42 protein-coding genes (2 of these 42 cut by a window edge) are annotated in these 57,671 nt (G+C 36.2%); 11 read left to right on the forward strand and 31 right to left on the reverse strand.

The window, feature by feature from the left end:
* Positions 1-479: the 3' portion of a peptide chain release factor N(5)-glutamine methyltransferase gene (gene prmC / locus IEV85_RS19820; RefSeq protein ID WP_188466799.1), read on the forward strand. The gene continues 370 nt to the left of window position 1, outside the view; only the last 479 of its 849 coding nucleotides appear in the window; the start codon falls outside the window, past its left edge; the stop codon is at positions 477-479.
* A gap of 28 nt (positions 480-507) precedes the next feature.
* Positions 508-1,260 carry an SDR family NAD(P)-dependent oxidoreductase gene (locus tag IEV85_RS19825; RefSeq protein WP_188466801.1) on the forward strand — a complete coding sequence of 251 codons (753 nt, stop codon included), beginning with the start codon at positions 508-510 and terminating at the stop codon, positions 1,258-1,260.
* A gap of 36 nt (positions 1,261-1,296) precedes the next feature.
* On the opposite strand, the gene IEV85_RS19830 is transcribed toward IEV85_RS19825, so the two are convergent.
* Positions 1,297-2,514 (reverse strand): ABC transporter permease, encoded by a 1,218-nt coding sequence (locus IEV85_RS19830; protein ID WP_188466803.1) that lies wholly within the window; start codon positions 2,512-2,514, stop codon positions 1,297-1,299.
* A 22-nt stretch (positions 2,515-2,536) separates the two neighbouring features.
* Here IEV85_RS19830 and IEV85_RS19835 point away from each other — a divergent pair, with 22 nt between their 5' ends.
* On the forward strand, positions 2,537-3,733 hold the full coding sequence (locus tag IEV85_RS19835; RefSeq protein WP_188466805.1) for an exo-beta-N-acetylmuramidase NamZ family protein: 1,197 nt from the start codon (positions 2,537-2,539) through the stop codon (positions 3,731-3,733).
* A gap of 413 nt (positions 3,734-4,146) precedes the next feature.
* Complete coding sequence (locus IEV85_RS19840; protein WP_188466807.1) at positions 4,147-5,859, forward strand: sensor histidine kinase; 1,713 nt, start codon at positions 4,147-4,149, stop codon at positions 5,857-5,859.
* A 443-nt stretch (positions 5,860-6,302) separates the two neighbouring features.
* Here the strand turns inward: IEV85_RS19840 and IEV85_RS19845 are convergent, their stop codons facing one another.
* From IEV85_RS19845 to IEV85_RS19935, 19 genes are all read right to left on the reverse strand, one after another.
* Complete coding sequence (locus IEV85_RS19845) at positions 6,303-8,132, reverse strand: cytochrome-c peroxidase (RefSeq protein WP_229712665.1); 1,830 nt, start codon at positions 8,130-8,132, stop codon at positions 6,303-6,305.
* A gap of 62 nt (positions 8,133-8,194) precedes the next feature.
* Positions 8,195-9,742, reverse strand: coding sequence for a PhoX family protein (locus IEV85_RS19850; protein WP_188466809.1), 1,548 nt, complete (start codon positions 9,740-9,742; stop codon positions 8,195-8,197).
* Between the two features lie 423 nt (positions 9,743-10,165).
* Positions 10,166-10,846, reverse strand: coding sequence for an energy transducer TonB (locus tag IEV85_RS19855; RefSeq protein WP_188466811.1), 681 nt, complete (start codon positions 10,844-10,846; stop codon positions 10,166-10,168).
* An 85-nt stretch (positions 10,847-10,931) separates the two neighbouring features.
* Entirely contained in the window at positions 10,932-11,303 is a 372-nt protein-coding gene (locus IEV85_RS19860) for a VanZ family protein (protein ID WP_188466813.1), read from the reverse strand.
* A 2-nt stretch (positions 11,304-11,305) separates the two neighbouring features.
* Positions 11,306-11,686: a glycine cleavage system protein GcvH gene (gene gcvH, locus IEV85_RS19865; RefSeq protein WP_188466815.1), complete on the reverse strand. Its 381-nt coding sequence runs from the start codon at positions 11,684-11,686 to the stop codon at positions 11,306-11,308.
* 79 nt (positions 11,687-11,765) lie between these two features.
* Positions 11,766-18,932 (reverse strand): T9SS outer membrane translocon Sov/SprA, encoded by a 7,167-nt coding sequence (gene sov, locus IEV85_RS19870; RefSeq protein ID WP_188466817.1) that lies wholly within the window; start codon positions 18,930-18,932, stop codon positions 11,766-11,768.
* A 14-nt stretch (positions 18,933-18,946) separates the two neighbouring features.
* The gene (ruvA, locus tag IEV85_RS19875; protein WP_188466818.1) at positions 18,947-19,540 is read right to left on the reverse strand and encodes a Holliday junction branch migration protein RuvA; all 594 of its coding nucleotides are present in this window, start codon (positions 19,538-19,540) and stop codon (positions 18,947-18,949) included.
* A complete protein-coding gene (locus IEV85_RS19880; protein WP_188466820.1) occupies positions 19,537-21,816 on the reverse strand; it encodes an NADP-dependent malic enzyme in 2,280 nt (759 codons plus the stop codon). Before IEV85_RS19880 ends, ruvA begins: the two co-directional genes overlap by 4 nt.
* A gap of 260 nt (positions 21,817-22,076) precedes the next feature.
* Complete coding sequence (locus tag IEV85_RS19885) at positions 22,077-23,168, reverse strand: DUF4837 family protein (RefSeq protein ID WP_188466826.1); 1,092 nt, start codon at positions 23,166-23,168, stop codon at positions 22,077-22,079.
* Between the two features lie 41 nt (positions 23,169-23,209).
* Positions 23,210-24,625, reverse strand: coding sequence for a lytic transglycosylase domain-containing protein (locus IEV85_RS19890; protein WP_188466828.1), 1,416 nt, complete (start codon positions 24,623-24,625; stop codon positions 23,210-23,212).
* 3 nt (positions 24,626-24,628) lie between these two features.
* Positions 24,629-26,053 carry an Asp-tRNA(Asn)/Glu-tRNA(Gln) amidotransferase subunit GatA gene (gene gatA, locus IEV85_RS19895; RefSeq protein ID WP_188466831.1) on the reverse strand — a complete coding sequence of 475 codons (1,425 nt, stop codon included), beginning with the start codon at positions 26,051-26,053 and terminating at the stop codon, positions 24,629-24,631.
* Between the two features lie 5 nt (positions 26,054-26,058).
* Positions 26,059-26,277, reverse strand: coding sequence for a Sec-independent protein translocase subunit TatA/TatB (locus IEV85_RS19900; RefSeq protein WP_188466833.1), 219 nt, complete (start codon positions 26,275-26,277; stop codon positions 26,059-26,061).
* 123 nt (positions 26,278-26,400) lie between these two features.
* Positions 26,401-27,603, reverse strand: coding sequence for a murein hydrolase activator EnvC family protein (locus IEV85_RS19905; RefSeq protein WP_229712666.1), 1,203 nt, complete (start codon positions 27,601-27,603; stop codon positions 26,401-26,403).
* Entirely contained in the window at positions 27,596-28,339 is a 744-nt protein-coding gene (lolB1, locus tag IEV85_RS19910; protein WP_188466837.1) for a lipoprotein insertase outer membrane protein LolB1, read from the reverse strand. The genes IEV85_RS19905 and lolB1 overlap by 8 nt, the downstream gene beginning before the upstream one ends.
* A 125-nt stretch (positions 28,340-28,464) precedes the next feature.
* Positions 28,465-30,201, reverse strand: coding sequence for a tetratricopeptide repeat protein (locus IEV85_RS19915; RefSeq protein WP_188466839.1), 1,737 nt, complete (start codon positions 30,199-30,201; stop codon positions 28,465-28,467).
* 17 nt (positions 30,202-30,218) lie between these two features.
* Complete coding sequence (locus tag IEV85_RS19920) at positions 30,219-31,229, reverse strand: sugar phosphate nucleotidyltransferase (RefSeq protein WP_188466841.1); 1,011 nt, start codon at positions 31,227-31,229, stop codon at positions 30,219-30,221.
* A 74-nt stretch (positions 31,230-31,303) separates the two neighbouring features.
* Positions 31,304-31,738: a dUTP diphosphatase gene (dut, locus tag IEV85_RS19925; protein WP_188466843.1), complete on the reverse strand. Its 435-nt coding sequence runs from the start codon at positions 31,736-31,738 to the stop codon at positions 31,304-31,306.
* A 30-nt stretch (positions 31,739-31,768) separates the two neighbouring features.
* Positions 31,769-33,244 carry a lipopolysaccharide biosynthesis protein gene (locus IEV85_RS19930; RefSeq protein WP_188466845.1) on the reverse strand — a complete coding sequence of 492 codons (1,476 nt, stop codon included), beginning with the start codon at positions 33,242-33,244 and terminating at the stop codon, positions 31,769-31,771.
* An 80-nt stretch (positions 33,245-33,324) separates the two neighbouring features.
* Complete coding sequence (locus IEV85_RS19935; protein WP_188466848.1) at positions 33,325-34,110, reverse strand: enoyl-CoA hydratase/isomerase family protein; 786 nt, start codon at positions 34,108-34,110, stop codon at positions 33,325-33,327.
* A 577-nt stretch (positions 34,111-34,687) separates the two neighbouring features.
* Here IEV85_RS19935 and IEV85_RS19940 point away from each other — a divergent pair.
* The 4 genes from IEV85_RS19940 (at position 34,688) to IEV85_RS19955 (ending at position 38,213) form a co-directional block, all read left to right on the forward strand.
* A complete protein-coding gene (locus IEV85_RS19940) occupies positions 34,688-35,473 on the forward strand; it encodes a T9SS type A sorting domain-containing protein (RefSeq protein ID WP_188466850.1) in 786 nt (261 codons plus the stop codon).
* A gap of 312 nt (positions 35,474-35,785) precedes the next feature.
* Positions 35,786-37,144, forward strand: a complete 1,359-nt coding sequence (locus tag IEV85_RS19945) for a T9SS type A sorting domain-containing protein (RefSeq protein ID WP_188466852.1) — start codon at positions 35,786-35,788, stop codon at positions 37,142-37,144.
* 141 nt (positions 37,145-37,285) lie between these two features.
* The gene (locus IEV85_RS19950) at positions 37,286-37,438 is read left to right on the forward strand and encodes a hypothetical protein (protein ID WP_188466854.1); all 153 of its coding nucleotides are present in this window, start codon (positions 37,286-37,288) and stop codon (positions 37,436-37,438) included.
* Between the two features lie 223 nt (positions 37,439-37,661).
* The gene (locus IEV85_RS19955; RefSeq protein WP_188466856.1) at positions 37,662-38,213 is read left to right on the forward strand and encodes a fasciclin domain-containing protein; all 552 of its coding nucleotides are present in this window, start codon (positions 37,662-37,664) and stop codon (positions 38,211-38,213) included.
* Between the two features lie 74 nt (positions 38,214-38,287).
* On the opposite strand, the gene IEV85_RS19960 is transcribed toward IEV85_RS19955, so the two are convergent.
* The 5 genes from IEV85_RS19960 to IEV85_RS19980 all read right to left on the reverse strand — a co-directional run bounded on the left by IEV85_RS19960 (position 38,288) and on the right by IEV85_RS19980 (position 45,085).
* Complete coding sequence (locus tag IEV85_RS19960) at positions 38,288-39,628, reverse strand: ABC1 kinase family protein (protein ID WP_188466858.1); 1,341 nt, start codon at positions 39,626-39,628, stop codon at positions 38,288-38,290.
* A 2-nt stretch (positions 39,629-39,630) separates the two neighbouring features.
* Positions 39,631-40,296, reverse strand: coding sequence for a TetR/AcrR family transcriptional regulator (locus tag IEV85_RS19965; RefSeq protein ID WP_188466861.1), 666 nt, complete (start codon positions 40,294-40,296; stop codon positions 39,631-39,633).
* Positions 40,297-40,561: 265 nt separating this feature from the next.
* A complete protein-coding gene (locus IEV85_RS19970) occupies positions 40,562-42,112 on the reverse strand; it encodes an SDR family NAD(P)-dependent oxidoreductase (protein WP_188466863.1) in 1,551 nt (516 codons plus the stop codon).
* A gap of 206 nt (positions 42,113-42,318) precedes the next feature.
* On the reverse strand, positions 42,319-43,083 hold the full coding sequence (locus IEV85_RS19975; protein WP_188466865.1) for a hypothetical protein: 765 nt from the start codon (positions 43,081-43,083) through the stop codon (positions 42,319-42,321).
* Between the two features lie 127 nt (positions 43,084-43,210).
* A complete protein-coding gene (locus IEV85_RS19980; protein WP_188466868.1) occupies positions 43,211-45,085 on the reverse strand; it encodes a vWA domain-containing protein in 1,875 nt (624 codons plus the stop codon).
* A 151-nt stretch (positions 45,086-45,236) separates the two neighbouring features.
* Here IEV85_RS19980 and IEV85_RS19985 point away from each other — a divergent pair, with 151 nt between their 5' ends.
* From IEV85_RS19985 to IEV85_RS19995, 3 genes are all read left to right on the forward strand, one after another.
* Entirely contained in the window at positions 45,237-45,815 is a 579-nt protein-coding gene (locus tag IEV85_RS19985) for an RNA polymerase sigma factor (protein WP_188466870.1), read from the forward strand.
* A 46-nt stretch (positions 45,816-45,861) separates the two neighbouring features.
* Positions 45,862-47,148: a TonB family protein gene (locus IEV85_RS19990; protein WP_188466872.1), complete on the forward strand. Its 1,287-nt coding sequence runs from the start codon at positions 45,862-45,864 to the stop codon at positions 47,146-47,148.
* A gap of 180 nt (positions 47,149-47,328) precedes the next feature.
* Positions 47,329-48,222: a DUF72 domain-containing protein gene (locus IEV85_RS19995; RefSeq protein ID WP_188466875.1), complete on the forward strand. Its 894-nt coding sequence runs from the start codon at positions 47,329-47,331 to the stop codon at positions 48,220-48,222.
* Between the two features lie 33 nt (positions 48,223-48,255).
* Here IEV85_RS19995 and IEV85_RS20000 read toward each other — a convergent pair whose 3' ends face one another.
* The 6 genes from IEV85_RS20000 to IEV85_RS20025 form a co-directional block, all read right to left on the reverse strand.
* Positions 48,256-49,026: a hypothetical protein gene (locus IEV85_RS20000; protein WP_188466877.1), complete on the reverse strand. Its 771-nt coding sequence runs from the start codon at positions 49,024-49,026 to the stop codon at positions 48,256-48,258.
* Positions 49,027-49,310: 284 nt separating this feature from the next.
* Positions 49,311-52,133, reverse strand: a complete 2,823-nt coding sequence (locus IEV85_RS20005) for a PD-(D/E)XK nuclease family protein (RefSeq protein ID WP_188466879.1) — start codon at positions 52,131-52,133, stop codon at positions 49,311-49,313.
* 68 nt (positions 52,134-52,201) lie between these two features.
* Positions 52,202-55,438 (reverse strand): UvrD-helicase domain-containing protein, encoded by a 3,237-nt coding sequence (locus IEV85_RS20010; RefSeq protein WP_188466881.1) that lies wholly within the window; start codon positions 55,436-55,438, stop codon positions 52,202-52,204.
* Positions 55,439-55,791: 353 nt separating this feature from the next.
* A complete protein-coding gene (locus tag IEV85_RS20015; RefSeq protein WP_188466883.1) occupies positions 55,792-56,358 on the reverse strand; it encodes a DUF502 domain-containing protein in 567 nt (188 codons plus the stop codon).
* Positions 56,359-56,447: 89 nt separating this feature from the next.
* Positions 56,448-57,068 (reverse strand): NADH:ubiquinone reductase (Na(+)-transporting) subunit E, encoded by a 621-nt coding sequence (gene nqrE, locus IEV85_RS20020; protein ID WP_188466885.1) that lies wholly within the window; start codon positions 57,066-57,068, stop codon positions 56,448-56,450.
* 19 nt (positions 57,069-57,087) lie between these two features.
* Positions 57,088-57,671: the 3' portion of an NADH:ubiquinone reductase (Na(+)-transporting) subunit D gene (locus IEV85_RS20025; protein WP_188466887.1), read on the reverse strand. 103 nt of this gene lie beyond the right edge of the window; 584 of the gene's 687 nt are visible here — the last part of the coding sequence; its start codon lies beyond the right edge, outside the window; the stop codon is at positions 57,088-57,090.

A 57,671-nucleotide genomic window follows, 5' to 3' on the forward strand; every position in this document is an offset into this window, starting at 1 on the left:
GCGGCATCATTCCCATCACTATAGCCAAAGAAAGAAATGGCGCAAAGGTTTATGGACTGGACATAAGCGGTGCTGCACTTGAAACTGCTAAAAGAAATGCTCTGCTAAACAGGGCTGAAGTAGAGTTTATAAAAATCGATATCCTTGAAGAAACTCCTGCTTTGCCTAAAGCCGAAATATGGATTAGTAATCCTCCTTATGTGCTGGAAAGCGAAAAAAATGTAATGAGTAAAAAAGTATTGGATTTCGATCCCGCCCAGGCTTTATTTGTAAAAGATGATGACCCACTTATTTTTTATAAGAGAATTTCTTCCCTTGCAAGACAAAATTTAAAAGCCGGAGCTTACCTCTACTTTGAAATAAATGAAAAGTTTGGTGAAGAAGTGAAAGTTGTTATGGAAATTCATGGCTTTAATAATGTAAAAATTATTAAAGATATGCAGGGGAAACACAGGTTTGTAGTGGGTATAAACCCATAAAAAAATCATAGAACTAAAAAATAAAAAAATGTCAAAAATAGCATTTATAACAGGGGCCACTTCAGGAATTGGCAGGGCAACCGCGGTTCTTTTAGCGCAGAATGGATTTAAAATCATTGCCACAGGCAGAAGGCAGGAAAGACTGAAAGAACTTGAAAAGGAATTAGAAAAATATACTGATATCATTACCCTAAACTTTGATGTTCGGGAAAGGGATAATGTATTAAAAGCGATTGAAGGCCTTCCTCAGGAATGGAAAGCAATAGACCTACTCATTAACAATGCAGGAAATGCACATGGATTAACTTCTATAGAAGAAGGAAGCATGGAAGATTGGAATGCAATGATTGACATTAATGTGAAGGGCTTGCTACATGTTTCTCAGCCAATTATTAAAACGATGGTGCAGCATAAAAAAGGGCATATCATCAACATTGGCTCAGTAGCAGGAAAGGAAACTTATCCTAATGGAAATATTTATTGTGCTTCAAAGTTTGCAGTAGATGCTATCAATAGTTCCATGCGCATGGATTTAAACAAGCATGGCATCAAAGTGTCGCAAGTAGCTCCAGGACTGGTGGAAACTGAATTTTCCCTCGTGAGATTTAAAGGAGATGAAGAAAGAGCAGGAAAAGTATATGAAAATTTTGAAGCTTTAAAGGCTGAGGATATAGCAGAACTTATTTTATTTATGGCAACCAGGCCAGCCCATGTTAATCTGGCAGACGTACTGATTTTCCCTACAGCCCAGGCAACAGCAACTATGGTTAATAAAGGGTAAGTAAACGCCTAACTATTACCAAAATCACCTTTCCGGTCAATCGAAGCGAATAGCTTTGATTGGCCTCATTCGGCTTGTAATCAAAGTGGGAAGCATTAACGTAAGCGCTATAATTACCAGCACCAGTACATTCAGTCCAATAATTACAGGGAAACTCCAGTCGACCGGAACATAGCTCATATAATAGTTCTCCTGATCAAGCGGAATCAGCTTAAAGTAATCCTGGATGGCACAAAACCCAAGTGCAACAAAATTTCCCCAGAATAAGCCTTTTACGGTTAACCTTAAGCCACTGTAAAAAAACACATTTCTAATCAGGCTATTTTTAGCACCAATTGCTTTCAAAAGGCCAATCATTGAAGTCCGCTCCATAATCAAAATAAAAATAACGGCTATCATATTAAATGAAGCCACAAATAAAATCAGGCCCAGAAATAATTTCACATTTTGATTAAGAAGCTCAAGCCACTCAAAATATTGGCTATATTTTTCAGTTACTCTGCTTACGTACTGATCATTTTCTACCAAGCCGAAAATTTCTTCTGCTATTCTCTCTTCCTCTTCAGGATGGGTAAGAAACACTTCATAACCACTCACCTGATCCTCTTTCCAATCATTTAAGCGTTGTAGCATTCTTATGTCCCCAATAATTAATCGCTCATCAAAATCCTCCATTCCTGTTTGATAAATACCTACAATTTCCAATTGCCGGTACCGGGGCGGATTCTGTACAAAATACATCAAAACCTTTTCTCCCATTTCCAACTGGAGCAAATCAGCAATTTTCTGACTAATAACCACTTCTGTTGAATAATCATCGCTTTTTAGTTCAGGAAAACGACCTTCAATTATATTAGAAACAAATAAACTAGTATCATAGTCCTGACCAATTCCCTTTATTAAAACTCCTTCAACCGCCTCCTCAGTCTTGAGTAAACCTGCTTTATAAGTATAGGATTGAATATGTTTAATGAAAGGATATTTCTGGTAGTTATTATAGAGATCAGTGTTATTAGAGATAGGCGTTTCTTCAAAAGAATTGCTCATGGTATACTTTGTTACCTGAAGATGGCCAGCGAAACTGTACACTTTTTCCTTAATAGTTTTTTGAAAACCACCCATAATCAATAAAGCTACCAGCATAATAGCCAATCCTATAGCAATGCTAAATACTGCTATTTTATGAATGCTACCAGAAAACTGCCCGGTTTTCGAATTAATGGTACGTTTTGCTATAAAGTCAGGAAGATTCAAGAATATCCGTTATTTTTGATGTATGATTCAAGATGCAAATTACAATTTCATTGGCAAAGTCATGATGATCTTTTGCCTTATTTTTACAATCAGCTTTTACTCTTGTACTGCACAAGTCCAAAATGATACTAACGAGATATTACCGGGAGCCTATCAAATTGATAAATACCTTCACCTATTAGAGGGAAAAAGAGTTGGGCTAATTGTTAATCAGACCTCAGTAATTAACGCTACCCACCTTGTTGATACACTTAAGAGTTTATCAGTTGATATAAAAACTGTTTTTGCTCCCGAACATGGTTTCAGGGGTGAAGCAGATGCCGGAGCAACCGTAAAGTCCGGCTATGATGCCAAAACGCAACTCCCCATCATTTCCCTTTATGGCAGCAATAAAAAGCCTCAACCTCAGCAACTGGAAAATCTGGATATATTAATTTTCGATATTCAGGATGTGGGTACTCGCTTTTATACCTATATCAGCACTATGCATTACGTAATGGAAGCATGTGCTGAACAAAACAAGGAACTTCTCATTTTGGACCGTCCCAATCCAAACGGCATGTATGTGGATGGCCCTGTTTTAAAAATGGATAATCAATCTTTTGTTGGGATGCACCCAATACCGGTATTACATGGGCTTACTGTAGGTGAGCTTGCTAAAATGATTAATGGAGAAGGTTGGTTGAACAATCGGCTAAAATGTAATGTGGCCATCATTCCTGTTGAGAATTACTCGCACGATATGACTTATTCCCTGCCAGTTAAACCATCTCCAAACCTCCCAAATGATTTAAGCATTGAGCTTTATCCCAGCCTCTGTCTGTTTGAGGGCACAGTTATCAGCGTAGGTAGAGGTACGGAATCCCCTTTTCAACAAATTGGCCATCCTGATTTAAAAGAATACAAACACAGTTTTACTCCTGTCTCTATGCCAGGAAGTAGTGTGCACCCTCCCTTTGAAAACAAAAAATGCTACGGCATTATATTTAAGGAAAAAGATGTTGAGGGTGGGTTTTCCTTGAAATATTTAATTGAATTTTATAATGAGTTCGAGGAGAAAAAAGCTTTCTTCAATAATTTCTTTGTGAAATTAGCAGGTACGAAGGAATTGCAACAACAAATAGAGGCAGGCTTTAATGAAGAAGATATAAGGATGGGGTGGAAAGCTGATTTAGAATCTTACCACAAAATGAGAGAATCATATTTAATTTACCCTTAAAAATTAACAGAAATCAGTAATACAACTTACTAATCAGATATTTACATAATAAGATCAATTTATACAATTGAAAATTAAATGTAAATCCTCACCAAACATTAGTTGCTTAGGCTACTTTTCTTGTAATAAAAAAAGGGTAAACTTAACCTTTTTACATATTTTATATTGTACAAAACAAAGAACTTCTGAAGTACTTAAAAACAACAACAACCCTTTTAGTTTAATAGTCAATAAAAATATATTAAAAATATAAATATTTAAATTTGGGAATTTGAAACTTTTAAAGCTTCTTTAAACAAAAATTGATGTAATATATCTCCTAAATAATCAATTTTTATCCAAATAATTGATGACACATACTATAATTACGGATTATTTATTGCATATTTAATTGAAAATAAGATAATTAACGCATGAACCTGCAATCATTAGTTAAGTACAACCAAGACCTCAAAATTTTGCTGGTTGCTTTGGGTTACTTTTTGTTTGCACGAATAGGCTATTTCTTCGTATTTGAAGAACTCTATTTTTTGCCGACCTGGCCTCCTTCAGGCCTTGCTTTGGCTTTTATAGTTATTTTAGGAAGAAGGGTATGGCCGGGAATTACTATAGGAGCATTACTTGCAAATATTTTAGCTTACTGGAATACGAGTGATATAGCTCCCAACTCAATTATACTCTTATCTGCCCTAATTGCAGCGGTACACACTTTAGAAGCACTTTTAGGTAATTTCCTCCTGAAAAAGTGGATTGGTAAATCACAGCACTTCGCCAAAACCACTCATGTCTTTCGGTTTCTGTTTATCGCCCTTATTATATCAGTAGTAAGTGCTTTAATTGGCACAAGCATCCTCTATTTACAGGGCATGTTCGGGGTGTCAGAGTATCTTCAAAGGTTTATTTCCTGGTGGGTAGGTAATTTAGTAGGCATTTTATTATTCACTCCTTTCATCTTGTCATTTCGGGAGGAGCTTACCTGGAAAATATCGAAAGCCAATATTATTGAATTAACTTTTTTAATTATTGCTGTAAGCACTATTACCTTTATTCTAAATAATGAAAATTTAAGAACGCCATTAGAACAAGCAATCCCCTTCCTGGTTTTACCTTTTTTATTGTGGCTTGCTTTCCGTTTTCATTTAGGAGTGGCAATGGCAGGCACTATCCTGGTAGCATTACTGGCAGTGTACCTCACCACACATGACATTGGTCCTTTTGTTCTGGAAGACTCCTCTAATGCTATGCTGTTACTGCAAATATTTATTGGAGTAATAAGCGTCTCTACAATTGTATTGTATGCCACCGAAAAGGAACGAACCAATACTCAGAAAGCTTTGGAGCAATTAAATGGCTCCCTGGAGGAAAAAGTAAAGATCAGAACAGAGGAGCTTGAGATGGAAAATGCCAATAGAAAATCCACCGAAAAGGCACTGCAAGCTTCAAATATTGAGTTACGTAAAATTAATTCTGAACTAGATAATTTCGTCTATAGGGTGTCACACGACTTAAGAGCCCCAATAGCGAGTATGCTGGGTTTACTCAACCTGGCGAAAAAGGATACCAATGAAGAAATGAAAAACCTTTATCTTACTAAAGTGGAGGAAAGTGCTAAACTGCAGGATAATTTCATCACTGAAATACTGGATCAGTCAAGAAATGCACGACTTGAAGTAAAAAAGGAAATTATTAAGTTTGATAAAATCATCAACGACACCTTCGAACAGCTAAAATATGCAAATCCAGACGATCTGGTAAAGAAAAATCTTTCTATTAAAGCGGATAAACCTTTTATCTCAGATGAATGGAGACTGAAAGTAATCATGAACAACCTGATCTCCAACGCTATCCGCTACCGAAATGGTAGAGAGCCTATTATCGACATTAATGTAAAGATTGAAAATGAGCAGGCTTTTATCACTATTCAGGATAATGGAAGAGGAATTGGTGCAGAACATATTAAGAAAGTGTATGACATGTTCTATAGAGCAACAGATGAAAATGCCGGCTCTGGATTAGGTTTATATATTGTGAAGGAAACCATTGCTAAACTTAAAGGAGATATTCAAATTGAATCTCAAGTAGGAAAAGGCACATTAGTTACACTGAAATTACCATCCCTTCAATAGTATTGAGATACTATTAACACCTCTACTACCCCACTAAATTCAACCACTACAAATAATCGGCAAGTATTATTTTACCAGACAATTCCTCAAAACCTATCCCATAAACTCTCTTAGTCAATATTATCCTCATCACCTGAAATTTCTATACTTACTTTAAAATTCTGCTAAAACGCTCACGATAGGCCTGGACTGAGTATGCTTTCGCAGGAACGCCATTTTTATTATTTGCAATCTACAATTAGATTGTGCAATGGGTAATCATGCCTTACTGACCATCAGGGACACACCATTGATTCCTGTATAATTTTGTCTAATAGGCTGGGTTTAATCGAACTGGGGCACTAAAATAAAAGTTTCTCCAACACATCGCCCACAAAACAGGCTACTGTAGCTGCTAAAGCCCCAAGAAGTAAGGTTTCAATAACACTTTTAAAAACATAGAATCATTTGAAGGAAGTTAAATACTCTCTTCTTAGGTTTCCTTTTTCATCTATTTCTGAATCAGTAAGGGTTTTCATAAAAGCAATAATAGCATCTATTTCACTCTCAGAAAGGCTTAAAGAATCAAATGGTAAGGTTTGATGAGGTAAATCAAAACCCATTCCTCCACCACCTCCATTATTGTAGAAATCCATCACCTCATTAAGATCTGCATAAACCCCGTTGTGCATATAAGGCGCAGTAAGCTCTGCATTTCTCACTGTGGGCGTCTTGAACATCCCCTTATGTAAATCCTCTTTATAAAAAGAATAAAAACCGTAATCACTGTCTAATTTCTTGTTTTCGGCTGTGGCAGGAACTCCAATAACTTCTTTTTCTGTATCCTGATAAAAAGGAGGCACTGTTCCATTCATTAAAGGCACAAAGTGGCAGGTGGCACATAATGCTTTCCCCATGTAAAGCCTCATTCCCTGTTTTTCCTGCTCTGTAAAGGTGGATTCTTCATTCCTCATATTCCTATCGAACTTAGAATTGAAAGAATTGAGAGTAGCCACATATGAGGAAATGGCCTTAATAATATCATTATTGCTACGTGGCGTCTTACCTATTTGCTCAAAAAGATTCTTATAAGCTACATCTTCTAAAATTTCATTAGAAATTTCATGCACTGTAGTATTATATTCTCTTTTATCAGTAAACACATTGGTAATCTGACTTTCCAACGTACCAGACCTTCCATCCCAAAAGAAAGATTTATTGAATACACTATTAATCAATGTGGGAGCATTTCTTAATACAGGTTTCCCATCATTTCCCAGGGAAGTTTTAAGACCATCAGTAAAAGCCTTCTCGGGCTGATGGCAGCTTACACAAGCTAAATCTCCACTTTTGGAAATGCGCGGATCATAAAACAATTTTTCACCTAACATAATGCTGATTGAGTCCGCACCCCTGTTGTTAGGGCTCTCAAAGTACTTAACATTGAACGTACTATTTTCAAAAAAAGTAGGAGCCGTAAAATTGAGTGGCTTGTAATCTAATGGTTCCCATAGGCCGGAAGTAGCATTGAGTTGAGCCCAGCTTCTGGTGATAGGATTAAAATACTCTCTGATGAACTCATATCTATCAAACCTATTAAAGTCAGGTGAATTTTTGAGGTAGCTGATAGCCTTGTTTAACCTTTCTTTTATGTCCTGATCAAGTTTCTTGTTGTTTACTGCTTCACTGATACCTATTTCATAAACTTCAAGAAAACTTTGTAACGAGAGAGCAGATTCTTCTATTCCTTTAAGCGTGGTGGGCGTGTCGAATCCCGTAATACCGAGTGCCAATACACGCAGTAACTGTTCATGAGCAGCAATAAAAAACCTTTGTGGGGTTAACTCCCTCTCCTTTACATTCTTTAATAAGTTGTTCATGTAGCCGCTTGTAATATAAATCTGGTAGGATAAAGCCGCTTGATCTAATGAATCCGCATAAACAGTTTCCGCTATAGTTTGGTAGCCTACAGGTGGTACCACTTTTCCGTTATCCTCTTTAAATATAGGAAGTGGCGGACCATTCACCCGCGTACCTGACTCAGGACTAAGATATGCAGCATAAGATTCTGCAACCTTGAAGTTATTTTTGGAGAGATGAAAATATTTTCTTGCAGTAGAAGGTTCAGAGGATTGGGATAAAGAATCCATATAAGCCACTGCTTTTTCAAGATGGTCAGTATAGTATTCTTGGATACTGACAAAATCAGCTTTTCCAACATTTCCAACATTATGTTTTGGTTGGCAGGCCGTAACTAACAGAAAAAGAAATAAAGGAAAAAGTAATGAGTGCATAGCATTGACGAGAAAAAGCAGGCCCTAAAAGAGCCTGCTAAAAATTAAATAACTATTTAAAATTATCTTGGTAAACCTTGAAGTATCACTATTTGAGATCCTTGCGCATCTTCTCCTCCTCCTTTTGTGGCCATACCAGTTATATCATGTCCATCTATAGATTTAAATTTTTCGCTAACCCAATAATGAGGTTGCACTGACAGCATAAAAGTATTTGGCACCCCTATTTTATCTGAAATATCAATCAACGCACCAAACTCTCCTGAATGACTTATATTTTTATTAGGCGATAAATCTGCTCTTTCAACTAATTCCAATACTACTCTAGGATTATTTCCATTTAGATCAGATTGATAGATATAAGAAGCATGGTTTCTTGAGAAAGAATTAGGATCTTCTTGCGTATAGATGAAATTCTCAGTTACACAGATGTTATCAGGGCTTTGTAGTATAGACAAGTTACCATCCTTATTATTTGTATCGGTATTACCGCTAATGATCTGCGTCATAGTTCCAGTTAAAGGAGAGTCTTCAGCTAATTCCAATTTATAAACTGTTCCCCAATCATTGTAAGTTCCAGCTCCGGGACCTCTACCTGTTACGGCAAAGTATACAATTCTCCCTGCCTCAGGAGATCCTTTCCCGTAATCAACATCTTCTACTCTCATAAATTGGAAAGCATTTGCCTCTATAGATGCATCTTCCATTTCATCTTTAGTCATAGCCGCACCATTCTCTATTTTTACAAATTCCATTTCGTAAGATTCACCAAAAGCCAAATCCCCTTCATTCAAAGATTCTGTAGCGTCTTTCTTTTTAAGAACATAAATATCTCCTCCTTGTAAATCAGCATCACCACCTTCTGAATAATAAAGTGTTAATTGCCCCTCAGATCCACTCGAGTCATCGTCCCCTCCAACAATAACGGTTTTGCCAGGATAAGCATTTTGCGGTAATGGAACTGCATTTTCCCATGAGAATTCACCTAAAGCATCTAAGCCAAAGTCTCCATCCACATCAGGAGACATAAAGGGATCTATACCTTTCACATCATAATGATAGTTTTCTGATGCTGACAAGAACAAATCATTGAATCCTCCATGTATAGCTGCTTCCCACATAGTACCTGAACACTGTCTTGCATAATCAGCCACAGATGAATTCAGCATGTAATCACCTTGAATAGGTGTGAAGTTTTTATCCATGATGATTCTCGCAACAGAATAATGATCTTCCAAATTTACCATGAAATAGTAGTCATCTCCGTTTTTTACCAAACCCGAACCATCAGCTGATCCACCCATTCTAAATAATTCGCCTGATCCTGTCTCTAAAGTGTCGGAAGAGCTTATTAATGAAAATGCTTTCACAAAATTAAATTGTGGACTAAGTGCTACGAGAGGCTCAAGGTTTGATTTATTGGTAAAAATCATTGTATCCCCAACATTATTAATAATAATAGTTGTATCATTATTATTAGTTACAACAATGGTGGTATCATTGTTAATCACCTGCGTTACTTCGGTAATTTCTTCTGTTGTACAGCTGCTGATTACTCCCGCCAGTAAACAGAAAACCATTAAGGCTCCGGTTGCATTTTTTAAGTTCATTTGATTTGGTTTTTTAGTTGTTTATTTGAGTACCAAATCTGAATAAAAACCGGTAAGATTACATTTTTTATCGATTAAGCTTTCATTATTTAAGATATAAAGCCAATGTTACCTTTCTTAATCTGATTTTAATATAAATATTAATACAGTTACCTATATACTTATATAATCTATAAAATTATTGGTACGAGAAATCCAAAACATAGGAAAAACTGCAAAAATAAGCAACAAACACTATTTAGAATACTTCTAAGTGGTTAAGAAATAGTAAACTAGCTTTGAAAACTTATTAAGTCAATATTTACTCCATCTTCATAAGGCATTTATTCAAAAATGACAGAGGGGTATTGATATTGATTTTAGACAAAAAAAAGAGGTTGTCTTTCTCAAGACAACCTCTTTCATATAAATAGAAATGAATTCTTAATTCAATACGAATCTAATTGGAATTACTCTCTGCGAACGAACAGCACGTCCTCTCTGCTTACCAGGATTCCATTTAGGTGCATTTTTCACAACTTCAACAGCTACTTCATCACATCCTCCGCCAATTCCTTTTACTGCAGTAACATCTGTTAAGGAACCATCCTTCTCAATTACGAACTGTACGTAAACTACACCTTCAATACCCATTCTCTGAGCCTGACGCGGATATTTATCAGCTAATTGCTTACCCACATAATCATAAAAAGCCTGAATACCTCCTTGAGGTTCTGCTTGCTGCTCAACAATGGTAAAAACTTTATCAACTTCCTCTTCACCCGGATCCTCCTCAAAAATCATTTCTTCAATTTGAGTATCCTCTGTCATTTCCAAATCAAGGTCGATATCTATTTCTTCTTCTATCTCTTCTTCATCAGGAATTTCTACAATTTCAGGAAGTTGGACTTTTGGCGGTGGTGGTGGTGGCTGCTCCGTTGGTGGTATTTCCATTATCTCTTCCATATCAGCATCCAACGCACCAAGATCCATTGCCGGACCTTCGTCATAGGACTTGTATTCAAAGGCAGCAAAAATCAAAGAAAGCGAAATCACTAATCCTAACATTAGGAATAGTGTCGACTTCTTATTAATGTCTGCCTTAGGATTCTTTTTTAGTTCCATATTTGACAAATGTTTAGAATAGTAAAACTATTATATCTTTAATTAAATTCCAATTTAATAAAAAGCTTTTATTTCTAAAGAATATTTAAGCTTTATATATTAAATAAAAAACTCCCCAACCTGCAAGCGCACCTAAACAATTAGCTACTAAATCTGCCAACTCAAGGCTTCTTTCCGGTATAAAGGCCTGCCCTATTTCTATAAGTAAACCGTATACAAAACTCACAAGTACTGCAAAAAGTTCAGCACGGTACCTTAGTGCCCTAAAAGTGTATTGCTTCGAGAAACCTACAATTAGCAAAAAACTTAACACCACAAATACTGTAAAGTGGGCTGCCTTATCAAAATTGATAACATCCCAAATATCCGTGGCGGGCATGGATTTTCCCGGAGCAAGGCCTAAAAGTAGAATAAGCAAGACCCACAGGAATGCAAACAGGTTATACCTGAAAAACATATTTATTCGCCTATCAGCTCCTTATAAGCTTCAGCGGAAAGCAAGTTGCCAGTAGCTCCGGAATCGGACAATTTGATTTTGATCATCCATCCTTTTCCATAAGGATCTTCATTTACAGATTCCGGACTATCCTCTAATGCTTCATTAAATTCAAGTACAGTTCCTGTAACTGGCATAAACAAATCTGAAACCGTTTTTACTGCTTCAACTGTTCCAAAAACCTCTCCCTCTTCTATTGTTTCATCAATAGTTTCTACCTCAACATATACAATATCACCTAACTCACGCTGTGCAAAATCAGTAACACCAATATAAGCTTCCTCTCCTTCTATTCGCACCCACTCATGGTCTTTAGTATATTTCAAATTTTCAGGTATATTCATAGTAACTAGTTTGTTTTGATTTTTATTAAATGCTTAAATTTTTCCCAAAAATACATTCTTTTTTCGGATGCAAAAATAATTATTGCAATCCGAACCTAACTTGCACACCAAAGGAAGTATTAGTGGTTGGAAAAGAGTTTTGTACGCGCGGTTCATTGAAGCTTCTCTGGTAATAAAAATTCAAGTTCAGCTTTTCACTTACAGTATAATTCACTGTGGGTCTAATCTGATAATTAATGTTTCCATCAACCAGTACATTTCTGTCATCATCAACAGATCGCTGTACTACTTCTGTATCTCTTATAGTAATACTCAATTGCATAGTAAGATCATTTTTAAGCGCAACAGTTCTGCCTTTCACCTTAAATGGTAATTTGAAGGAAGGATCTGTAAAACCTATATCAACTACCACATCATTACTTCTCTGATCTGTAAGTTGGGAGGTTTCAGTACTTAATGCGAGATTTCTCTCCTTTTTATATTCCAGCTTAGCGGTAAATCTGCCTTTGGTACGAAGATTCACACCAATTAAAGGTGAAAACCTTTCTGATAGTAAAACCTGACCAATATTATACACAGGAAGGTAGAAACCACTATCAGAAACAATACTAGGGAACGGGTAATCCTCAATATTACTATTTAGACTCAGGTCTGAATTTTCAAGTGTATAGCGCCCATTATTGATAAAGTTAGTTACACTAAAATTGGCATTGTATGCATGACTTAGCGTAACAGAAGGAAAGATTTTCTTTATTGCTTTAATATTAGACAGCCCCTTGTAATCTACCCTCCAGTTAGGCAGTGGGATTTTAGGAAAAGGATTTAAGGAAACTTCATTGACATCAGTATCGGTATAAGCCGCTAAAAATGCAGGAATTAACACGTCTTGCTGGTTGATGAGGTACTCACCATTTTGATAAGGATTGGCTTCAGAAAGCCTGGCTCTGATCTGCTCCCTATTTTGCCTGAACTGTTCAAAAAGAGGTGAGTTGTCCTGACTGGTTTCTACAAATGCAGTTTTAATCAGGTTATAACTTACACTATAGTTCCCACTCCTTGTAGGAGTGAGACTCACGAAAGCATCGGCATCTTCACTGTATTTGAATAGCTCAGTATAATTTTCATTAATTACCCTATTGAAATCAATCTGCACGGTTAAGTCTTTCATTGGCTCAAGCATTGCCTTCAGTTCCAATGTTTTCACAATCGATTGTGCAAATGGAGTAGTCTGAGATTCTGACCTGGCCAGGTAGTTATCATTTGCCAGTTCATACCTTATTGAGGGGTCCTGGCTACCTAAAATAAATGGAAGGCCCGGAGCTGCAAAAGAGGAGTCCATACCAAATAGATAAGCTCGCTTTCTAAAGCCAGGTAAAAGGGTTCCACTCCTCTCGGAATAACTACCTGTTACATTTTTTAGCGACATCAATAATTTTAAGAAGCCCTTGACTACACCGGCACCCGGTTGGTTCCAGGTAGTATCAACCTGGTTAGCCCGTAACCTTGGAGGGTTATTGATGCTATTAAGAATTTTTACTTTATTGTAAAGTTTATTCATGTCCAGACGGGATGTCAGTCCCCACTCGCTGCTATTCTGGATCACATGGCCTAAAGTATCAATCTGATTTAAGGAGCCGGAAGTCCAATTAAAATCTACTTTATAACGTGCATCAGCCGTTATCCAATCAGTAAATGGAATTTTGTTAAGTGGAATGCTGTAGCCCGCCACGATACTCTGGTCAAAATTCTTCATCCTGCCCAGATTACTCAAATTTGTTAAGATAGAATCCCGCTTTGCCTCAGTGTTTATCTCTCCTTCTTCTTCATCAACTATTGCAAATGCTCTGGCGGTGTAATTAAGATTGAGGTTTTGAGTTAAATTCCATGCTAAGTTATAAGAACGTGCTAATGTAAAACTTTTCTCATACTGGGCTTGAATACCTTCCGTTGTCAATCTATCATTTCTTAGCTGCGTTTTTACAAAACTTCTATTAATATCTCCCCTGAAGCTAAATGTACTGGGTAAAGGATTAAAATTGATGTCCTTTACTAATTTAAGGTAAGGTGATTGCAGAAATTTTACTGACTCCAAGGGCACTATACTGGCGTTAGGAAAAGCATATGTATATCCTATTGCTCCTTTATAATTTCTTGTTTCATATGCTGCTGTTTGCAGGTTACTTCTTGTAATATCATTGTATGCGTAAGTAAAGTCAAAATTGGAAATGGCTATTGGCAATACAATTTTATCTGCTTCTTTTCTTTCTTTACGGACATTGGTGAAGTTAATACTTCTCCTTTCCTCCTGGTCAATTACTATCTGCCTGTATGCTTCTCTTTCCTCGGCATCTTCGAAGCCAGCTAAGGCCGCTGAAAGAGGAATATCCGGATCACGAGGGTCATAAAAAGGAGTGGCTGTAAAAGTTTGATACCCTACATACATTGGGATTTTAATTCCTGATTCCTCCTTAAAGAATTTTCCCAGGCTTACATTAGCTGATAAATCAAAACCCAGTGAGCTCTCTCTTGTCCTTTGCGAAATATTTTGTTCAATTCCTCCAAAACCTACTGAAGTATATCTTGTGCTGGCGGTAACATTAGCAAAGTCAGCTAGCTTAGTATTCACGGTTGCGTTGGCAGCCCAGCCGGAAGTCTGATCAAAATCTGTAACCCTCATTTCATTGGCCCAAATACATATATCTTTCGACACAGAGCTTCCTCCCTGAGGATTTCTTATACCTATCATAATCGTTTGAAGTGAGCTCATATCCGGTCTACCTCTTACAGTAAGCGTATATTTTTCAAACTCCTCTGAGTAAGGAAGCAGAACATTCTGTATGCCTGAGGCTGCCTCCATTCTGTTTCTACTTGATTTCAACTGATAAAGTCTATTAAAAGCGATATCTATTTCGTTCGCTTGGGGCCATATTTCACTTGGGTCAGTGGTTTGGTAAGGCGTAATTTTTAATGGAAGCTCTATTTCATAGTAGTTATCGTCAAAATCTGTACCCAAACGAACAAATGCAGTTAATTCATCATCATTGGCGTTTGGGCTTTGCGCATGCAAAAACATTTTGAGTCGACCATAATTTACTAAATCAAAATTTACATTTTTAAATGCTGCTACAGCTTTTCCATCTTCAAAGTCGTCTATACACAGCTGTAGAGATTGTTCGTTCTGTCTTATCAGGTTAGCGGGAGAAGAAACATCCTGATCTCTCTGGAATCCGGGAGGCAACACGTAAGGTACTTTTCCAGGACCATTTTCTGAATTAGCTTCAATATTTACAGCTGAAACCACCAAATTGCTCACCTTAGCCTCAGGTGTTTCTGAAATTCCGCTCTTTGCCAGCGATCCTTCATATTTTCTCCATTGAGACCCCACCAATCTAAAATCGGCCATTCTTAAAACTACCGGTTGCTCAAAGTCTGTTAAAATTGTGCGGACATATCTGATAGTTTTAAACCCTTGAATATCTCCCTGGGTACGGGTAGGATTTCTTACAGGAATTCGAAATAAATACCATTTCACGCCTCCTTCATCCTCAGCTACAGCTTCATCAACAATGAGTGGGTTAGTAGAAACATTCAGTTGATCTTTCGTCAAGTTGATTTCATACTCGTAAAATTCTTCCAGATCAGTAATGGTTCTATCATTATTAACATCCTCGCTGTCAGGATAACGACTACCGGAAGGATTAAAATTCAGGTTAGCTGATGGTCCGGGTGTATTTCCTTCAGGGTTATTGAAATTTTTATACCTTTCCAACAAGGGGGCCTGTCTGCTATCAAATTCATCTCCCAGGAAATACCTGAAATTATCTGCTGATGGATCGTTTAGGATTTGTTGCCTTGCCTCCGGTGTTAACACAGGGTTTGAATTGACTTCACTAATAAATTCACTGTAAAAGTCAGCTTCCTCATCATTTCGCACACCATCTAAACCAACATCCTGATTAGCTCTGGCACCCGCTTCGTTAGAAAAAACATCTGTAATTGGTGCATTGCTTGGCACACGAGCCACCTCAGTGATATCTACCTCACTTACATTATTATAATCTGCAGGCAAACCATTCTCGTAAGAAAGTTGTCCATCTTTTAATACGTCTTCTGAAACGCTACCTAAGTTAAAATAAAGCTTACCTCCTGTTGTATTATTGGTAGGATTAGCCGAACCGTCATCCACAACCCCTCTTGGTGTTTCTATAAAAGGATCTAACAACCAGAATTCTATATATTCAATGTTATTTTTATCAAAGTCAACCTCAGAAGTAATGGCTTTAGTGATACCGGCCCAGTTTGATTTAGGATTTTTAAGCTTCCCTTCACTGGTTAAATCTGCATTAAAATTATATATCCCTCTTTCTTCAGGAAAATAAGCTAAATCGAAAGTAGGCAGTAAATTCACACCTATATTTCTATCCCTGTTTTTGTAAATTTCCTGAATCACTACATTTCTGGCATAGTGGTTTTCCAAGGCCTCGTCTGTTAGATCAGGTACATTTTGCCCGTTTTCCCTGTAAAATATATTATCTATTGTATACCATGCCAGTTTTGCTCTTTTTTTATTTTCTGCAAACTTACCTGTTCCTAAATATCTGTTATCCGTAGTGGCAGGCGTAGCTGAAATTTTCCAGCTATTAATATCACCTCCCAGATTGTTCACAGTTATCGACTGCTCAAAGTCCTCAATATAGGATGTACCTTCTCCATTTACTACATTTGAAGTTCCCGGAATCATTTGAGCAAACTCTCCTCTAAAAGTAAGAATTGAGGGTTCTTTGGTATCAATAAATGGAATTAGATCCACCATTTTGGTAAGAAAAGGCATTTCATCACTATAATTAATATCTATCCCCCATTTGGTATTGTTTGTGGGTTCCGAACCAATACTGTACCTGGAAACACCTAAAGGTCTTTGAGTATGACGCAAAACAGTAGCACCAAAATTAATTTTATCACTTAAAATATAATCAAAACGTGTACCTACAAGGGTTCTGGATTGAAAACTAAATAAATCTGCTTTCTCAAATGTGATGTTGATATTTCTGCCGGAACTTAATATCCCCTGATTTAAGATAATTACCCGGCCCAAATTATAGTCAACCCGATAGTCTAGCCCTTCCTGCAAAGGTGTACCTCCTGAACTTACCCGTACAGAGTTGGGAGCAATATTAATCCCTGGTAAAGCAATTTCAGTTGAGGATCCGCTTTGGTATTGCCCCTTAATAAAAAATTTATCTTTTGAAGTAAGCTGCTGCGCTTCGTTTTTAGTGGATTCATATAAAGTATTAAACACATACTTTCCTCTAAAAGTCTGTTCATCCTGCCGAAACAAATTACTTAAATCTTCTCCGAAGGGCTCAAGAATAGGAAATATAATTTTCCCCTCTTCCTCATTAATTGTTACCCCCGGAACATAGTCAAAGTTTCCATCTGGCTGGGGGTCTCCGTTCTGGTTAAGGCTATCGAGGTTGAAAAGGCGGAGTAAGGGAATATCCTGCAAAGAACTTTCATGTAAGCTAGGGTTATCCTGGCCTGTTCTGTCATCCCTGTAAATGATCCTTAATTGAAAGCCTTCCTGAGAGATTTGGTTACCATTAAGATTGTAGATGTTCTTCATCATCAAATCCCAGGTGGGGGCATCCACATTAATTTTAGAAGGCCTCAATAATTTTAAAATAGCTACCTGGTCATCTGGCCTATTTCCATAATTTTCAGCCAGTTCTCCCACCTGGTAAAGCGTGCCATTATAACTATATTCATAAGCCACAGCCAGCATCTCATCATTCTGAAGCTGCCTCCTTAAACTAATATACCCTAATTGCTTATTAATAGTAAACTCGGTAGCGTCAAGCTTTCTGGCCACGTTTATAGCTTCGTAGTCCACAGTTCTTGCCAGTGAAGGGTTTATAGTTTCAATTGAAGATACAAAGCTGTTATAATCTTTATTAAATGGTTGTAATTGATCCCATAACCTGTTCGCATCATTATCCGTGGGGCTATTGACAGGAACTGAAGGCAGCAGAAACCCCTCTTTATTAATATTATTAGGGTTGGTTTCACCTAAATCCATGAATGCTGCCACACTTCTAAGTGCATTAGTATTTTGTGTCCTGTTAATCACATATACTTCTACTCTCCTTATGTCCAATCCGGAAGTTATTCTGGGAAGCCCTTTAAGCCATTGCTCATAATTGTCCCTGAAAAAATGCCCCAGGAAAAAATGTCTGTTTTCATCATAATCTGAAGCTCTTACATCAAACTCCTGCCTCTGAGCGCCACCTTCCACGCTAATTGTTTCAGATTTACCTCTTTGAGTAGATGCCACACTTGTCACAAATAAATGCCCAAATTGAAGCTGTGTCTTAATCCCGAATAAGTTTTGAGCACCTGTGATAAGTGTATTATTTACAGGCATGCTTACATTACCTATCTCAATCTTCTTTATAATTTCTTCCTCATAACCGGTATATTCTACCTTAAGGTCATTTTGAAAGTCAAAAGAGTTGTTGTTGGCAAAATTTGCAGTAACAGCAAGTTTTTCACCCACCTTACCTACAGCATTCATATTAATTTGCTGATCAAATTCAAAGCTGGAGTAACGTTGTTGCTGAACAGGAATATTAGGATTTTCATTTTTTGTAAACCTGCCACCAAAATCAAGCGTCACAAAACCATTAGGAATAATCTGCACATAGCTACCTCCAAAAAGCCTATCAAACATAGGACTTACATATAAAGGTGGTATAAGTTGTCTCCCGCTTACAGCACTTTCACCATCCAGGCCCAACGAACGTTCCCGCCAGTAATCATTTAAAATCTTTTCATCCTGATACTGAGAAAATTCTTCAAAACTCATTGAAGTAGTAGGCCTGTAATTTACATCGCCTATCTTTTCATAAATAGTATAATTCAGTCCTGTATCAATTTCCACATCAAGGCTTAGTGCTGCAGGGTCACCTAATTGCAGAGGGCTCTGACCCTGATTGCTGGAAAAAGGATCCCCATACCTGTCTTGAAATTGGAAGGTAGGTCTTTTACTGGGTTTATAGTTTTTTACGCTATCGGTTTTTATGCTATCCTTGGGAACGGAATCCTTTTCCTGCTGATTTTTTTCCTGAACCTGCTGAAACAAGAAAGCATTAAACTCGTATGAAGTAGCATAAAGGTGTGCCCCATCGGTAACTAAACCGACAAAAAGTAAGGCTGAACATAAAAGAAAACGGATCCCTTTACTTAACAATGTATCAATAGATTTTAGGCTGATTTTAAGGCTTGCTTTATTAATTCCTCCAATGTAATGTTTTCGCCATTTTTCTCCAAAATGTTATTGATAACTTTTTCGGCAGAAGTTTTTGCAAAACCTAAATTTAACAATGCTGATAACGCTTCATTTCGCTTGCTATTGTTCAAGCCTGAAGATGTGTTGGAAGAATCTAAAATTAACCCCTCTTTTTTGTACTTATCTTTTAATTCCAAAATTACCCGTTGAGCTGTTTTAGCTCCAATACCTTTAATCGCCTGAATTTGCTTTACATTTTCAGCTACAATCGCAGATTTTATTTCCATAGGATTCATTGCAGATAACATTCCTAAAGCTGTAGAAGGTCCAATTCCTGAAATTCCTATTAAATCAAGAAAGGTGGAACGCTCCGCTTGCTCATGAAAACCATACAGGGTTTGGGAGTCTTCTTTTACATGGAAATGAGTTAAAACCAATGCCTCCTTCTGTTTTTTAAAAGCGTCATAAGTGGAAAGAGGAATATTGACATGATACCCAACGCCACCCACCTCTATAATAAGGTAAGTGGCTTCAAGGTTAACAATTTCTCCTTTTAAGTATGAAATCATAAATTATTATCTGTGAATTGATTTTGTGCATCTACCACGGAAATAGCCACCATATTTACTATTTCTCGTACTGAGCTACCTAATTGTAAAATATGAACCGGCTTGTTCATTCCCAATAAAATTGGACCTATAGCTTCTGCGTTACCCAGTTCCATTAGTAATTTATAAGCAATATTACCGGAAGCCAAATTAGGAAATATAAAAGTATTAGCACCTTTTTCCGCTAATTCACTAAAAGGATAAGTCTCCTGAAGCAATTGCGTGTCTACAGCAATATTTGCCTGAATATCTCCATCAATTATTAACTCCGGCCATCTTTCTTTAGCAATCTGCCTTGCTTTCGCAGTCTTCTCTGGTATTTCTCCTTTGCTTGATCCAAAATTGGAATAAGATAACATTGCCATTCGAGGTTCTATTCCAAAGAATTTAGCGCCTCTTGCTGTTAAACCAATAATTTCCACCAGCTCCTCTACAGTAGGATTAGTATTAACAGTGGTGTCAGAAAAGAAGTAAGTTCCTTTTTTTGTAGAAAGAATATACATTCCTGCTACTCTTTTACCAGGCTCGGCACCAATTATTTCCAAAGCAGGCCTGATGGTTCGTGGATAATCTTTGGTAAGGCCGGAAATCATCGCATCTGCTTCACCATTTTCCACCATCATACTACCAAAGTAGTTCCTGTCTCTCATAAGCTTTTCTGCTTCATAAAGAGTTACGCCTTTACGTTTTCTTTTCTCGTATAGCTTCTCTGAATATGCTTTACGTCTTTCTGCACTTTCGAAAATATCAATAATTTCACTTTCTCCAATATCCAGGTGATGTGCTTCTACCAATTCCTGAATTTTTTGTCTGTTCCCTAACAGGATTGGTGTGGCTACACCTTCATCAATTACCATTTGAGCAGCTTTCAAAATCTTGGCATTATCAGCTTCAGCAAACACAACCCTCTTTGGATCTTTCTTAGCCTTACTGATGATCCTGTTCATCAGTTTTTGATCTACCCCTAGCCTTTTCTGCAACTCGACATCATACTGCGCCCAGTCAGTAACCATCGTTTTTGCGACTCCTGAATCGATTGCTGCCCTGGCAACTGCCGGAGAAATTGTAGTTATTAATCGAGGGTCCAGTGGTTTAGGAATTAAGTACTCTTTTCCAAAAACAATTCGCTGATCCTGATAAGCCTTGTTAATCAGTTCAGGTACAGGTTGTTTAGCCAAACTGGCAATTGCGTAGGCAGCAGCTAATTTCATTTCTTCATTAATGGCTGTAGCACGCACGTCCAAAGCTCCACGGAAAATGTAAGGAAAACCTATCACATTATTCACCTGGTTAGGATGGTCGGAGCGACCTGTTGCCATGATAATATCTTCCCTTGCATCCATTGCTTCCTGATAGGGTATTTCCGGATCCGGATTAGCCAGCGCAAATACTATAGGATTATTAGCCATAGCAAGTATGTGTTCTTTGCCTATGACATTGGCTGCAGAAAGGCCCAAAAACACATCAGCTCCCTTCATAGCATCCATCATGGTCTTTACATCTTTTCTCTCTGATGCAAACAAAGCTCTGTTTTCATCCAGGTCATCTCTATCTACAGAGATAAATCCTTGCCTGTCAAACATCAAAATGTTTTCCTTCTTCAACCCTAATGATTGATAAAGCTTAGTGCAGGAAATAGCTGCTGCCCCTGCCCCACTTACAACTAATTTCACTTCAGAAATATCTTTCCCCACTAATTCCAGTGCATTTATAAGTGCAGCACTGGAAATAATGGCTGTACCATGCTGGTCATCGTGCATTACAGGAATGTTCATTCGCTTCTTTAGTTCCTTCTCAATGACAAAGCATTCCGGTGCTTTAATATCTTCCAGATTAATTCCTCCAAAAGTAGGCTCCAGTGACTGAATTATTTCTATCAGTTTTTTAGGATCTGACTCCTGTATTTCAATATCAAAAACATCTATGCCGGCAAACTTTTTGAAAAGCACACCTTTTCCTTCCATTACAGGTTTTGAGGCATCAGGACCAATATTTCCTAAACCTAAAACTGCTGTACCGTTGGATATAACTCCTACTAAATTACCTTTAGCTGTATATTTATAGGCATTTTCTTTATCCTTTTCTATTTCTTTACAAGGTTCAGCAACCCCTGGAGAATAGGCTAAGGCCAGATCATTCTGAGAGCTCAGCATTTTGGTTGGAACAACTTCTATCTTTCCTGGTGTACCCTGACTATGGTAGTTGAGGGCATCTTCTCTTCGAATTTTTTTGGACATAATTTATTTACTTCAACAAAATTTCAATATAAAAATAAGATAATAATCAGGTGAATAATAAGGAATCCGGAATTAGTAAAGAATAAATGGAGATGATTACTACTTATGGTTAGATTAATACCACGAAGTAATGGATTTTCAGTATTCCCTTAAGAAAATTAATTCAAATATATTAGCTGCATTTATTTAATAGGGAGAAGCAATACTTTTTTTGCTAACATCAAAATTATAAAACGCAGCTAAATTTAATAGTCTATTAATTAATCGTTGATTGTGTCCGGAATATCTACAGTACCAAGAATAGCCTTAATAGCTCTCATCGGCTCTCTTTTATCTTCACCCGGGTTATCGAGATAACCTTCCACATAGTAAAGCTTTCCAGTTGTCTCATTGGCAAATAAGTAGCCTATAAATGCTCCACCTCTTGAATTATCTGAATATTTCCAAAGTCCTTTTGCACGTAAAGCGTAATTCCCGTTCAGGTTTACCGTATCAATTACCAGCTCCAATTCATCCTGAGTTGTAAGAAAGAGAGAGTCATTATCAAGATCGGTAATGTATTTTCTACCCAACTGGTTTCTTATCTCTTTTAGATTTTCAGGATCAAAAGCAGCTTCATCCTGGAAAGGCATTTCAGCTACCCAGAAATTATATTCTTCTTTGGCATCAAGTTTTCTGATCCATGCAAAATTCTCCTTCTTAATTGCTAAATCATATCCGAAGGGAATAAGCATGTCTATACCTAGACTATCAGCAAGATAGTTCATGATGCCTTTGGAAGGGCTCTGTTTTAGGTTTTTCACTAATCTTTCTTCTTCCACCAGATTGAAAAACTGTTGAACTCTTTCTCTGTTTTCTTGAATATTCTCAATTAGTTCTTGCTCATTTCTTCCAAAAAGGTAAAGAACTTCCTGCCCTTTCGCATAAACATCTTCCTGATTGAAGGAGAAAATTTCAGGATTATTCTTTATCTGCTGTAAAGAGTTATCAGTAAAATACCTCTTCATTTGCTGACCCTCACCGGAATTATTATCCAGCGTGGCAACAAACATTAAATTCTTAGAAGCTTTTAAAAGTGTATTGAATTCACTCGGATTTACTCTTCGCAAATCATAAATAGGTTCATCCTGGGGAATTGCTTCTACATTCTCAGTATAAATCTCCCTGATGAGGTCACCCAAGGGGCCATTCCATATTTCGGGAGCCATTACCAGAATAATTTCCCCAAATTCCCCTCTTGCATTCTGCATGGTAGCTTTTCCATCTGATTTACCATCAGAATCGCAAGAAGCAAAAATGGAAATACACAATAGCAAAAAGAAGGTATTTTGAATTTTCTTGATTAGTTGCACGATGATTTAGTTTGAGTTTTTAAATTAAAAACCGGGTTCCATTAACTAATTTTAAGAATTTGACCCGGCTTTATTGAATTTCCTTCCAAATTATTAAGTTTTTTCAACTTTTCAATCGTTAAATCGTCAAACTTTCTCGAAATATCCCATAATGTATCGCCAGGCTGCACATGGTAAGTTCCATCCTTTGTAGCTATCTGTTTATTTTGCGATTGATTGGCTGCAGAAATTTGCTTATTCACTTTATCATAATAATCATCAGCCACCCAAATATTTAAAGACTGCCCTATTTTAATCATAGAACCTGACATTCTGTTCCATGTTCTTAAATCAGCAACTTTCACATCGTACCTATCTGCAATTTTACCCAACACATCCCCAGATTTAACTTTGTACACCAGCTTTTGCCTTCCATGGGTGCTACCTGGCAGTTGTAAAGCCTCTTTTTCCCATTGCTCTTCGCCCTGTGATGCTACAGTTAAAATAGCAGGTTTATTTTTTACCAATAAATCTTTATGGTGCACAGGAACTCTTAGAGGATAAATATTACTTCCGGCAGAAATAGCTCCTCTTTTCAACTCAGGGTTCAGATCTTCCAGCGTTTCCAAACAAATATCTACATGCTCAGCGAATGCAGGTAGATTAACAAATCCAGTAACGTGTAATGTATCATACTCCGGAAGAAAGTAGTTTTCATCTACAAACATGTTATGCTCCTCCATATAATTCATGCTATAGGCAATGGCTATAAATTGGGGTACGTATGAACGTGTTTCTCTTAAAAGGTAGGGATATACCTCCCAGAAAGTTCTTTTATAACCACTCTTTCTGATCGCTTTTCTAATATTTCCCGGACCGGAATTGTAAGCCGCCAGTGCCATGTGCCAGTCATTATCAAAATACTTATACAGAAAACTAAGGTATCTACATGCAGCGATGGTGGCCTTTTCCATGTCCATTTTCTCATCGTAATACCAGTTTTCATTCAATCCGTAATCCAGTCTGCCTGTAAGAGGCATAAATTGCCAAAGACCAACCGCTCCGGCTCTTGAACGTGCTTTAGGATTTAAACCTGATTCAACAATGGAAAGGTATTTTAATTCATCAGGGAGACCGTACTCTTTGAGATACCGCTCAATCATTGGAAAGTATTTAGATTGCAAAGCTGCTACACTTTTTGTGTACTCCCTGTTTCTAACCGTAAAATAATCAATAAATGATTTTACGGTATTATTATATGTAAGAGGTATTTCTCCTTCTATACAGCTTAATCTATCTTCCACCAATTCACCAGGTACATCCGGGATATACTCATATTGAAAAGGTGAAATCTCTATCTCGATTCTGGTAGTATCCATTCTACTTTCAAGAATATCTTCCTGAAAAGCAAACACAGAAGTATTTGCAAAAAACACCAAAGCCATTAATCCTGTGAGATTTTTACTATAGTTAAGCATATTTTAAGCCTCCATTAAATACTTTGAAAACGCGAATAGTTCACTTTCTTTGAAAACATCAGTCATAATCTGCAAGCCTATTGGCATATTATTGTTATCCACCCCATTAGGGATAGAGATAGCAGGAATACCGCTTACATTAGCCTGAACCGTAAAAACATCGGCAAGATACATCTCAGCAGGGTTTTCCGTATGAGAGTTTAAAGGAAAAGCCGTTGTAGGAGTTGTAGGTAGAATAATGAAATCATATTCAGACAATATCTTTCTTGTTTCATCTTGAATGATTCTCCTCACCTTTTGAGCCTTGGTGTAATAAGCATCAAAATAACTGGCACTTAGTACAAATGTACCCAGCATAATCCTTCTTTTAACTTCTTCACCAAAGCCCTGTGACCTTGACAGCTTGTACATACTTTCCAGGTTATAAGCTTCAGGAGCCCGAAAACCATATTTCACACCATCGAAACGAGATAAATTAGAACTCGCTTCAGCTGTTGTAAGTATATAATAAGTAGCTAAAAGGTAATCCAGATGTTGAAAGTCTACTTCCTCTACCTGATGTCCTTCTTTTTTTAAAAAGTCCAGTTTGGCTATGGTTTTTTCTTTTATCTCTACTTGAAGGCTTTCTCCTTGAATAGTTTCTCTGATATAAGCAACTTTTGCCTTTCTTTTAAAACTCAGATGTTGTGAATAATCTGGAACAGTCTCGCCGGAAACAGTGCTATCATTATCATCAGCACCGGCAATTACAGATAAAATCAGTGCATTATCTTCAATATTGTTAGAGAAAATGCCAATGCAATCAAAAGAAGAGGCATAAGCTATTAATCCATAGCGGGAAACACGAGAATAAGTAGGCTTTAATCCAACTACTCCACAAAAAGCTGCCGGTTGCCGGACAGATCCTCCTGTATCAGTACCTAATGCGGCCATACAAAGCCCTGCCTGTACCGATACCGCAGATGCTCCTGATGACCCTCCGGGAACCCGTGAGTTATCAGCTGCATTTAGTGTTGGTCCGAAAGCAGAATTCTCATTGGTAGAACCCATTGCAAATTCATCGCAATTTTGCATACCAATAATAAGAGCGTCTTCATTCAGAAGACGCTGCACTGCCGTACCTGTAAATTGGGATTCAAAACCTTCAAGAATTTTACTTCCTGCTCTCGCTTTGTGATCTTTAAGCACCAGCACATCTTTAATGCCGATTACCAGGCCGTAAAGCTTACCTAAAGGTTTATTAGTCTGTATTTTATGATCAATTTGTTTCGCTTTCAGCAGTGCTTCCTCCCGGTAAACATCCAGAAAAACATTGAGGTGTTTATTTTCATCAATCCTGTTAAGATAATGAAGAACTACCTCCTCAAGAGTTATAGTTTTTTGGCTCAGGCTTTCCTGCAGGAACTTTAAACTGCTGTACGATTCCAAAATTATTATTCTTTTGTAGTAGTATCAGTCTTAGCTGCTCTGCCACCTTCTTCTATCTCATCTTTTATTTCAGTGGTGGCATCTTTAAATTCACGAATCCCTCTTCCTAAACCTCTTGCCAGCTCAGGAATTTTCTTGGCTCCAAAGAATATTAAAATTACCAACATGATAAGCAGGATTTCCCATCCGCCTAATCCACCTAAAAATGCAAATACTGTGTTCATTGCTTTTAATTTAATAATGTAAGTGTAAAGTTAAATAATAATCCAGTGCATAACCAACCACTTGTAAGAAATAGCAAAAGATTGTTTGTGTGTAATACAAAACAAGGAAAATTAGTTCATTTACTACTTTTTAAACAGCCACATTTCCGGATTTAATTTCTTATTATTTTTCCACACCTGAAACTGTACCTCAGAGGTACCATCTTTATCGGTGTATACAATCCCAAGTGCTTGCTTTGCTGTTATTTTATCTCCTTGTTTTACTTTAACAGATTTCAGTTTGGCGTAAACTGTGAAATACTCTCCGTGCTGTACCATTACCACATTATTCATACTAGGCACAAAAGCAACATATTTCACCTCTCCATCAAATACTGCCCTCACCTCTTCATTTGTATTGGTCTGGATATCAACCCCATCGTTATTAATAGAGATATTTTTATACAGAGGGTGAGGATGTGTACCAAATTTTTGTGAAATAAAACCAGCACCAACAGGCCAGAAAAGTTTGCTCTGATTTCCTTCGAAAGAAGAGGAAAGCTCCTTAGCCTCAGGCGTTAAAGCAAATTTTGTTGAAGATGTTCCTTTCGAACTTTTTTCAATTTCCTTTTTAATAAGGCTGGCTATTACTTTTTCCAGATTCTCTACAGCATCTTTGCGGTTTTCAATTTCATTTTTAACCTCTTTCTCTCTCTTACTCAGTTGAGCTACAACATTACTCTGTTCTACTTTAAGCTTATTCAGCTCCCTGTTTCTGCTGATCTGCTCCTGTAAAAGTTCACTTTTTTCCATCCTAATCTGCTCAACAGACTCCTGCTGACCAATTAAGAGTTCCTTGATTACTTCAATCTGTTCCGCCTGGTTTCTGCGCACTTTTGCGTAGTACTCCATATGCTTCAAGCGCATAAACATTTGATAAAATGAGGAGGAAGCAAACACGTAAGCCATTTTACTTAAGGATTGGTTACTTTTTTGAGTAGCGTACAACATTGCAGCATACTCCTTCTTCATTTGTTCCAGATCTCGCTCCATAGAACTTACAATGCCACCAATTTCATTGATCTGTTGATTTAATAAATTGATTTCATTTGAAATGGAGTTAGTTACGGATTGTTGTGCTTCTATTTTATAATTAAGTGCATTTAGCTGCCCTAAAGTGGCCTGTTTCTGGGAAGTGGTCTGATTCAGTATCTTCTCAGCCTGTTCAATTTTCTGCAGGTTTTCTTTTTTCTCTTTCTCAAGATCAGCCCTCGATTTTTGGCCATAAGCACCAAAAAAGGTTAAAAAGGACAGGCTAAGGAGTAATAAAAGCTTATTATTAGTCATATTTACTAGAAACACTAAAAGGGAAAGAAAGCGGGCTAGAGCCAACATCTACTTTTGAGTGGCTTAGCTCTACAGTGGTAATTTCAGCACCTTTACTGGTTTTACTTAAAACTGTAACCAGGCTTTGAAATGGGAAAGCCTGTCCGGAAACGGTAGTAAAATCATCAAACACCATTTTCATATCACTTCCATCAGGCAATTCTTTCACACGGATGGTACTCACCTTCCTCAATTTCTCATCTGCGGAAGTCTGAATTGCAAACCGTTGCCTTTGTTGTTCAATGAGAAGCTCTCCCTTCTTTTTTGAGAATTTATCTTTAGAAGTAAAGTCCAACACCTGGTTTCCTAAAATAAGGGATTGAACCATCTGGAAACTCACTTCAAAATTAAGCATCTCGCTTAAAGTCTTATAATTGTAACGATGAACTTCCTTATTCACTCTATCCAGAAACACGATAGTATCCTTATTGATAAACCCTCTGGCTGCTTCTATGCCAAATATCGGTGAAATAGACACCCAAATGATACTGTCTTTTTTCATCCGGATGACGGCTGCAGAGCTCAGGCTTTTATCTTCAGATTCAAATTTTATTTTTGACTTGGTCTGGAGGTACTCAAAATCAAACTCTTCTAAACCATATTCCTTTTCAATGGTAGAAACAGGTAAAGACTTTCTTCCACATGACAGTGCAATAAATGTGATAAGCAGTAATGTTAAATACTTTATTTTATTCATGTGTATAATTTGTTTTTATGTTAATGACTTTACCGACTGAACGGTGTAGATTCTATAACCTTTATTATCTACAGCCAGGCCCGAATTTCAATTAAATAAACCACCTTATTAGTTCAATTAACGGATCATTCGTAATATTTCTTTTCAGCTATTTTTTGATCAATCAGCTTTGAAGCCCCTCCTGCTTTTTTGGCTTGCTCCCATTGCTCAATGGCTTGTTCAATATTTCCTAATTGATAGAGGACATCTCCATAGTGCTCAAGAATGGTGCCTGATTTTTGAATGCTGGCTGCCTTTTCCAGGTATTTAGAAGCCTCCTGATAATTTCCCATTTGAAAAAGCACCCAACCATGTGTATCTAAAAAAGTGGCATTTTCAGGGTTGTCTTTTACCATTCGAGAAGACAGCTTTCTGGCAATATCTAATTTTTCTTTCCTTTGAGATAAATAATACGTATAATTATTAATGGCGTAATAATTACTAGGATTAGCTTCAATTGCCTCCTCGTAGGCAGAAAATGACTTATCCAACTGTTTATTCGCATAGTAAGCATCTGCCAACTGACCTGCAAAAGTGCTTTTCAGCCGGTCATTACCATATACAATTGCTTTTCCCTGCTCCCACATCAAAATGGCTTCGTTATATTGATTAAGGGAGAAATGAGCCGAACCTGAATACAAATAAATTAGGGGCTGGTTGGGAAAGAAAGTAAGCGCCTCATCTGCGTATTTTACTACATTTTTATAATTCGCACTTTCCATTTCGAGAGAAAGAATATTTTGCCACAACTGGAAATTACTACCTGAAAACTCAATGGCTTTACGATAGTAAATCAAAGCACTATCTTTTTCACTTAATGCAAAATGCATATCTCCTATGGCTGCCAAAACATTAGCCTCACTAGGATGGACCTTCTGAAGATGCTGACTTAATTCTTTTGTAAAATCATTTAATTGTTCATTAGGCAGCCGCCTTACCAAAGGAACAAAATTATTCAGCTTATTACTAAGTGAAATCTCCTCTGATTGAAAAGCTTTCACAAAATGACTTTTAGCTTTATCGGGAGTATTTGCCTGCATATATAATTGAGCAAGCTCTAAATGTGCTTCTGCCTGATTATTGCTATTCAGGTAATTGTTAAGGTAGGAAATGGCTTCTGCATTTTTACCATTGGAAACTAATACCTGGGCAACCGACACAGCATACTGGCCTACATGAGGAAAAGCATCTGCTAATTTCTTACCTTCCTGAACAGCTTCTTCCAGCTTATTCTGCTTCAACAGTATTTTCTGCTTTTGAGTACTAACCTCCTCCAGAATACCTATTCTTTTTTCGATTCTATCATAAACTTCCAGTGCTTTAGCCGGCTTTCCATCATATATATATAGCGCGGCTAACTCTATTAGGTAGTCGTCAGGCACATCCTCATACTGCTTGTACATATTTTCATATGTGGAAGATGCCCCGGCAAGATCTCCCATACCTGTTTGTATTTCGGCAAGCAATGCAGCATAATAATATTGACTATTATCAGATTTATAAGCTTTAGTAGCATGAAGAAGTGCTTTATCCAGCTCCTCTCCTTTTAAGTATAATTCGGCGATTTTATAATTTACTGCAGCATTCTTAGGCATTACTTCATATGCCTTCATGAAATTTTCTAAAGCCTTAGCATTATTTTCAATTGCCAAAAAATGCATCCCTTCAGCAATTAAAAACTCTACTTGAATACGATCTACTTTTAAAGGATCGGCATCAGGTAAAATTTCTTCCTGCTGAACGGGCTGAGGCTGTTGCGCCAGTAGATCCTGCGCTGTTAAAAGCTTAATACCGACAATGAAGAAAAGATATATATATTTCAAATGAACTTGCTTCACGTTTATTCTATCACCTTATTAAAGTCTCCTATGCTTAAATCTTTAGGACTACCCTGGTACGTTACGTAATTACCCACCATACTATTTGCTATCTGGGCCTGCCGAATTTCAGAATTTGTTTGAATGATGGAATTTTCTATTCTGCTATCTGAAACAATGGAATGATCACCAATAGACACATGGGGGCCTAAAACAGCATTTTTCACGATCACATTTTTACCTAAATATACTGGTGGTATTATCACGCAATTTTCAATTTGCGCTGATGCATCAATTAACTCCTCATTTCTTATAAACTCCAGATATCGCTGATTTGTATATACTGTCGCATCTTTATTACCGCAATCAAGCCATTCTGTAACCGTTCCCGGTCGAAGTTTGGTTCCCTTCTGTTTCATATTTTCGAGCGCTACGGTTATCTGGTACTCCCCTCCAGCATCTTTTATGTCGTTATCCAAAAGATACTGTAATTCCTTACGCAAGTCCTCCCCTTTTTTAAAGTAGTATATACCTATAATAGCAAGATTAGAAACCGGTGTTTTGGGCTTTTCAATAAAATCAGTAATTACGTTATCATCATTTACTTTAACCACTCCAAAAGCTGAAGGATCCTCTACCTGCTGTGTCCAGATAATCCCTTCTTCAGTGGTATCAAGTTTAAAGTCAGCTTTAAATAAGGTATCAGCAAATGCTACCACGGTATTTCCCTGTAGCAAATCTTTTGCGCACATAATGGCATGAGCTGTACCTAGGGCTTCTTCCTGATAATGAATAGAACCTTCAGCCCCCACAGATTGAGCAATGTTGAGCAATTCCTTTTCAGTGGCTTCACCAAATGAAGATTTAATGATGAACCCAATTTTATCTACTTTACTATCACAAACTTTTGCGATATCTTCCACCAAACGTTGTACAATTGGTTTTCCTGCGATAGGGATTAATGGTTTAGGAATTGTTAATGTATGAGGCCTCATTCTTTTGCCCATACCTGCCATCGGGATAATAATATTCATTATTTACTTAATGTTTTTAAATTAAAATTATTTCAAGTCTGTAGAGAAAAAATCAGGTATCATGTATTTTATCCTTACCCTTTACCAGTGCTACCAAAGCCACCAGCGCTTCTCTCAGAATCTTCCAATACTTTTACTGATTTCCAGCTAATTTGTTCATGTTTGGCTATTACCATCTGCGCTACTCTTTCTCCATTTTCAATTGTAAAGGACTCATCAGACAAGTTAACTAACAAAATTTTAATCTCTCCTCGATAATCAGAATCAATTGTACCCGGGCTATTAAGTACAGTTACTCCATATTTAAAAGCCAGGCCACTTCTTGGTCTGATTTGTGCTTCGAAACCCAGTGGTAACTCCATAAATAAACCAGTAGGGACCAAAGTCCTTTGCATAGGGCGTAAAATCATAGGTTCATCTAAATTTGCCCTTAAATCTAATCCGGCTGCACTGATACTTTGGTAAGCCGGTAATTCATGTTTCGATTTATTGATAACTTTTACTTCCATCTATTCTTTTTAACACTTCAAAAGTATCATTTATAATTTATCAGAAAAAATCCTCCTTCGCTCATAAAATACAACAATGCCTATATAAATAAGGCTTAAAAAAGCACCTGTTATATATTTAAGCCAATCATTTTCTGGCTTAAACCAATAGTAAGCGACAATTAAAGCTCCTGTAAGCAAAATATTCCTTATGATTTTTAGCATCGGGTAAGGAATATTATAATATTTTTTACCTGAAAAATAGCAGTAAAGTAACATCACCACATAAGACATAAGGGCAGCTAAAGCTGATCCTGTATAACCTAGAACAGGCACCAACAAAATATTGCCAACAATAGTAACGGCTGCTCCTACTAAACTAATATAAATACCGTAGTAAGTTTTATCAGTAATCTTAAACCAAATGCTCATATTAACATACATACCAAAAAATAATTTTCCCAGCAGCAAAATAGGAACCAGGAATAATGCCTGCCTAAATTCAGGGCTACTCAGAAAAATTTCTCCTATTAATTCTGCATTCAGACTTACACCAACCCAGATGATCAGAGAAAGTGAAACAAAATAGTACAGTATTTTAGCGAATAATTCAGGTGCATCTTTATCCTCTGCCCGGCTAAAAAAGAAAGGTTCCCCTGCATACCTAAACGCCTGAATTGCCAAAGCCATGAATACACTTAATTTAAAAGCAGCACTATATATACCTAAAGCTTCCTTAGCAGTTTTATCAGAATAAAAACCTTGAGGCAATAAGCCTTCAAATATTATTTTGTCAAGCTGCTCCACTGCTATTCCTGCTATTCCCATCAAAAATATTGGGGAAGCATAGAGTAAAATAGGTTTCAGTTTTTCCCAGTTCCACATCAGCTTAGCCTGGAGCAGTTCTTTGTAAAGAATAAGCACCATTGAAAAGTTAGCAATTAGGTTAGCTAAAAAAACAAATGAAATATTCATAGGCTTGCCGGTAGCCCAGTCGACTATTCCATGCCTGGCAAGCAATGGTAATAACCAAAAAAAGATGCAGTTGAGCAATATATTAAGTACAATACTAGACATCCTTGTCATTGCGAATTTCTTAGCTTTAGAGGCTAATCTCAACTTCGCCAGCGGAATTGCTACTATAGCATCAATAAAAAGTATAGCGGCCAGGTATTGCACTATATAAGGTTTTACATCAATTGCAGATAACTCAACTATTTCTGAGGCGAAAAAGAAAATAAAAATGCTAAAAACAGAGGAGATTAATAAAACTGCTGTAAAAGTTATATTATAGTAGCTTGCAGATTTATCTCGGGCGGTGAATCTGAAATAAGCAGTTTCCATCCCGAAAGTATAGGTAATGTTGAGGAAAGCTACATAAGCATAGATTTTATTGATCTCTCCAAACTGATCAGCAAAAAAAACAGCAGTGTGTAAAGGAACTAATAAATAGTTTAATAGGCGGCCCAGAATGCTAGGCAGCCCATATAAACCGGCTTCACTTGCTAATTTTTTGAGTGGATTCATAAAAAAAGTGCTTCAAAGATTGTAATCCTTGAAGCACAAATATATTAGTTAGTTAATCTAATCTTAGTTAAAAATAAGGCTTACTCTCCTTTAAACTCAGCAGCTCTTTTTTCTAAGAAGGCTTTAGTGCCTTCTTTAAAATCTTCGGATTTGCAACAAGAAGCAAAACTATTAGCTTCTGTCTGATATCCGTTTTCATCATCTGCATAATAGGCATTAACGCTATCTATCACCATTCCGATTGCCAGAGGAGCTTTGCTATTAATTTTCTGAAGAATTCCATTAGCTTTATTAAGCAAATCTTCATGGTTTTCGGCCAAATGGTTGACCAGCCCCAATGCTTTTGCTTCTTCCGCTGAAATGAAATCTGCCGTCATCATTAATTCAAAAGCTTTTCCTTTTCCTATCAATTGTGTAAGTCTTTGAGTCCCCCCATAACCCGGGATAATCCCCAGATTCACTTCAGGCTGCCCAAATTTAGCATTTTTAGTGGCAATCCGCATATGGCAAGCCATCGCCAATTCACAGCCACCACCTAATGCAAAACCATTAACGGCTGCTATAACAGGCTTATGACATTTTTCAATCATAGAAAATACTTCCTGACCATTTTCGGCAAACTTTCTGCCATTCATTTCATTCAGCTCGGCTATTTCCGAAATATCTGCACCGGCAACAAATGCCTTTTCTCCCTTTCCGGTAATTATTACTGATTTTATTTCGTCATTATCATATACCTCTTGAAAAGCCTGCTGCAATTCATTAATAGTTTCAATATTAAGTGCGTTTAACTTTTCAGCTCTATTAATAGTAATGGTTAAAATACCATTGTCATTTTTTAGCTTTAGGTTGTTGAAATCTGCCATAGGTGGATTATCGTTTCTAATAAAAGACAAATATACGGCATGCCTTATCAAGTACAAAAGGAATTGTGCTTATTCGTTTTTGGAGGTGTAAGCTAATAAATGATTACATCAACAAAATTATTGATCTATCAAATCATTAGGTTTGTAACGAAATAGATATCAATTGTCGTAAAGTGCAAAAGAATGTAAGAAATACCCAGTTTCTGTTGAGTAAATAAAATCCGAAAAGAAGGGTTGTTCGTATATTTGCATTATGAAAAAGATTTATCTATTAATATTTTTATTCTCTGCACTAGCTATTACTCAAAACAATGCTCAACAAATTGTTGAGGCAATTGCTACTGGAAACTAGGTAAATTCGGGAACATGGCAAACTAACACCTGTGAAGATGGATTTCCTGGAGCTACCATTTCAACAGGTCAAACAAATTGTCCGGATATAGTTGTCATTCCACAAGGAAGAGAAGTAACTATTGGTAGTTCTACTAATATTTATTACGATGGAATTTTAATAATCGAAGGCACTTTAACTTTTAACTCTGGTAATGCAGGAGGCCCAAACGCCGGAAGATTAATTATGAATGCAGAATCGGAAATATTTTTAACTTCAACATCAGTAATTAGAGCAGTAGGGAATAATACCAACCAGACTAATAACAACTATATAACAATAGGATCAACACAAATTAATGGTTCAGGTATAAACCAAACTAACAATAATGCTAAACCTAATCAATTAACTGAAGGGAATTTAGGAGGGGGCGGTTGTAGTGGCTTAGGAAACTGTGATCCAAATCTCAACGATCAAATAATAGCCCTACCTATAGAGCTTAAAACATTTACAGGCCATTTAAATAATGGTACCACTCAATTAAATTGGACAACAGCAAAAGAAGAAAACTTCTCTCATTTTGAATTAGAGCGATCAGTAGATCAGCAAAAGTTTGAAATGATAGGTATTATACAAGGCAGGGGCGAAAGTTTTTCTGATTTGTATTACGATTTTGAAGATTCTGATGTGCCCTATGGTAAAATCTATTATAGGCTAAAAGCTGTAGATATTGATGATACTTTTGAATACTCACCTGTAATTTCAGTTGAAAATAGCTTTAAAGGAAAACTAAGTGTTTACCCTAACCCTGTTCAACAAAATGAGGAAATGAAAATTAAAGTACCAGGCAAATTCATTGAAAACATTTCCTACATGGCTCTTTACGACATTCAAGGCAGCCTTATTCAGGAATTTATAGATTTTGACCCTGTGAATAATTTAAAGGTGAATACAAAAATAAAGTCAGGTTTGTACTTATTAAAAGTACAGCATAATGGATTAGAAGAAAATATTAGAGTATATTTAAAATGAATGTAAAGTAAGTTTATTGAATTAATTCAACAAACTTACTTTTAATACCGCTTTGATAACTGACTTAAAACTTGTCATTATCTAGTTATAGTTTAAGTTTCTTCAATTATCACATTTCTCAACTTATTTCTAGTTAATCCTCAAAAATCAGTACATTCATCTATAATTTTAAGGCATTAGACCTTTCGTTTGTCCAGATCATCGTAAAACACTCTCAAAATGTAATATTGACTACATTATTGAAATAAATAAAAATCTCTAAGAAAAGCCGTCTAAGTATATTTGCGTAAATCCTCTAAGTAAAATACGTAAATGGTAAACACAATTCTCAAATTAGTTTTTTCAACCAGTCTCTTACTATTATTGATCTCCAATTTAGCTTTAGCCCAAAATTACACCTCTGCAGGAAATGGAAATTGGGAACTTACATCAAATTGGACAAATACAAGTGGAAATGGTGCAGCTACTCCATCACTTAATGGAGGATACGGTACAAGGAATTTGAATCACAACCAAACTATTACTGGCAATTATACCCTAGGCAGCGCCACACTTAATATTTCAACAGATAGAACCTTAATTGTGACAGGTAATTTCGAAAATGGAGGCGGAGGACAAACAAATCTTCAGGGAACTCTAATTGTTGAAGGAAATATTACATTAAATTCAAGAATCAATGTTCTCCCAGGAGGACGTTTAATAGCTAAAAACAATTTAAGGATAAATAGCTCTGATTATTTAAACGTAGGAACAAATGTAGCTCCTCCTGCATTTGCAGATCTTATTGTATATGGAAATTTAAATGCATTCAACAGTGGGGATGTAATTATTAATAGAAATGGAAGAGTTGCTGTCTTCGGTGATGTAAACGATAATGGTGGTGGTGGCACTATCTTAAGGGTAAATAATGGAGGACAAATGTATGTAGATGGCGATATAAATTATGCAGGAGGGGGAAGTACAATACAGAATAATAATACAACTAATCCATATGGTCTTTATGTGAATGGTGACATAAATAACACTGGAGGAGGCTCTAATACAACACCAAACACTGCTGATCAGCAAACATTATTAGATACTAACCCAGACTTTGCAAACTGGCTGGGAGGGATTGAAAATGGTCCTTTACCTATTGAACTTATCTCATTTATGGCAAAGTCTTCTGATAATATCATTCAATTAAACTGGATAACAGCAAAAGAAGAAAACTTTTCGCACTTTGAATTAGAGCGATCAGTAGATCAACAAAAGTTTGAAATAATAGGTATTATACAAGGGCAGGGAGAAAGTTTTTCTGACGTACACTATGATTTTGAAGATTCCGATGCTCCTTATGGTAAAATTTTTTACAAGCTGAAAGCAGTAGATATTGATGATACTTTTGAATATTCACCTGTAATATCAGTTGAAAATAATTTTAAAGGAAAAATAAGTATATATCCTAACCCTGTAAAACAGCCTTCCCATGTGAAGCTTATGGTTCCAGGTCTATTTACTGAAAACATCTCTCACATGGCTCTTTTTGATATGGAAGGAAGCCTTCTGAAGGAGTTCATTAATTTCAATCCGGCAGATGAGCTTACCATTGATGAAATTAAGGCAGGTATTTATTTGCTAAAAGTGGACCATAATGGTTTAGAAGAAAACATCAGATTAATTATTAAATAAAGCACTGAGCTTATTTTTAAATTCTCACTTACAGATTAATATCTTTTTAATTTTATTTTAAAGTTTTGAAAGTCCTTCTTTACGAAGGATTTTTTGTTTCCATTTATTCTAAGCTACTCTTTCCTAAAACAGAGGGTCTGGTTGAAAAAACATGCAACTATAGCTTTGGGAGAAACAGGTGAAGTAGCCTTTCAGAAAAGATGGGAGATTACTTTAGGAATTATTTATATGATTGTTGCAAATATTGGAGTTTACTCACCGATATTTAGCGTTGGGTTCATTTCTCTATGTTAATCCTCCCCCGGGCATGTGCATCTTTAATATTAGCAACCTTTAATCATCATCTTATTCAGGCTTTGCCCGAAGCTTAATTAATAATTTCACAATAAAATATCTCTAAAAATCGCTAACTAAGATTAAAAATTTATTTCAATAGTCAGAAATCTGATAGTAATAGATAAAGCGTACTTGATTTATAATAAATAAAAAAGAACATAACACACTTAAAAAAAACAAAATGAATCAAGTAATTAAAAAACTAGCCTGCGCATTCGCTTTATTAATAGTTGTATCATCTGCATACGCACAAACTGTAACTGTTGGCGGTGAAATGATGTATCCAAAGAAAGATATTGTAGACAATGCCGTAAATTCAAAAGACCATACAACTCTTGTAGCTGCTGTTAAAGCTGCAGGATTAGTAGAGACTTTAAAATCTGAGGGACCATTTACTGTTTTTGCTCCAGTAAATGATGCTTTTGAAAATTTACCTGAAGGAACAGTAACTACTTTACTAAAACCGGAAAATAAAGCAACATTAACCGGAGTTTTAACTTACCATGTACTGGCTGGAAAATACGACTTTGATGCAATTGCCAAAGCAATTAAAAAAGGAAATGGCGAAGTTTCCATGAAAACCGTTCAGGGTGCCACATTAACTTTTAAAATGAATGGGCCACATAACATTATTGTAATGGACAGTAAAGGAGGAGTAGCTAATATTACCACCTACGATGTTTATCAATCTAATGGTGTAATCCATGTTATTGATAAAGTTTTATTACCATAAGGAATAAGTGCAATTACATAAAAAGGGGTTTCAAATTATTGAACCCCCTTTTTTCATGTCAAAAAAGACTTTATTCAAGCTACTTTTTCAGTATTCCCTTTTAACCATTCGGGTTTTTTGATATCTATCACCGCATCTAACTGGTTCAGCATATTATATAATCCAAAATAAGTCCTATTTACATATAAACCATGCTTAGAGCCTCTCGCTCCATTACTATTCCTTACTTCCTTCATTTGAGAAACCCTTTCGCCCATTGCATAAATCTCTTCAAAAAAGGCATTGTTACCGAAATTAAATGTTTCATACTGGAAAGGCTTGCTTAGCATTCCAATCATCTCAGTGAAGACTCCGCTGAATATTTTTCTTTCAGCAGGTGTATCTTTTTCATGGAAAAAATCTAATGCTTTAAAGCGTTTATCTATTTCTTCCTGATCCTGCAGAAACCCTGGCTTAAGTAAGCTAAAATAATTTTCATAGAAGTCTTCGGGGATTTCTTTAATGCAACCAAAATCTATGATTCCCAAGGTTCCATCTGCCTGTAGCATAAAGTTTCCGGGATGAGGATCAGCGTGCACCTGCTTTAATTGATGAAACTGGTAATCATAAAAATCCCATAACGCCTGTCCTATTTTGTTACGAACTTCCTGAGAGGGTTTTGTAGCCAGAAATTCCTTCATATGCATCCCGTCAAGCCAATCCATAGTTATTATCCTGTTTCCAGAAAACTCCTCATAATATTTAGGGAAATAAAGACCTTCAATTTTTCCACCCAATGCTTCCGTAATCTCTTTTGATCTCCTTAATTCGAGTGTATAATCGGCTTCTTCCATCAACTTACCTTCTACCTCACTCATATAATGGTCTAATTCTGCATTGGACATATTGAACAAACGAGTAGCAAAAGGCCTCACTAATTTCAGGTCGGAACTGATGCTATCAGCTACCCCGGGGTATTGAATTTTAACTGCATAGATTTTATCGCCTTTTGTGGCTTTATGTACCTGCCCCATAGAAGCAGCGTTTACAGCACTTTTAGTGAAAGTATCAAAAATAGCATCCGGACTTTTCCCAAATTGCTTTTGAAAAGTTTTTACTACTAATGGGTATGAGAGAGGTGGTGCACTGTATTGAGACATAGTAAACTTATCCTGATAAGCTTGAGGAAGTAAATTCCTATCCATGCTGAGCATTTGCGCCACTTTCAATGCACTTCCTTTTAATTGGCTTAAAGAATCATAAATATCCTCTGCATTATCCAAATCAAGCTGAGTACGATCCATTCCCGGGTTAAAAGCTTTCCTGGTATAATGTTTCAAATAATTCCCCCCTACTCTGGCGCCAGTTGTAACAAATTTACTGGCACGCTGAATTTTAGAAATAGGAATTTTAGATTGTTCTTTTTTGTCAGTCATTTTTATCTGTTTTGAAAAAGGAATTTTGCAAAATCAACCATGCTATCTAATGGGCTTTTTCCCATGAGGTCAAAGGCAACGTTAACAGCCTTTTCGATAGCAGCATCAGTTTTCTCAAAGCCAATACTGTCATCTTTAGCCCAAAACTGCAGTACAAACATTGTTTGTAACCATAAACCATATTTATACCTGTCTCCTATTATCGGTCTATCCACTACTTCTTCTGTTTCTTTTGCCTGCAATAAAACCTCATCTGCAAATTGTAAGAAGCGGTGCTTAAAAGCTTTTAAAAATTCCGGAGTTATTTCAGGTTTCTTCGCTTTTTTCATATCTATTAAGGCATAACTTCTGTTTTCCTTCAATACTTCTATCAGCGTAAAATAAAGCGCAAGTAATTTTTCTCTGGCAGAGTATTGTATAAAAGCCTCCTCTGAATGAAGATTAGCGATTGTCTGTTCCAAAAAACCAAGCCATACATGCTGCCTCAACGCTGAAAACGAATTGTAATGGTTATAAAAAGTAACCTCAGTCATTTTCAGGTCTTTCATGAATTTATAGATTGAAGCAGGTTCCTTTCCATGTTCCAAAACATAATTTATAAATGCTGAATGTATTTTTGCGGCTTTATCTTCCGGTTTGGTTGCCTTAGCGGCTGCTTGTTTTGCCATTATAATTTTCCTTTTTAATACCAGTGATGATAACAGTTATGAACCCCTAAAGGTTTTGATATCAGAATTAAAAAAGAGGGTTTCTCAAATGAGGAGGTTGATCAAAACAATCGGTAAATGGTACCTGAGATACCTACCATACCAAAGCAAATAGTAGATTATGATTTATGACAAACTTACCATTCTCTACCATTATGACTAGGTTAAAATAAACACATATTAAAACCTAAGTGGAACATGTCTCAATACAATTAGGATAGAATGTTTACCAGTCTATCGGTCTGTAATCTTTTAAAAACTTACCACACCAATGCTTGCCTGTGTTGATTCCATCAAACAATGGATCGAGTACACGTGCAGCTCCATCTACAATATCAAGCGGTGGTTGAAAGTCATGAACTTCCTGCTTTTTCTTTGCTAATTCAGCCGGATCCTCATCAGTTACCCAACCCGTATCTACAGCATTCATATAAATGCCATGTTTAGCAAACTCAGAAGCTGAAGTATGGGTCATCATATTTAATGCTGCTTTTGCCATATTGGTGTGAGGATGACGATCTTCCTTGTGCCATCTATGAAACTTACCTTCCATAGCGGAAACATTGATAATATGTTTTTTACCCGTATTATCTTTCTTCATTAAATTCACTAACCTGTTGCACAAAACAAATGGGGCTACAGAATTAACCAATTGAACTTCAAGCATTTCATTTGTGTGGATTTCTCCTAACTTCAATCTCCAGCTATTGGTCTTTCTCAAATCTACCTGTTGCAAATCAGCATCCAACTTCCCTTCCGGAAAAACTTCCTCTGCACTAATAGAGTTATCAATACTGTAGGGTATTTGAGATAATTTGGCTGATGCGCTTAATCCAATACCTAATTGTTTTCCATGCCAGCTTACCGGAATATTCTTGCTCTGTCCTTTTGAAAAGCTTTCACTTAAACTATTTAACTCCTGAAGGCAGTAATGATGATCGGATAACAAGTCCTGCACATAAGGTAGTAATTTATCATATTCCTTCTCCTCATTGGGCATTAAATGCTGGTAAAAGCCTGCAGGCCTTCTCACAGTTTGTGCTGCATTATTAATGAGAACATCCAATCTGTCGTACTGTTGCTCAATAAAGTTACAAAAGATTTCCACGCTGGGAATATGTCTCAAATCTAAACCATGGATTTTTAGACGATGACCCCATTCTGAAAAGTCCGGTTCTTTAGCAAATCTGATGGCAGAATCGACTGGAAAACGTGTAGTAGCAATAACGGTAGCTCCTGCTTTTAACATCATTAATGTGATGTGGTAACCTATTTTTAAGCGAGATCCAGTTACCAAAGCTACCTGACCAGTCATATCAGCCGTTTGAAAACGCTTGGCATAGTTAAAATCTGCACATTCGGGGCACATTGTGTCGTAGAAATGATGTAGTTTAGTATACATTTCTTTGCAGACATAGCAGTTTCTTGGCGAGTTCAATTCTTGAGGCTCAAGTGCCGGTTGGTCTGCCATGCTGGGAGCAATAAAAATTGTTGCCTCACGAGCACTTCTTATACCTGTATTTTTTCTTGCGTGCTTATCTTTTTCAGCAATTTTTCTTTTCTCTGCTTTTTTAGCATCCTTTTTCCTTCGGGCAAATTCTTCCCTACTAGGACGGGATAGCAAACCTGCAGCCATTAAAAGAGCTGTTCTTTTTTCTCGTGGAATTTCGAAAATTTGATTTGTATTAGCATTCAGCCTTTCTAAAATAGCGATACATTCATCTATCTTATCTTCGGTAATTTGCTTTATTTCTTCCTCAGGTTGTTGCTTTGCCATAAAAAATGCATTGAGCTGCAAAAGTAATACTAAATTTTATGAGAAACACACCTTTATAAAAAGCCTTCTATTATTGTGTTGTAATTAAAAAACTAAAAAATAAAGATTCTAAAATAGAAAAGGCTGAACCTGAAGCTCAGCCTTTTCTATTTATTGAGGAAGGGTTTCAATTATGCTTTAACCTCATGTTTCAATTTAATTATTAATTAGGCAGTCCAGTTAAAAGTTTCTACAATATTTCCCTCTTCATCGTAAAGGGTATAAGTACCAGAAGTTCCGGCTGCATTCCAAGAATAATTAGCATTGAGCACATTATCCGAGAAAGAGTTAATCTCACCAGAACCATCTGCATTGGCTATTATCTGAATTTTAGATGAATCAATTATTATATTAAATTCAAAATCTCCATTTGAGGACTCTTCCCACTGATAGCTAAGAAGCTCTTCATTATCCATAAAACCAAACCATTTTAATGATCCTTTCATTAATTCTGCTTTGCTTTCTCTACCCTCTAATAATTTGAAAAAACCATCACCAAAATCGTAGAAAATCTCAAATATGTAGTCGTTGGCATCTTCAGTCAGCTGATAAGCAGTTGTAAAAGTTTGTGCTCCATCACTATAAGTCCAGGTATAAACTCTTACAGTAGCTGAACTTGCTATTCTATTATTACTTCCGGAAGTAGAAATTGGTGTAGTACTAAACACAGCCCCTTCTGGCACTTGGAAATAAGCACCGTAAGAAGCAATTGCATTTGCATTGGTCAGCCAGGTATTTATTACCATAGCATTTTCATTAGTAGAAGACTGCAATGCAGATGGCACCTCAATAGGTGGATTTTGCATATCGAAAGCAAAAATCTCTGAGGGTTCTGCTTCTTCAGGAGCAACTTCTTCATCATTATTACAAGCAAACATTATAATAGCCAGAAAACTATACAACGCGAATTTCAAAAAATTTAATTTCATCATGATTTAATTAAGTTATATACAAAAATAATAATTTATAAATATAAAAACAATAAATAATATTATTCAAGTATTCAAGTCAGATTTAACACTGCGGATTTTATGTACTGTAGTTTTAACAATTGAGTTATTAATCCTTAGCCAACAATCTACCGGACTCTACTAAGTTGATAAATTCAATTCTGTAGCCATTTTCATCCTTTCCTCTGGCACCTCTGGCCAGATTCACAATCATAGGATAATCCCCTTTTTCAAGATATTCTGAGTTTTTTAATATCATGCCGAAGGTGGCTACAGCAGCAGACCATCTGAAATTATCTGATGTTTTATTTATGGCCATCACCTCATTTTCTACAGTTTTAGTTAATAATTCACTCTTTTCTCCATCCGGAGCTTTATACCTGAACTTCACTGTAAGCAATTCATTCCCAAACTGTTTTTTACTACCTTCCTCTGGTTTATCTTTCTGATACTTTAATTCATCAATAGGTTTGAAGTAACTTTCTACTCCCTTTGGTATTATTTCGTATAAAGCGGTTACAGTATGACCAGAACCTAATTCACCGGCATCTTTTTTATCATTATTAAAATCTTCTGCCTGAAGCTTCCTGTTCTCATAACCAATCAATCGATAAGCAGTTACGTTGGCCGGATTAAATTCCACTTGTATTTTCACATCTTTAGCAATGGTAAAAAGAGTTCCTCCAAATTCATTAACCAATACTTTTTTAGCTTCCAGCATATTATCTATATAAGCATAATTACCATTCCCTTTATCGGCAAGAATTTCCATTTTAGAATCTTTGTAGTTACCCATACCAAAACCCAATACAGTTAAAAAAACACCTTCTTTCCTCTTTTCTTCTATTAAGTCCTCCATAGCATCGTTGCTACTTGCTCCTACATTAAAATCGCCATCAGTTGCCAGAATAATCCGGTTATTTCCTTCCTTCACAAAATTGTCTTTCGCTATTTTATAAGCCAAATTTATCCCTGCGCCACCAGCTGTAGATCCTCCAGCCTGTAAATTCTGTAAAGCTTCTATTATTCTATTCTTTTCGCTTCCAGATGTTGGAGGTAAAACACATCCGGCTGCACCAGCATAAACTACTATAGAAACTTTGTCTTGTGGCCTTAGTTGATCAACCAATAATTTAAACCCCGATTTTAAAAGTGGTAATTTATTTTGATCAGACATAGAGCCAGAAACATCTATTAAAAACACGAGGTTAGAAGCAGGTAAATTTTCTGTAGGGATGATTTTTCCCTGCAATCCAATATGAACTAACTGATGCTTTTCATTCCATGGAGCTTTGGAAACTTCTGTATTGATAGAAAAAGGATCATTACCTTTTGGTTGCTCATAATCATAATCAAAATAATTAATCATTTCTTCAATTCTAACAGCATCAGCGGGTGGCTTTTGACCATTATTAATGAATCTGCGAATGTTAGCATATGAAGCTGCGTCCACATCTATAGAGAAAGTGGATAAGGGGTCTTTAGTAGCTTCCTTAAAAGTATTTTCATCTATTCCTTCATATTCTTCTGTATTAACAGGTTCTTGAGGATAAACGATATTTGACATAAGCTCATAAGTCATATCTGATACCTCATCTTCTTTTTTTGATCTAGATTTAAAAGTGATACCACTGACTTTACCTTTTAAGCCTGAAGTTACTACTACTTCAGAAAGCTGCGCAACATCCGTCTGCATTTGTACATCAATCACTCTTTTGGTTCCTACACTTATTTCTTGCTTTTGCATTCCAATAAAGGAGAAAACTAAAACTGCATCTTGATGACTAAAAGTAATGGAATAAAGGCCGTTTAAATCTGTCATCACTCCAATATTGGAACCTTTTAAAAGGACATTTACACCAGGTAAAGATTCTCCGCTACTGGCATCAGTGACTTTTCCAGTGACTGTAACTGACTGTACATTTGCTATTGAAGCACTTATAAGCAATAGACTAAACAATAAAATTCCTGCTAATTTTTTCATGTTATTTTAGTTTAAGTAGAACATATGCAGGTAGGATGCAACCATTTTAGATATTCCATAAAAATTTTTGCTTTTTTTTGATAAGCTTGTAATCAAGCTAATGATAACTTAGATTTTCCAAATAACAGAGTATCTTAGAGCATTATAAAATTTGGAATTGGCCGGTAACAATACAGATATAGATGAGGAAAAAGAGCTGATCAGGCAATTCAGGAAGACTAATGATCTTAACCTGCTGGGAAAGGTGTATGCTCCATACATGCATCTTGTTTACGGTGTATGTTTAAAATATTTTAAAAATCGGGAACAATCGCAGGACGCAGTAATGGCAATTTTTGAAGAACTCATTATTAAGCTCCCCAAATTTGAGGTTGAAAATTTTAAAAGCTGGTTATACGTGCTTAGTAAAAATCACTGCCTCATGGAACTAAGAAAGCAAAAAAATCATACTTCAGAAAATATTGATAACATTCCCCAATATTTTATGGAAACAAGTCATCAATTGCATCATGAAGATGGCAGAATACGTCATGAAGATAACTTAGAAAGGCTAAATCTCTGTATCTCAAAATTGAAATCAGAACAAAAGCTTTGTGTAGAATTGTTTTACCTTGAAAAGAAAAGTTATACTGAAATACAGGAAATTACTGCCTTTGACTTGAAAAAAGTAAAAAGCTATATCCAGAATGGCAAGCGTAATTTAAAATTGTGTATGGATCAAAGTGAATAAAAACAAAAACCATATTGAACCTTTGAAAGAGCTAAACCCAGAGCTAATGAAAGCTTATGTAGCAGGAAGCCTATCGGCTGAAGAGCAACATCAAGTAGAAAAATTTCTGCTGGATAACCCTTTTGAAGCTGAAGCCATGGAGGGATATTTAGAACAAACTTCTTCACTTAATGATCTAGCACTTCTGAACAAGAGATTAAAAGAGCGCATAGAAAAAACTGAAGAAGATTTAAAAATAGTTCCGATATGGAGAAAAGTGCTTCCCTACGCAGCTGTTTTCTCATTGCTTATAATGGCAACAATTATTGGCACAGTACTTATAAGTCAGCAAGAAGAAATAAAACCCATTAGCCTCCAAAATAACGACAGATTATTGGACGAGGATGAAAGTTTAAAACCTCCTGCACCAACAATTGCTGAAGCAAAAGAAGAAATAAAAGAGGAAGAGCCATTGGTTTCAAATAACGATACTACAAACGAAAAAAATAAAGTGGCTGAGCAAGATAAACCTGAAATGGAGACTTTAGCTACTAAAGAGCCTGAGAATTCTTTATTAGCGCAAGATGCGCCAAAGGAATTAATTTTGAAAGAAAACATATCTGAACAACTTCAAGGAAAAGTTGCCGGTGTTGCTACAGACAAAGAAACACGGAATGAAGATGAAATTATATCTCCAGATCAGCCTGTACCTGCTGAAATAATCACTTCAAGTTTAAAAGCGAGATCCAAAAAAGCAATATCTGACGGAACTATAGTAATAAAAGGAAAGGTATTGGATGCCGAAACAGGGGAAGGCTTACCAGGAGTAAATATTTTTGTTAAAAATAAATCTATTGGAGTGAATTCTGACCTGGAAGGAAACTTTGAAATAACTGCAGGTCCGGAAGATATTCTTGTAGCCACATTTATTGGAATGGAGAAAGAAGAAATTGCTGTTGGAGGAAAATCAGAAATTGAAATTGAGCTCTATAGCGATGTAGCTCAATTAAGTGAAGTGGTGGTTACAGGATATAGCACACAAAAGCAAACTGATGATACCTATCAGGCAGCAAGTCCTGTAGGTGGCTTTTCGAGTTTCAACGATTATATAGAAGAGAACCTTCAGTACCCAAAGGAAGCAAAAGAAAATAAAATGGAAGGCAAAGTAGTACTGAAGGTTTTTATAAGTAGTACTGGCTCTATTAAAAATATAGAAGTAACTAAAAGTCTTGGGGAGGAATTCGACAAAGAAGCTATCAGGTTGATTGAAGAAGGTCCAAAATGGCTACCTGCCAAAAGAGGTGAGCAATCTGTTGAATCAACTAAAAGAATCAGGATAAAATTTAAGCTATGATCTTTTTTAGTTATAAAATCCATATATCTTCTTTTGGTAAAATCTTTTATAAAACCTCCTCGTTCTCATAAAATCTAATTAGGATAAATTGAAGGCCTTTTGTTTTAATTAATTTATTTTTAGTATCGCAAAATATATTTAGAAAGCCCCACTGGCTTTTAATTCAAAAAATAACCGCTTATGAAATTTGGCAGTGTAGAAAACCCTGAATTAGTTGACTTTACTCTTCCTAAAGATCACCCGGACACAGAAAAAGTATTAAAAGAGAAGGGAGGAAGCCTGGATGAAATCTATGTGGGCTGTGCTAAATGGAATAAGCAGGATTTAAAAGCTTTTTACCCCAGAGGCACTAAAGATGAATTGGCCTATTATAGCCAGCAGTTTAACTCTATTGAGCTTAATGCAACGTTTTACAATAATTACGGATCCGACCAAATTCAAAAGTGGACTGAGAAAGTACCTGTGGATTTCCGGTTCTTTCCGAAAGTAAATAACTATATCAGCCATATAAAAAGGCTTAATGAAATAGAAATGCCATTGGAGGAATTCTGCACTAACATCAGAAGTTTTGATAAAAAACTAGGCATGGCATTTCTTCAGCTACATGATAATTTCGGCCCTAAAAATAAGGACAGACTGGAAGAGTTTCTTAAGCTTTGGCATGCGGATCTCCCTTTAGCAGTAGAGCTCCGGAATACTGCCTGGTTTAATGAGGAAGGACAAGCGGAATGGGTATATGATCTATTTGAGTATTATAATGTCGCTAACATTATAGCTGACACTGCCGGAAGAAGAGATTTACTGCACATGAGACTTACCTCTCCGGTAGCTTTTGTTCGTTATGTAGGTGCCAACCATGAGAGTGATTATCAAAGGCTGGATGATTGGATAGAGAGAATCAAAGAATGGAAAACCCAAGGCTTGCAAAAGCTTTACTTCTTTGTTCACCAGAACTTAGAGAAAGCTTCACCTTATTTATCCGCTTATTTTATAGAAAATTTGAACAAAGCTGTGGGAAGTGAATTAATTCCGCCTACCCTACCAGAAGATTTATTCAGCGGCAAAAAATATTGATTACAAATAGGTATATCAAATTTGAGCATACAATTACCAGGTGCCTGAATCCACTTGATTACCTTGAGCATCGTAATTGGTATAGGTACCTGATGTACCAGAAGCATTCCAGGTATAATCAGCATTTTTAAACCCTTGCGAATAAATATTAAGAGCACCTGAATTATCAGGATTTTTTGTGATTTCAATTGTGTTGTAAAACCCGAATAATTTGAAATTCAATACCCTGAGGTCTGATTCTGCCCATTCATAATTTAGTTCAGTATCAAACTCATTAAATCCTTTGAAGCTTAATTCACCATTTTTGGTATCGGTAATGCTTTCTTTACCTTCTAAAGTTTTAACTAACCCCTCTTCTTCCCCAAAATCAAAAAAGATCTCGTACAAATAATCATCCCCGGTATTTACTATTTGATAAGCGGTAGTAACAAACTGGTTGCCATTATTGTATGTCCAGGTATAAACTGTTACATCATTTGCTGCCGATATATTATTTTCTGATCCATGAACAGGTGTATGGCTTACCTGAGCATCATCAGGAACATTAAAATATGTTGCATAGGAAGTGATTCCATTTGCCTGCCGAAGAAAACCAGTAATTGCTATGGCATGATCATTTTGAGAACTTGACAGTGCCGCAGGAATATTTATAGGAGGATTTTGAGCACTAAAAACTAAAGCAACGATGGGGGTTTCATTTTCTTCAGGATTTCCTACTTCATTTTCATCTTCACCACAAGAAACAAGCAATATAATAGACAAGCTACTTACTATTAAATACCTTGAAAGCGCAATATAATTCATTCTGAACTTAATTATTTTATAACAAAAGTAAGTAAAACATCTTATTTTTCAATTAACACCTAGTCTCAACAAGCATTTTAACCACTTTACCTTCCTCAATATAAGAGAATTAACTCAATCACAAGCTAATTAGAACAGAATTAGTTCTTTAATTATTTTAAAAATCAGTAACATGTTTTATATAAATATCCCCAAAAGCTTTATAAAATAATGCTTGAAAGCCGCGAAGGTAATCCCCATCATATTCTGCTACTTTGCAAGAAGTATTCAATTTGCAGCATAAACTACCTGTTACAAATAGTTTTGAATTCACAATACTGACAATTTTCCAGTTTATCTGTTTGGTCAAAGGGCTGGTCGCTCACGAAAATCTCTGAAAGCATATGCTGCAAACCAGTTTCAAATTCATCCATCAAAGGCAAAGCATTTGTTAATTCATCTTTACCCATCTTCAATGTTTCTGAAAAATTAGCAGTAAACAAGCCTTTTCCGTTATAAAGTCCAGGCGTAAGTACTTTTCCCCGGGATAATCCTGACTTTTTCAAAAATAAATAAGCATACATCAGGGTTTGCATAGCCGCTCCATTTCTTCTCGGATGATCACGATCAAATAAGCTAGGCACGTCAGGAAATTTCACCTCATCGCCTCCGGATTTATAGTCTATTACTCTGATTTTATCACCCAATTGGTCCAATCGATCTATTGTTCCATATAAAAATACCGATAATTGTCCATTCAGAGGGAACTCTACTACGTATTTACCATCTTCTTCTACTTCTAATATAGTAATGGGGCCCAGCGTAGCATCATAATCCAAAATTTGATCTACCATTCGCTTTACAACATCTCTAATAATAATATTGCGGCCCTCAAATTCAAATTTCTCTCCTTCCCTTCCGTATAATTTCTGAAACTCCTCTTCAATTAAAGCCATAGATTTCTTTTTGAAGCTTAAAATCTTATCTGCTGTTAATTCCTCTCCTAACACTGGCTTATAGAGGTCTTCCATGACATGATGAAGAATATTTCCAAAATCAGCCGCATCTAACTCTTCACTAACTTCTTCCTTTTCTTTTAAACCAGCAATGTATCGGAAGTAAAACTGAAGCCTGCAATTCAAATAGGTTTTAAGTGCTGATGCCGAAAGTTTTCTTTTACCGGGCTCACAGTATTGCCTTAAAATTGCCTGGATTTTGTCATCCTTTTCTATAGTAATTGGTAAAGCGCGTACAGCCTGAGGGTTTTGATTGAGTACTTGCAATTGGAATTTATCAGATGAAAGTCCTAATTCATACTGCAGTTGCAATAAATACCTGCTAGGTTCACCGCCTTTCCCCCCGCTGTTGTCACTATTATACATTAAATGCAGCTTTTTGCTACGTTGCAATAGGCGATAAAACAAGTAAGCATAAATAGCATCACGTTGTTCCAATGTTGGTAAACCATATGCCTTCCTGATATTATAAGGTATGAAAGATTGAGAGTTAGCTGAACCTGGAAAATTATCCTCACTCATACTCAGAAAATAAACGTTCTCAAAATCGAGATTCCGTGACTCCAACACCCCCATAATTTGAAGCCCTTCAAGTGGCTCACCTGAAAAAGGCACTCTGAGAGATTGCATTATCCTGTTAAAAAGTCGAATAAATGCATTAACATCTAGAACTAATTTAAACTGATCGATGATTTTTTCCAGTTGACTGATATGTTTAAAAATCTCAGCAATAAACTCCTGTTCTGTTGCATCAAGCTTTTCTTCATGTACAAATTGCAAAATTTGTTTGAGGTAAGTAAAAAAATTATCCGAGGCATCTTTAAAAATGAGTTGACTTAATGGATGCTCAGGCGATTCTAAATCCAATTGCGTCACACGAATAATATTCTGCGTTTCTATTTTATTAATAGTTAATGGGGCAGCCTCTCCCATTAAATTGCCCACAAACGGATGTTTTAAAACTTTAAGAACATCCCTGTGATTAAAGCTCAGCATTGACTTTTCTGCTCTGCTATTTTTTTGAAGGTAAAGACAGGCATTCATCAACTGATAAATAGAAGCAAATCTCAAAGGATACCCCATAGTCACATTGATTTTGCTTATTTTTTCAGGAAGAGCGTATAGTACCGGAAAAAGCAAGCTTTCATCTCCCAATATAATAGCTGTCTTTTCAGGAGATGATAAATCCACTTCATTTAAAAGTTGTCCTAAAAATTTAGCCTGTGCTATATTTCCTTTTACCTCTGTAACTTTTATCTCAGGGGTTTCATCAATAATTCTTGAAGGAATTTCATGCGGAAAAGTTTTACTTAAAACGGTATGCTTTGCATATTCCCTAAAAAAATTACCTGCCTCCTGAGCTATTTCATTGGGTTCTGCATAATAGGTATCCATATCCCAAAATACTTTGGCTCCTCTTTTAACAGCTTCCGAAATAATAAATTCTTCCGCTTTTGTGAGCGCATTAAAACCAGCAAATATTAATTTACCGGTAATTTCAAGCTTACCTGTCCTTAATTGATCTGTAAATTCCCGGTAAAGCATTCCATTATATGCTTTGCCTTCAGCTTCCAACTTTGCTTTAAAATCTTTATAGACAGGAAATAAAATATCCCAATTTCTTCTGAATTTTTCCTGGGCCTCCTTCGGTTTGGCTTCAAAACTTTTCCAGAACCTCTCAATCAATGTGATTTGTTCAGGCAGAAGGAAGTCGGTGTTAGCCAGTTGTTTCCATTCCGAAAGATTTGAGAACAGTGGCCTGGCATCAGTTAAGTAATGGTCAACATCATTAAAGTCCTTTACTAATAAATCACCCCAGAAATAAAACTGCTCAAAATTTTCTTTAAAAGGAGAATGTTTCTGAAACACTTCATGCAAAGAGAATACTAAGCTTAGTTGATCCGGAACAACAAAGTCGCTTTGTTGCTTAACAAAATCTTCAATAGCCATTACCTCAGGAGCCCAAATAGGCTTACTTATCATTTTCCTTAGGGCTCTATTGAAAAATAAGCCTGCTCTTCTGTTGGGGAAAATTACCTGCCATGAAGCAATTTCTTCTCCCAGTTCTCCATATATTTTTTTTGCAATCTCTTCTAGAAATGTGTCGGCCATTATATTTTTTTAATAGGCATACTCAATTTAATAAAACAGCATTAAGCTGTGTACCCTGTATTTTTAAATTAATTTATTTCTATTATTTCCAGAGGGTTGAGGTATGCAATATGTGCTGTAACTTTGCTGTATCCCATATTTTTCAAACTTTTTTTATAAAAACTCACCTGCCTTTCATCTTTCACATCTTTCATACCTGTTTTAAAATCCAGAATACGGGCCTCTTTTTCCTTTAACAGTACTCTATCCAAGCGAATTAAAGATCCATCTGGTAAAAGCACAGGTACCTCTGTTTTCACCTCCCAGTCATTTGAAAACCACTGTATAAGAGGGCTCTTAGCCTGAAGGTTACCTTCCACAAGTTGAACAACTTTCTGATAATCGTCTGTATTCAAACTTCCTTCTGCTTCCAATTTCTTCAGCAACACTGGCAGGTTATCTAACTTTGTTAGTTTGGAAAATACATTATGCACCTGAATACCTATATCTGTTTTCGACAGACCCTCATCTTCAGCTTTAAGAATATTGTTTTGCTTTATAGTTAATTTATTTTGCCAGGTATGGCTTTCATAATAATGTAAACCAACGGTAGACAAAGTACTTACTTTAGTCTCAGTAGCCCGAGCCATTTTTTTAAAATCGTTTAAATCTCCCATCTGAAATGATTGATTTTCATGATCCCACGCACTTTCATGCTGCTCCGCATAAGTTTTTAAAAGAGTAGAAACATAGCTGGCTCCGGCATTTCCTCTTGTATTTACCAATAGCGCATCGCCTGCTCTGGTAAATGCTACATACAATAGATTTAAATTATCAAGGAAGCTTTTCACTTCTTCCTGCCAATAATCCAAAGCAAAAACTGAGTTTTTGAGTGAAGAAGAATGCCTTAAAGGCAAAAAAGGGATTTCAGCAAACGGGGTGTTTTGCGTATCTACCCATAATGTAGGAGCCATAGTTGGTATATGTGTAATAGACCAGTCTAATAAAGGAATCATACATATTTTAAATTCAAGCCCTTTTGCTTTATGAATAGTCATCATTCTGGCAGCATCTTCTCCCGCTTGTAATTTAATGGCATATGAATGCTGGTTCTGCTCCCACCACTCCAGGAAATCCGGAATTCCTCCTTTGTTACCAAAATCTAATAATACATCCTGAAATGCGGAAAGGTAAGCTTTCTCCTGCTCAATTTCTTTCAAAGCAAATAATTGTATCAGCTGCTCACTCATTTCAAGAAGGTTCAGGCTTAGTAACTGTTCCTTATGGAGTAAGAACTTTTCAGGCAGATACTTTTCGTCACTTTCAACTTTAACTATTTCATGAATAGGTAAATCAGCGTTTGCTACTATTCTTTGATAATAAAGCTTAATTTGGGCAAGTGAAATATTATTTTCATCATACAAATACCTAAAGCAGTTAAGTAAAAAATTAACAATGTGTGCATGATTTAAAAGCAATGTTTCATCAGAGATAATATTATACTGATACTTCAATGCTTTTTCAGGCTTTTCAATAATATAGCGTTCTAAAAAATCCTGAATTTCTATTCCTTCTTTTCTAGACCTAATCAGAATACCCACATCACCTAATTTAAGGCCTTCATCCTGCAATTTCTCGAGGTCAGCTACAAACCGTTCGAGCGCATATCTTCTCCAGGATACTTTTTCCTCATCTTGTTCTTCATCTTCAAAAAAATTGACCTTAACTACTCCTTGATAGTCATAATTGACTTTTTGCTTCTGAACAACATCAGTGTAAGCCATTGAAATGTCTTCCAGGTATTTCTCAACATCCGCAGTAAAGGCATTCGAGTTCCTATTTAATGCATATTGATAAACTATTTCAGGCAAGTGCTTAAATAAATCATTATTAAAGCTAATAACATGAGGCTTACTCCTGTAATTTTGAACAAGTGCCTTCTCATGATAAAAATGTGAAGGGATATCTTCCTGCAGGCCTTTCAACAACAATCTCCAATCACCACCACGCCACCTGTATATAGATTGTTTGATATCCCCAACTACTAAATTCTCTTTACCCTCTGCTAAGGAATTAGCTATTAAAGGCTTGAAATTCTGCCACTGCATAGTGGATGTATCCTGAAACTCATCCATTAGAAAATGATCGTAGAAGCTACCCATTTTTTCATAAACAAATGGACTTTCTGAGGGATCGGTACCAATAATTTCATTTAAAAATTGAGTAGTATCGGAAAGAAACTGAATACCCTCTTCCTGCTTATAATTTTGCATTCGCTCATTAAAATGCCAGCTAATGCCCAGCAGGTATATATTTCTTAAAATCTGAATGGCAGAGATATATTCTTTCTGGTTAAGAATGATGTAATCAGCTACCTTCTGAAAGTAATTGAGTAAGCCGTCATTTGCTAATTGAAAGATAACATCCTTTTGCTTAGAGGTTTTGGTAGCCAAAGATTCGCCTCCAGATTCAATAACTTTCTGAACGGTTTTATTGTAGAGCTTCTCAAAGTCGAACTCTTTTCTATCTTTTTGTATTTTAAGAAAAAAATTAGGAGCAGATCGGGAAGCTCCGCCACTGAAATCAGCAAGAGATAATCCTCTGCTTTTAATAAGCTCAACAGCTTCTTTACCCATCTTATCTAAATCATCCTCAAAACACTGTGTTATGCCATACATCCGTGCTTTAAAGGCTTTCAGCTTTCCGTAATCATTGATGGACTTACCCAAAGCTTCCTCTTTTACCTTGAATTCATCTGACATTAGTTCCCTGGTAAAAGAAAGCACTTCCTTACGGATATCCCACCTGCCTTTTTGTTCAAGTTTTTCAATAGAAAACTCCAGCAACCAATCCCTAAGAGGTTGATTAATGCTCAAATCTTCCATCATCAAATCAACTACAGCATTTCTCACCTCATCGGTATTTAAAAGCAATTCACCATCTCCCTGTAAACTTAGTTCTCTTGCAAAAGAGCGCATCACATTCTGGAAAAAACGGTCGATAGTTTGAACCGAAAATCTACTGTAATTATGAAGTATAGCCTGGAGCAGGCGCTTAGAAGATGATATTAATTGTGAAGAATCAAGATTAAGAAGCTCTTGTAATTGTTCTCCCATTCCTACAGTATTTCCTGTACTGAACTGAAATAGATTTTGTATAATACGCTCTTTCATTTCTTGCGTAGCTTTATTAGTAAAAGTTACAGCAAGAATTTTTTTATATTGCTCAGGATGCTTTAAAGCTAATTTAAGATACTCCCGGGTGAGAGTAAATGTTTTTCCAGAGCCAGCGGATGATTTATATACAGTGAATAGATTATCTACCATGTAGGGAAATTACTTATTCCTTAGGTAAATAAAAAGAAGGGGTTAATTAAAATATATGGTATAATATTACTCCAGAGGCAAGCAAACACTGCAAACCAATAATAGTAAAAGAAATCTTTTCCTCTCTTGTTCTTGCTGAAGTATAAAAGCTAAAAAGTAGAGGTTTCCTGAACTTTAATTTCAATAGATTATTCATATAAAATTATTTACTTCAAATATAATATCATACATCCATACAAATAACTAAAAACAAACAAATTATTTAAAAAACATCTTAAAATTCAACTAAAAAATAAATAAATTCAATAATCACAGAATAACACCACTAAATTAGAGTACATACTAAAAAAAACTTACATCTCATCCATACCAGTAACCCCACCAGACACAATGAATTTCATAGCGGTAGTTCCATTGATCTCCCAAGGTTTTATCAAGTCATTGGAAACAATTAAAATATTACCTGAAAAATTGTAGGAATGCGGAAGATATACAGAACAATGGCCTGGTAATTTTAACTTTTCAAGATCATCCTGCGTAATAAACCCAGGTTTGAGAATTTTACCCAAAGTATCAAATTGAACCATTACAGGTTTATTGAATTTTCTCTTCTCTCCTACAAAGGCACCTATCAAATCCTTAATAGAATTATATATTAAACTTAGCAAAGGAATTTTATTGATAAACTGATCGAAGAGTTCAATAAAAGGCTTCATAAAATAGGTGGAAGCTAAATAACCAATCCCAACAATTCCTGTAATGAGGATTATTACCCCCAAACCGGGAATATTAAAGGGTAAAAGACCATCCAGCCAGACGAAAACAGCTTGAAACACCATAATCGTAAAAGCAATAGGTGCAACAAATAATATTCCTCGAAAGAAATAAGATAGTATCTTATTAAAGGCAGAATTCTTCATATCAAATATTCAAAATAAAACTCACAACTATTAAACGAAAAAAGCCCTGATGCAATGCATCAAGGCTTCAAATATCAATTAAATTCTAATTAAATTGAAATCCCCATGAAAGACATAAAGGCAATACCCATTAACCCTGTTATAAGCATTGTAATTCCTAAGCCTTTTAATCCATCAGGAACATTTGAATATTTTAATCTTTCACGAATGGCGGCCAATGCAATAATAGCTAAAAACCAACCAATTCCTGAGGAAAATCCATAAACACCAGCTTCTGCCAGGCTATACTCTCTTTGGGCCATAAATAAAGACGAGCCCAAAATAGCACAGTTTACAGCAATAAGTGGTAAAAATATACCTAATGATCCATAAAGAGCAGGAGAAACCTTCTCAATAACCATTTCTACCAACTGAACCATTGAAGCAATTACTGCAATAAACATGATAAAGCTAAGAAAGCTAAGATCTAAGTTTTTCAATGTCTCACTTTCAGAGTTAATCCAGGTTAATGCCCCCTGGTTAAGCACTTTCTCTTGTAATAGCCAGTTTACAGGTACAGTAATTGTTAATACAAAAACTACGGCCAGGCCAAGTCCAAAGGCTGTGCTTACTTTTTTAGAAACCGCTAAGAAAGAACACATACCTAAGAAATAGGCAAAAACCATGTTCTCAATAAAAATTGATTTTATTCCGAGATTTATTAATTCCATTTTGTTATTCTTTTAGCGATTAATGTTCTACGTAGCCAGTTTTAGTACGCTGTACCCAGATAATAAGACCAAGTATAAAAAATGCTCCTACAGGAGTCACCATAATACCATTTGCCTGATAATCAAAGCCAACCCATCCTTCAGAAGAGAATCCAATAGCTTCAAATACTTTGTAACCAAAGATGGCACCTGAACCAAACAATTCTCTGAAGAATGCAACTGCCAAAATAATCCATGCATATCCTAAACCGTTTCCTAATCCATCAAGAATAGAATCATAAGGTTTATTACCCATGGCATATGCTTCCAAACGCCCCATTACAATACAGTTGGTAATAATCAAACCAACAAATACACTTAATTCCTTATACATATCAAATGCAAAAGCTTTAAGCACTTCGTTCACTAATGTTACCAAAGTTGCGATTACAGCCAATTGAACAATAATCCTTACCCTACCAGGTATCAACTTTCGCATTAAGGAAATTGAAAGGTTAGCGAAAACTACCACAAAGATCACGGCTATTGACATCACCAATGTAGGTTTCATTTGAGTTGTTACGGCTAATGCGGAACATATTCCCAGTACCTGAATAGTAATTG

It is taken from the genome of Marivirga lumbricoides (assembly GCF_014636295.1).
Taxonomy (GTDB): domain Bacteria; phylum Bacteroidota; class Bacteroidia; order Cytophagales; family Cyclobacteriaceae; genus Marivirga; species Marivirga lumbricoides.

What these genes read in the sequence shown, in the direction of transcription:
- IEV85_RS19960 (WP_188466858.1), bottom strand. Translation starts at nt 39,628, where the DNA reads ATGACTGACAAAAAAGAACAATCTAAAATTCCTATTTCTAAAATTCAG.
- IEV85_RS19980 (WP_188466868.1), bottom strand. Translation starts at nt 45,085, where the DNA reads ATGAAAAAATTAGCAGGAATTTTATTGTTTAGTCTATTGCTTATAAGT.
- IEV85_RS19855 (WP_188466811.1), bottom strand. Translation starts at nt 10,846, where the DNA reads ATGGAACTAAAAAAGAATCCTAAGGCAGACATTAATAAGAAGTCGACA.
- IEV85_RS19940 (WP_188466850.1), top strand. Translation starts at nt 34,688, where the DNA reads ATGAATGCAGAATCGGAAATATTTTTAACTTCAACATCAGTAATTAGA.
- dut (WP_188466843.1), bottom strand. Translation starts at nt 31,738, where the DNA reads ATGGAAGTAAAAGTTATCAATAAATCGAAACATGAATTACCGGCTTAC.
- IEV85_RS20005 (WP_188466879.1), bottom strand. Translation starts at nt 52,133, where the DNA reads ATGGCCGACACATTTCTAGAAGAGATTGCAAAAAAAATATATGGAGAA.
- IEV85_RS19880 (WP_188466820.1), bottom strand. Translation starts at nt 21,816, where the DNA reads ATGTCCAAAAAAATTCGAAGAGAAGATGCCCTCAACTACCATAGTCAG.
- IEV85_RS19920 (WP_188466841.1), bottom strand. Translation starts at nt 31,229, where the DNA reads ATGAATATTATTATCCCGATGGCAGGTATGGGCAAAAGAATGAGGCCT.
- IEV85_RS19860 (WP_188466813.1), bottom strand. Translation starts at nt 11,303, where the DNA reads ATGTTTTTCAGGTATAACCTGTTTGCATTCCTGTGGGTCTTGCTTATT.
- IEV85_RS19825 (WP_188466801.1), top strand. Translation starts at nt 508, where the DNA reads ATGTCAAAAATAGCATTTATAACAGGGGCCACTTCAGGAATTGGCAGG.
- IEV85_RS19945 (WP_188466852.1), top strand. Translation starts at nt 35,786, where the DNA reads ATGGTAAACACAATTCTCAAATTAGTTTTTTCAACCAGTCTCTTACTA.
- IEV85_RS19990 (WP_188466872.1), top strand. Translation starts at nt 45,862, where the DNA reads ATGAAAGCTTATGTAGCAGGAAGCCTATCGGCTGAAGAGCAACATCAA.
- IEV85_RS19965 (WP_188466861.1), bottom strand. Translation starts at nt 40,296, where the DNA reads ATGGCAAAACAAGCAGCCGCTAAGGCAACCAAACCGGAAGATAAAGCC.
- IEV85_RS19840 (WP_188466807.1), top strand. Translation starts at nt 4,147, where the DNA reads ATGAACCTGCAATCATTAGTTAAGTACAACCAAGACCTCAAAATTTTG.
- IEV85_RS19845 (WP_229712665.1), bottom strand. Translation starts at nt 8,132, where the DNA reads ATGCACTCATTACTTTTTCCTTTATTTCTTTTTCTGTTAGTTACGGCC.
- IEV85_RS19850 (WP_188466809.1), bottom strand. Translation starts at nt 9,742, where the DNA reads ATGAACTTAAAAAATGCAACCGGAGCCTTAATGGTTTTCTGTTTACTG.
- IEV85_RS19905 (WP_229712666.1), bottom strand. Translation starts at nt 27,603, where the DNA reads ATGACTAATAATAAGCTTTTATTACTCCTTAGCCTGTCCTTTTTAACC.
- gcvH (WP_188466815.1), bottom strand. Translation starts at nt 11,686, where the DNA reads ATGAATATACCTGAAAATTTGAAATATACTAAAGACCATGAGTGGGTG.
- IEV85_RS19970 (WP_188466863.1), bottom strand. Translation starts at nt 42,112, where the DNA reads ATGGCAAAGCAACAACCTGAGGAAGAAATAAAGCAAATTACCGAAGAT.
- IEV85_RS19995 (WP_188466875.1), top strand. Translation starts at nt 47,329, where the DNA reads ATGAAATTTGGCAGTGTAGAAAACCCTGAATTAGTTGACTTTACTCTT.
- IEV85_RS20015 (WP_188466883.1), bottom strand. Translation starts at nt 56,358, where the DNA reads ATGAAGAATTCTGCCTTTAATAAGATACTATCTTATTTCTTTCGAGGA.
- IEV85_RS19935 (WP_188466848.1), bottom strand. Translation starts at nt 34,110, where the DNA reads ATGGCAGATTTCAACAACCTAAAGCTAAAAAATGACAATGGTATTTTA.
- nqrE (WP_188466885.1), bottom strand. Translation starts at nt 57,068, where the DNA reads ATGGAATTAATAAATCTCGGAATAAAATCAATTTTTATTGAGAACATG.
- IEV85_RS19955 (WP_188466856.1), top strand. Translation starts at nt 37,662, where the DNA reads ATGAATCAAGTAATTAAAAAACTAGCCTGCGCATTCGCTTTATTAATA.
- IEV85_RS19975 (WP_188466865.1), bottom strand. Translation starts at nt 43,083, where the DNA reads ATGATGAAATTAAATTTTTTGAAATTCGCGTTGTATAGTTTTCTGGCT.
- lolB1 (WP_188466837.1), bottom strand. Translation starts at nt 28,339, where the DNA reads ATGAATAAAATAAAGTATTTAACATTACTGCTTATCACATTTATTGCA.
- IEV85_RS20000 (WP_188466877.1), bottom strand. Translation starts at nt 49,026, where the DNA reads ATGAATTATATTGCGCTTTCAAGGTATTTAATAGTAAGTAGCTTGTCT.
- IEV85_RS19835 (WP_188466805.1), top strand. Translation starts at nt 2,537, where the DNA reads ATGATTCAAGATGCAAATTACAATTTCATTGGCAAAGTCATGATGATC.
- ruvA (WP_188466818.1), bottom strand. Translation starts at nt 19,540, where the DNA reads ATGATTTCATACTTAAAAGGAGAAATTGTTAACCTTGAAGCCACTTAC.
- IEV85_RS20010 (WP_188466881.1), bottom strand. Translation starts at nt 55,438, where the DNA reads ATGGTAGATAATCTATTCACTGTATATAAATCATCCGCTGGCTCTGGA.
- IEV85_RS19900 (WP_188466833.1), bottom strand. Translation starts at nt 26,277, where the DNA reads ATGAACACAGTATTTGCATTTTTAGGTGGATTAGGCGGATGGGAAATC.
- IEV85_RS19930 (WP_188466845.1), bottom strand. Translation starts at nt 33,244, where the DNA reads ATGAATCCACTCAAAAAATTAGCAAGTGAAGCCGGTTTATATGGGCTG.
- IEV85_RS19890 (WP_188466828.1), bottom strand. Translation starts at nt 24,625, where the DNA reads ATGCTTAACTATAGTAAAAATCTCACAGGATTAATGGCTTTGGTGTTT.